The 56,933-nt window shown below is 66.6% G+C and carries 51 protein-coding genes and 1 pseudogene (2 of these 52 running past the window's edge); 28 read left to right on the top strand and 24 right to left on the bottom strand.

Annotated elements, in window-relative coordinates; all coding sequences use genetic code 11:
* The 7 genes from CEF10_RS04285 to CEF10_RS04255 form a co-directional block, all read right to left on the bottom strand.
* On the bottom strand, positions 1 to 459 hold the 5' end (the start) of the coding sequence (locus tag CEF10_RS04285) for an NAD-dependent succinate-semialdehyde dehydrogenase (RefSeq protein WP_101066702.1). It extends 966 nt beyond the left edge of the window; only the first 459 of its 1,425 coding nucleotides appear in the window; the start codon lies at positions 457 to 459; the stop codon falls past the left edge of the window.
* A gap of 15 nt (positions 460 to 474) precedes the next feature.
* Positions 475 to 1,788 carry a biotin/lipoyl-containing protein gene (locus CEF10_RS04280; RefSeq protein WP_232796399.1) on the bottom strand — a complete coding sequence of 438 codons (1,314 nt, stop codon included), beginning with the start codon at positions 1,786 to 1,788 and terminating at the stop codon, positions 475 to 477.
* A gap of 22 nt (positions 1,789 to 1,810) precedes the next feature.
* Positions 1,811 to 2,806 (bottom strand): alpha-ketoacid dehydrogenase subunit beta, encoded by a 996-nt coding sequence (locus CEF10_RS04275; RefSeq protein ID WP_101066656.1) that lies wholly within the window; start codon positions 2,804 to 2,806, stop codon positions 1,811 to 1,813.
* Positions 2,807 to 2,818: 12 nt separating this feature from the next.
* Complete coding sequence (locus tag CEF10_RS04270; RefSeq protein WP_101066653.1) at positions 2,819 to 3,826, bottom strand: thiamine pyrophosphate-dependent dehydrogenase E1 component subunit alpha; 1,008 nt, start codon at positions 3,824 to 3,826, stop codon at positions 2,819 to 2,821.
* Positions 3,827 to 3,903: 77 nt separating this feature from the next.
* Positions 3,904 to 5,214: a M24 family metallopeptidase gene (locus CEF10_RS04265; RefSeq protein ID WP_101066650.1), complete on the bottom strand. Its 1,311-nt coding sequence runs from the start codon at positions 5,212 to 5,214 to the stop codon at positions 3,904 to 3,906.
* 66 nt (positions 5,215 to 5,280) lie between these two features.
* A complete protein-coding gene (locus CEF10_RS04260) occupies positions 5,281 to 6,090 on the bottom strand; it encodes an SDR family NAD(P)-dependent oxidoreductase (protein ID WP_101066645.1) in 810 nt (269 codons plus the stop codon).
* A 34-nt stretch (positions 6,091 to 6,124) separates the two neighbouring features.
* The gene (locus CEF10_RS04255; protein ID WP_101066700.1) at positions 6,125 to 7,936 is read right to left on the bottom strand and encodes an ABC transporter substrate-binding protein; all 1,812 of its coding nucleotides are present in this window, start codon (positions 7,934 to 7,936) and stop codon (positions 6,125 to 6,127) included.
* Positions 7,937 to 8,155: 219 nt separating this feature from the next.
* Between CEF10_RS04255 and CEF10_RS04250 the strand changes: the two genes are divergently transcribed.
* From CEF10_RS04250 to CEF10_RS04200, 11 genes and pseudogenes are all read left to right on the top strand, one after another.
* Positions 8,156 to 9,112 (top strand): sugar ABC transporter substrate-binding protein, encoded by a 957-nt coding sequence (locus CEF10_RS04250; protein ID WP_101066642.1) that lies wholly within the window; start codon positions 8,156 to 8,158, stop codon positions 9,110 to 9,112.
* Between the two features lie 89 nt (positions 9,113 to 9,201).
* A complete protein-coding gene (locus CEF10_RS04245; protein WP_101066639.1) occupies positions 9,202 to 9,990 on the top strand; it encodes an SDR family oxidoreductase in 789 nt (262 codons plus the stop codon).
* 31 nt (positions 9,991 to 10,021) lie between these two features.
* Entirely contained in the window at positions 10,022 to 10,996 is a 975-nt protein-coding gene (locus tag CEF10_RS04240; RefSeq protein WP_101066635.1) for an ABC transporter permease, read from the top strand.
* 13 nt (positions 10,997 to 11,009) lie between these two features.
* Entirely contained in the window at positions 11,010 to 12,011 is a 1,002-nt protein-coding gene (locus CEF10_RS04235; RefSeq protein WP_101066632.1) for an ABC transporter permease, read from the top strand.
* Positions 12,008 to 13,519 (top strand): sugar ABC transporter ATP-binding protein, encoded by a 1,512-nt coding sequence (locus CEF10_RS04230; RefSeq protein ID WP_101066628.1) that lies wholly within the window; start codon positions 12,008 to 12,010, stop codon positions 13,517 to 13,519. The genes CEF10_RS04235 and CEF10_RS04230 overlap by 4 nt, the downstream gene beginning before the upstream one ends.
* Positions 13,519 to 13,743, top strand: coding sequence for an NAD(P)-binding domain-containing protein (locus CEF10_RS04225; protein ID WP_101066625.1), 225 nt, complete (start codon positions 13,519 to 13,521; stop codon positions 13,741 to 13,743). The genes CEF10_RS04230 and CEF10_RS04225 overlap by 1 nt, the downstream gene beginning before the upstream one ends.
* A 129-nt stretch (positions 13,744 to 13,872) precedes the next feature.
* Positions 13,873 to 14,667 (top strand): annotated as a pseudogene (gene istA / locus CEF10_RS04220) (IS21 family transposase); the annotation flags it as partial.
* Between the two features lie 666 nt (positions 14,668 to 15,333).
* Positions 15,334 to 16,434: a TRAP transporter substrate-binding protein DctP gene (gene dctP, locus CEF10_RS04215; protein WP_101066622.1), complete on the top strand. Its 1,101-nt coding sequence runs from the start codon at positions 15,334 to 15,336 to the stop codon at positions 16,432 to 16,434.
* 91 nt (positions 16,435 to 16,525) lie between these two features.
* Complete coding sequence (locus CEF10_RS04210; RefSeq protein WP_101066619.1) at positions 16,526 to 17,776, top strand: TRAP transporter small permease subunit; 1,251 nt, start codon at positions 16,526 to 16,528, stop codon at positions 17,774 to 17,776.
* A gap of 3 nt (positions 17,777 to 17,779) precedes the next feature.
* Entirely contained in the window at positions 17,780 to 19,135 is a 1,356-nt protein-coding gene (locus CEF10_RS04205) for a TRAP transporter large permease (protein ID WP_101066615.1), read from the top strand.
* 144 nt (positions 19,136 to 19,279) lie between these two features.
* A complete protein-coding gene (locus tag CEF10_RS04200; protein WP_101066698.1) occupies positions 19,280 to 20,131 on the top strand; it encodes a bifunctional allantoicase/(S)-ureidoglycine aminohydrolase in 852 nt (283 codons plus the stop codon).
* Here CEF10_RS04200 and CEF10_RS04195 read toward each other — a convergent pair.
* Complete coding sequence (locus tag CEF10_RS04195) at positions 20,112 to 20,609, bottom strand: ureidoglycolate lyase (protein ID WP_101066612.1); 498 nt, start codon at positions 20,607 to 20,609, stop codon at positions 20,112 to 20,114. The two genes, CEF10_RS04200 and CEF10_RS04195, sit on opposite strands and share 20 nt — an antisense overlap.
* Positions 20,606 to 22,021: an allantoinase PuuE gene (puuE, locus tag CEF10_RS04190; protein ID WP_101066609.1), complete on the bottom strand. Its 1,416-nt coding sequence runs from the start codon at positions 22,019 to 22,021 to the stop codon at positions 20,606 to 20,608. The genes CEF10_RS04195 and puuE overlap by 4 nt, the downstream gene beginning before the upstream one ends.
* 158 nt (positions 22,022 to 22,179) lie before the next feature.
* Between puuE and uraH the strand changes: the two genes are divergently transcribed.
* Entirely contained in the window at positions 22,180 to 22,539 is a 360-nt protein-coding gene (gene uraH / locus CEF10_RS04185; protein ID WP_101066606.1) for a hydroxyisourate hydrolase, read from the top strand.
* Between the two features lie 14 nt (positions 22,540 to 22,553).
* Here uraH and CEF10_RS04180 read toward each other — a convergent pair whose 3' ends face one another.
* Complete coding sequence (locus tag CEF10_RS04180; protein WP_101066603.1) at positions 22,554 to 23,486, bottom strand: LysR family transcriptional regulator; 933 nt, start codon at positions 23,484 to 23,486, stop codon at positions 22,554 to 22,556.
* A 107-nt stretch (positions 23,487 to 23,593) separates the two neighbouring features.
* Here CEF10_RS04180 and CEF10_RS04175 point away from each other — a divergent pair, with 107 nt between their 5' ends.
* Positions 23,594 to 24,838: a urate hydroxylase PuuD gene (locus tag CEF10_RS04175; protein ID WP_101066600.1), complete on the top strand. Its 1,245-nt coding sequence runs from the start codon at positions 23,594 to 23,596 to the stop codon at positions 24,836 to 24,838.
* Here the strand turns inward: CEF10_RS04175 and guaD are convergent.
* Genes guaD through xdhA form a run of 4 tightly spaced genes read right to left on the bottom strand, consistent with a single transcriptional unit; the run spans position 24,835 to position 30,772 of the window.
* Complete coding sequence (gene guaD / locus CEF10_RS04170; protein ID WP_101066597.1) at positions 24,835 to 26,139, bottom strand: guanine deaminase; 1,305 nt, start codon at positions 26,137 to 26,139, stop codon at positions 24,835 to 24,837. The two genes, CEF10_RS04175 and guaD, sit on opposite strands and share 4 nt — an antisense overlap.
* Positions 26,132 to 26,968, bottom strand: a complete 837-nt coding sequence (xdhC, locus tag CEF10_RS04165; RefSeq protein ID WP_101066595.1) for a xanthine dehydrogenase accessory protein XdhC — start codon at positions 26,966 to 26,968, stop codon at positions 26,132 to 26,134. The genes guaD and xdhC overlap by 8 nt, the downstream gene beginning before the upstream one ends.
* The gene (gene xdhB, locus CEF10_RS04160) at positions 26,965 to 29,322 is read right to left on the bottom strand and encodes a xanthine dehydrogenase molybdopterin binding subunit (protein ID WP_101066592.1); all 2,358 of its coding nucleotides are present in this window, start codon (positions 29,320 to 29,322) and stop codon (positions 26,965 to 26,967) included. Before xdhB ends, xdhC begins: the two co-directional genes overlap by 4 nt.
* A complete protein-coding gene (xdhA, locus tag CEF10_RS04155) occupies positions 29,315 to 30,772 on the bottom strand; it encodes a xanthine dehydrogenase small subunit (protein ID WP_101066590.1) in 1,458 nt (485 codons plus the stop codon). Before xdhA ends, xdhB begins: the two co-directional genes overlap by 8 nt.
* Before the next feature lie 242 nt (positions 30,773 to 31,014).
* Here xdhA and CEF10_RS04150 point away from each other — a divergent pair, with 242 nt between their 5' ends.
* Positions 31,015 to 32,652 (top strand): tetrathionate reductase family octaheme c-type cytochrome, encoded by a 1,638-nt coding sequence (locus CEF10_RS04150; protein ID WP_198586142.1) that lies wholly within the window; start codon positions 31,015 to 31,017, stop codon positions 32,650 to 32,652.
* Complete coding sequence (locus CEF10_RS04145) at positions 32,645 to 33,304, top strand: cytochrome b/b6 domain-containing protein (RefSeq protein ID WP_101066585.1); 660 nt, start codon at positions 32,645 to 32,647, stop codon at positions 33,302 to 33,304. The genes CEF10_RS04150 and CEF10_RS04145 overlap by 8 nt, the downstream gene beginning before the upstream one ends.
* A gap of 141 nt (positions 33,305 to 33,445) precedes the next feature.
* Here the strand turns inward: CEF10_RS04145 and CEF10_RS04140 are convergent, their stop codons facing one another.
* Positions 33,446 to 34,015 (bottom strand): YcbK family protein, encoded by a 570-nt coding sequence (locus CEF10_RS04140; RefSeq protein ID WP_101066580.1) that lies wholly within the window; start codon positions 34,013 to 34,015, stop codon positions 33,446 to 33,448.
* A 335-nt stretch (positions 34,016 to 34,350) separates the two neighbouring features.
* Here CEF10_RS04140 and CEF10_RS04135 point away from each other — a divergent pair, with 335 nt between their 5' ends.
* The 4 genes from CEF10_RS04135 to CEF10_RS04120 are packed head-to-tail and all read left to right on the top strand — an operon-like array spanning position 34,351 to position 38,569.
* The gene (locus tag CEF10_RS04135) at positions 34,351 to 35,949 is read left to right on the top strand and encodes a L,D-transpeptidase family protein (RefSeq protein ID WP_101066696.1); all 1,599 of its coding nucleotides are present in this window, start codon (positions 34,351 to 34,353) and stop codon (positions 35,947 to 35,949) included.
* 26 nt (positions 35,950 to 35,975) lie between these two features.
* Positions 35,976 to 37,067, top strand: a complete 1,092-nt coding sequence (gene lpxD / locus CEF10_RS04130; RefSeq protein WP_101066577.1) for a UDP-3-O-(3-hydroxymyristoyl)glucosamine N-acyltransferase — start codon at positions 35,976 to 35,978, stop codon at positions 37,065 to 37,067.
* 33 nt (positions 37,068 to 37,100) lie between these two features.
* The gene (locus tag CEF10_RS04125) at positions 37,101 to 37,361 is read left to right on the top strand and encodes an acyl carrier protein (protein WP_101066575.1); all 261 of its coding nucleotides are present in this window, start codon (positions 37,101 to 37,103) and stop codon (positions 37,359 to 37,361) included.
* Entirely contained in the window at positions 37,358 to 38,569 is a 1,212-nt protein-coding gene (locus CEF10_RS04120) for a beta-ketoacyl-[acyl-carrier-protein] synthase family protein (protein WP_101066571.1), read from the top strand. Before CEF10_RS04125 ends, CEF10_RS04120 begins: the two co-directional genes overlap by 4 nt.
* Before the next feature lie 88 nt (positions 38,570 to 38,657).
* On the opposite strand, the gene CEF10_RS04115 is transcribed toward CEF10_RS04120, so the two are convergent.
* Positions 38,658 to 39,233: an invasion associated locus B family protein gene (locus CEF10_RS04115; RefSeq protein ID WP_101066568.1), complete on the bottom strand. Its 576-nt coding sequence runs from the start codon at positions 39,231 to 39,233 to the stop codon at positions 38,658 to 38,660.
* Positions 39,234 to 39,636: 403 nt separating this feature from the next.
* Between CEF10_RS04115 and CEF10_RS04110 the strand changes: the two genes are divergently transcribed.
* The gene (locus tag CEF10_RS04110) at positions 39,637 to 41,178 is read left to right on the top strand and encodes a helicase HerA-like domain-containing protein (protein ID WP_101066565.1); all 1,542 of its coding nucleotides are present in this window, start codon (positions 39,637 to 39,639) and stop codon (positions 41,176 to 41,178) included.
* A gap of 27 nt (positions 41,179 to 41,205) precedes the next feature.
* On the opposite strand, the gene CEF10_RS04105 is transcribed toward CEF10_RS04110, so the two are convergent.
* From CEF10_RS04105 to CEF10_RS04080, 6 genes are all read right to left on the bottom strand, one after another.
* Positions 41,206 to 42,510: a branched-chain amino acid ABC transporter permease gene (locus CEF10_RS04105; RefSeq protein ID WP_101066562.1), complete on the bottom strand. Its 1,305-nt coding sequence runs from the start codon at positions 42,508 to 42,510 to the stop codon at positions 41,206 to 41,208.
* Positions 42,507 to 43,517, bottom strand: coding sequence for a branched-chain amino acid ABC transporter permease (locus CEF10_RS04100; protein ID WP_101066694.1), 1,011 nt, complete (start codon positions 43,515 to 43,517; stop codon positions 42,507 to 42,509). Before CEF10_RS04100 ends, CEF10_RS04105 begins: the two co-directional genes overlap by 4 nt.
* Positions 43,518 to 43,716: 199 nt before the next feature.
* Positions 43,717 to 44,547 carry an ABC transporter ATP-binding protein gene (locus CEF10_RS04095; protein ID WP_101066559.1) on the bottom strand — a complete coding sequence of 277 codons (831 nt, stop codon included), beginning with the start codon at positions 44,545 to 44,547 and terminating at the stop codon, positions 43,717 to 43,719.
* 51 nt (positions 44,548 to 44,598) lie between these two features.
* Entirely contained in the window at positions 44,599 to 45,210 is a 612-nt protein-coding gene (locus tag CEF10_RS04090; protein WP_101066555.1) for a hypothetical protein, read from the bottom strand.
* A complete protein-coding gene (locus CEF10_RS04085) occupies positions 45,207 to 45,992 on the bottom strand; it encodes an ABC transporter ATP-binding protein (RefSeq protein WP_101066552.1) in 786 nt (261 codons plus the stop codon). The genes CEF10_RS04090 and CEF10_RS04085 overlap by 4 nt, the downstream gene beginning before the upstream one ends.
* A gap of 91 nt (positions 45,993 to 46,083) precedes the next feature.
* Positions 46,084 to 47,277: an ABC transporter substrate-binding protein gene (locus tag CEF10_RS04080; RefSeq protein ID WP_101066549.1), complete on the bottom strand. Its 1,194-nt coding sequence runs from the start codon at positions 47,275 to 47,277 to the stop codon at positions 46,084 to 46,086.
* A gap of 202 nt (positions 47,278 to 47,479) precedes the next feature.
* On the opposite strand from CEF10_RS04080, the gene CEF10_RS04075 reads away from it, so the two are divergent.
* A complete protein-coding gene (locus CEF10_RS04075) occupies positions 47,480 to 48,589 on the top strand; it encodes a PQQ-dependent sugar dehydrogenase (protein ID WP_101066546.1) in 1,110 nt (369 codons plus the stop codon).
* Between the two features lie 18 nt (positions 48,590 to 48,607).
* Here the strand turns inward: CEF10_RS04075 and CEF10_RS04070 are convergent, their stop codons facing one another.
* Positions 48,608 to 49,612, bottom strand: a complete 1,005-nt coding sequence (locus CEF10_RS04070; RefSeq protein WP_101066543.1) for a GlxA family transcriptional regulator — start codon at positions 49,610 to 49,612, stop codon at positions 48,608 to 48,610.
* Between the two features lie 173 nt (positions 49,613 to 49,785).
* On the opposite strand from CEF10_RS04070, the gene CEF10_RS04065 reads away from it, so the two are divergent.
* Positions 49,786 to 51,156: a class II 3-deoxy-7-phosphoheptulonate synthase gene (locus CEF10_RS04065; protein WP_101066541.1), complete on the top strand. Its 1,371-nt coding sequence runs from the start codon at positions 49,786 to 49,788 to the stop codon at positions 51,154 to 51,156.
* A 22-nt stretch (positions 51,157 to 51,178) separates the two neighbouring features.
* Here CEF10_RS04065 and CEF10_RS04060 read toward each other — a convergent pair whose 3' ends face one another.
* Positions 51,179 to 51,823 (bottom strand): PAS domain-containing protein, encoded by a 645-nt coding sequence (locus CEF10_RS04060; RefSeq protein ID WP_101066537.1) that lies wholly within the window; start codon positions 51,821 to 51,823, stop codon positions 51,179 to 51,181.
* A gap of 179 nt (positions 51,824 to 52,002) precedes the next feature.
* On the opposite strand from CEF10_RS04060, the gene CEF10_RS04055 reads away from it, so the two are divergent.
* The 6 genes from CEF10_RS04055 to pstC form a co-directional block, all read left to right on the top strand.
* Entirely contained in the window at positions 52,003 to 52,881 is an 879-nt protein-coding gene (locus CEF10_RS04055; protein WP_101066535.1) for a YicC/YloC family endoribonuclease, read from the top strand.
* 44 nt (positions 52,882 to 52,925) lie between these two features.
* Positions 52,926 to 53,567 carry a guanylate kinase gene (gene gmk / locus CEF10_RS04050; protein ID WP_101066532.1) on the top strand — a complete coding sequence of 214 codons (642 nt, stop codon included), beginning with the start codon at positions 52,926 to 52,928 and terminating at the stop codon, positions 53,565 to 53,567.
* Complete coding sequence (locus tag CEF10_RS04045) at positions 53,564 to 54,091, top strand: gamma carbonic anhydrase family protein (RefSeq protein WP_101066529.1); 528 nt, start codon at positions 53,564 to 53,566, stop codon at positions 54,089 to 54,091. The genes gmk and CEF10_RS04045 overlap by 4 nt, the downstream gene beginning before the upstream one ends.
* A gap of 16 nt (positions 54,092 to 54,107) precedes the next feature.
* Positions 54,108 to 55,157, top strand: coding sequence for a sensor histidine kinase (locus tag CEF10_RS04040; protein ID WP_101066526.1), 1,050 nt, complete (start codon positions 54,108 to 54,110; stop codon positions 55,155 to 55,157).
* A gap of 148 nt (positions 55,158 to 55,305) precedes the next feature.
* Positions 55,306 to 56,298 (top strand): substrate-binding domain-containing protein, encoded by a 993-nt coding sequence (locus tag CEF10_RS04035; RefSeq protein ID WP_101066524.1) that lies wholly within the window; start codon positions 55,306 to 55,308, stop codon positions 56,296 to 56,298.
* A gap of 98 nt (positions 56,299 to 56,396) precedes the next feature.
* Positions 56,397 to 56,933: the 5' end (the start) of a phosphate ABC transporter permease subunit PstC gene (pstC, locus tag CEF10_RS04030; RefSeq protein WP_101066522.1), read on the top strand. The gene runs 840 nt beyond the window's last position; only the first 537 of its 1,377 coding nucleotides appear in the window; its start codon is at positions 56,397 to 56,399; the stop codon falls past the right edge of the window.

The raw sequence follows: 56,933 nt of genomic DNA, 5'->3' as shown, positions 1-56,933 counted from the left end.
CATGGCGGCGGGGTAGTTCCATGGTGTGATCAGCACGGCAAGGCCGGCGGGCTTGTGCTGGACCATGATGCGCGCGCCCGAGGCGGGCGCGTGGGTGATCATGCCATCGGCGCGCACGGCTTCCTCGGCGAACCAGCGGAAAAATTCGGCGGCATAGGTGGCCTCGCCCTTGGCATCGACCCCGGCCTTGCCGTTTTCCAGCGTGATCAGGTGGGCGAAGTGATCAAGGCGGGCGGTCATCAGTTCCCATGCGCGGCGCAGCACTTCGGAGCGTTCGCGCGGGGTGCGGGCCGCCCAATCCTTCATCGCGGCATCGGCGGCGTCGAGGGCGGCATCGGCATCGGCGATATCGGCGGAGGCGACGGAGGCCAGAACCTCCTCGGTGGCGGGGTTGTTGACGTCGAAACGATCCGACGTGGAACGCCATTCGCCGTTTATATAGAGATCGGTGAATTCCATTTTGGACCCCATGTCTTAGAGCAGGTGGCGGAGCGGATGCTCCATCCGGCCCGCGAATTCGGAGAGAAGGCTGACGGCCTCGGTTGCGGTCAGGTGGTGGCTGGCGCATTCAAGCGTGATGGACAGACCATCGCCCGCCGGTGTCAGGGTCAGAACTGGCGCATCCTCGGCCCCGAGGCTGACCGAAGTAATCCGGCTGAGCCGCAGATCGCGCAGGATCAGGTCCGGCACAATGTCCTCGTCCGTCGCTGTGATGGCGCCAAGCGGACCCGCGGGCACCGTATACCCGCGGCGTGCGCCGAAGCTCTCGACCGCCACCATAGCACTGTCACGCCCGAGGCTGGCGGCGGCCAGTCCTGCGAGCAATGCATTTTCGTCCTCAAGGCCGGCTGTTTCGGAGGCCCAGGCCTTGAAGGCGGCGACCCCGTCGTGGGGCAAATCCGCCGTAAGACGACGCGAGACAGCGGTCGTGCTTTGGGACGCTTCGGAGGGAAGGGCCTTGAGCACCTCGATATCCTCGGCGTGGTAGGGCTGTGGGTGGCCCGCCTCGACCAGACGGCCAAGATCAAGGCCCTGTTCCAGCGCCAAGCGCCGCGCCTTGGGGGAGGCGAGGATGCGGCCATCGGCACGCGGTTTGGCACCGGGGGCCGGTTCCGGTGGGGCGGCCGCGTTTGCCGGGGCCGGGGCCTTATCGGCGGAGGCGGGTTTGGCATCGCCATCCCGAGCCGGCCGCGGGGCGGCGGCCTTGGGGCTTGCCGCTTCCGCGATGCTGCGCTGCACGGGGGCGCCGGGTTTGTCGGTGGAAATGATGGCGATCACGTCGCCCACCGGGGCCTCTTCGCCCGCTTCGGCCAAAAGGGCCGCGACAAAGCCGTCATGCCCGGCCTCGACCTCCATCGTGGATTTGTCGGTTTCCACCTCGAAAAGCATATCACCCGAGGCGACGGCGTCGCCCGGCGATTTATGCCACGCCACGATCAGGCCGGTATCCTGCGCCATGCCAAGCGCGGGCATGATCACCTCGGCACCTTCGGGCAGTGTGGTGCCTTGGGCCGGGGCCTCTGCCGGTGGTTCTGACGGGGTGTCGGCGGGCGCGGCCTTGGTCAGGGTTCCACTGTCCTCGGCGGTGTCGGAGATCAGCGCGATGACATTGCCGACAGGCACCTCGGCCCCTGCGTCGGCCTGCACATCTGTCAGGTAGCCATCGGCGGGGGCTTCGACCTCCATCGTGGCCTTGTCGGTTTCCACCTCGAAAAGCGCATCGCCGGATTTCACCGCATCGCCGGGGCTTCTGAACCAACTGACGATCAGGCCGGTATCCTGCGCCATGCCGAGGGCCGGCATGATGACCTCATGCGGCATGGATCATCTCCCTCGACATGAGTTTGCGGGCGTTCTCGGCCACCGTTTCGGGGGTGGGCACGGTGATGTCCTCCAGCGCCGGGCTGAACGGCACCGGCACATCCATCGCCCCCATGCGCAGCGCCGGGGCGTCGAGGTGGTAGAAGGCCTTTTCGTTGATCCGGCTGGCGATCTCGCCGGTGATGCCGAAGCTTTGATGGCCTTCGTCCACGACGATCACGCGGGAGGTTTTTTTGGCCGATTTGAGTATCGCGGCCTCGTCCAGCGGCACGATGGTGCGCGGGTCGATCACCTCGGCCTCGATGCCTTCCTTGGCGAGGATTTCGGCGGCGGTCTCGCAGACCTGCACCATCGAGGAGTTGCCGATCAGGGTGATGTCGGAGCCTTCGCGCTTGATGTTGGCCTCGCCGAAGGGGATCAGGAACTCCTCTTCGGGCACCGGGGCATTGTCATTGTACATCAGCTTGTCTTCGAAGATCACCACCGGGTTGTCATCGCGGATCGCGGTCTTCATCAGGCCCTTGGCCTCGTAGGCCGAGGAGGGCATGGCCACTTTCAGGCCGGGGATATGAGCCACCAGCGCGTGCAGGGATTGCGAATGCTGCGCGGCGGAGCGCCGGGTGGCGCCGAGGTTCGTGCGCAGGACCAGTGGCACATTGAGCTTGCCGCCCGACATGTAATAGGCCTTCGCCGCCTGATTGCAGAGCTGATCCATGATCAGATAGATGAAATCGCCGAACATCAGGTCGACGACGGGGCGCGTTCCGGTCAGGGCCGCGCCTACCGCAAGGCCCATGAAGCCCGGCTCGGCGATCGGTGTATCGACGACCCGCTCGGTTCCGAATTCCTCGACCAGACCGCTGAGCACCTTGAAAGGCGTGCCCGCCTCGGCCACATCCTCGCCGATGATGAAGACGGTCTCGTCACGGCGCATTTCCTCGGCCAGGGCTTCGTTGACGGCCTGGGACAGGGTGATATCTCGCATGGGTCGTCCTCCTCAGGCCGTGTCGCGTTCAAGCGCGTGTTCGATGTCGGTATAGACGTGCATGTCGACCTCGGATTGGTCGGGGTAGGGGGCCGCTTCGGCATAGGCGACGGCCTCTTCGGCGTCTTTCTTGACCTCGGCATTCATCGCTTCGATCTCGTCCTCACCGGCAATGCCCTGTTCCACGAGCCAGCTGCGGAACTTGATGATCGGGTCCTTGTTTTCCTTCCAGTCCTTCTCTTCATCCTTCGAGCGATAATATTCGCGGTTGATGTCGCCCACGTGGTGGCCGTGGTAGCGATAGGTCATCAACTCCATGAAGAAGGGGCCTTCGCCCTTGCGGGCGCGGGCAACGAGTTTCTGTGTCAATTCATTGACCGCCAGAACGTCTTGCCCATCGACCTGATGCGCCTCGATTCCGAAGGCCTCGGCCCGCGCGGTGATCGAGCCAGCGGCGATCTCCTCGGTCCTGGTGTATTCGGAATAGCCGTTGTTTTCGCAGGCGTAGATCACAGGCAGCTTCCATAGGGCGGCCATGTTCATGACCTCGTAGAGCAGGCCCTGCGCGGTGGCCCCGTCCCCAAAGAAACATACCGTGACATCGTCTTTGCCCAGCAGTTTGGAGGTGAAGGCCGAGCCGGTGGCGATCCCCATGGAGCCGCCGACGATGGCGTTGGCCCCGAGGTTGCCATTGGACTGGTCGGCGATATGCATCGAACCGCCCTTGCCGCGGCAATACCCCTCTTTTTTGCCCAGAAGTTCGCAGAACATTTCCTTGAACTCCGCACCCTTGGCCACGCAGTGCCCGTGGCCACGGTGGGTCGAGGTGATCTTGTCATCGGTCGTCAGCGCTTCGCAGATGCCGACGGCGACGGCTTCTTCGCCGGAATACATATGCGTCAACCCCGGCATTTTGGCCGAGAGATACAGCTGGTTCGCGTTGTCTTCGAAGGTGCGGATACGCACCATCTGGCGGTACATCCGCATGTAGTCTTCGGTGTTGGTTTTTGTCTTGGCCATGATAGGTCTCCGGTGCGGTGCGTCCGTCATTACGCACCCCGCGGGCGGCGCCGCAGGGTGCGCCGGCGTTCCGCGCCTCAGTAGCGGTTGGCGATCGGCAGGTCTTCGGCCGGGAACAGGCTGATTACTTCACAACCCGTCTCGGTCACGACGACTTCTTCTTCGATCCGTGCGGCGGAGTACCCGTCGGTGGCGGGGCAGTAGGTTTCCAGCGCGAAGACCATGCCGGTCTGGATTTCCATCGGGTGATCGAGGCTGACCGCGCGGGAAATGATCGGGCGTTCGTGCAGCGCCAGCCCAAGGCCGTGACCGAACTGCAGGCCAAAGGCTGCATCCTCATTGGGGAAGCCGAGCGATTCCGCTGTCGGCCAGACTTCGGCGACCTTGTCGGTGGTGACACCGGGCTTGATCATGGCGATGGAGGCGTCGATCCATTCCCGTGCTTTCACATAGGCATCGTTCTGTGCGGGCGTAGCGCGGCCCACGTTGAAAGTCCGGTAGTAGCAGGTGCGATAGCCCTGATAGGACTGGAGAATGTCGAAGAAGGCCTGATCGCCGGGGCGGATCAAACGGTCGGTGAAATTGTGCGGATGCGGGTTGCATCGCTCGCCGGAAATGGCGTTGATCGCTTCCACGTCGTCAGAGCCCATCTCGTAGAGCAGCTTGTTGGACATGGCGACGATGTCGTTTTCACGCACGCCGGGTTTCAGCTCTTCGTAGATCATGTGGTAAACGCCATCGACCATGGAGGCCGCCTGGGTCAGAAGCTGGATCTCGTCCCAGTTCTTGATCTCGCGCGCGGACAGCATGATCTGCTGGCCGTCGACGACCTTGATGCCTTCTTCCTGAAGCGCGTGGAACATCGCGGTTTCCGCATAATCCACACCCACAGGCATATCGGCCATGCCCGCATCCTTGATCAGTTCGGCGATCATCTTGGCGTATTTGCGCATCAGGCCGAATTCGGGGGGGATGGTGCCGCGCATGCCGACAACGCCGGCAAGGCAGTGATCGGGCTCCAGCCAGTCGGAATAGCGCTGATGGTGCACAGCGGCGGAGCCGAAATCCCAGACATAGGGGCTGTCATCACCGGTCAGCAGGCAGAAACGGCACATCTTGTCCCGTTCCCATTCGCCGATCTTGGTGGCGCTGACATAACGGATGTTGTTCACGTCAAACAGCAGCAGAGAACCAGCATGGGAGTTCTGCAAGGATTGACGGGTGCGGGCCAAACGATAGCGGCGCAACCGGTCATGGTCGACGCGGCGTTCGAAGTCCACGGATGTGTGACCATGGGCCGGCAGCTTTTCGCGCCATTGCCAATTGGTCTCAAGGTCCTGTGGGGTGAGCAGGTTGGGCATGAGTGCGTTGCCTGGACGTTCTGACATCGGAAACTCCTGTTGGGTGCGGCCAAGCGCACCCGATTTGTTGCGAAAAATCAGGTGAGTGTGGGCCTACTTCGTAACCCAGCCACCATCGATCGAGATCATCTGACCGGTCATGTAGTCGCTGTCATCGCTCGCCAGGAACGACGCGGTGCCGGTGATGTCTTCGGGATAGGACACACGTTTGATCACCAGGTTGCTCTCGACGATATCCTCGTAGGCTTGGCCCTCGCGCTCCTTGAAGCCGATATCGACAAGGTCCTTGTCGAGCTGCTCCCACAGCGGGGTTACAACCACGCCCGGGGCGTAGCCATTCACGGTGATATTATGCTCGGCCAGTCCCAGCGCGCCGCATTCGGTCAGCGCGAGGCAGCCGTATTTCGATGTGCAGTAGACGGTCACATCCACCAGCGGCTTGCGGCTGGCGATGGAGCCGACATTGATCAGCTTGTAGGGGTGGTCCTTCATCGGGCCCTGGGCGATCATCTGCTTGGCCGCTTCCTGCATGCCCAGCCACATCGCCTTGGTATTGACGTTCATGATCATGTCCCAGTTGTCTTCGTCGATATCCATGAAGAACCGGGGCTTGTTGAGGCCGGCGTTGAAGAGCGCCACGTTGATGTTGCCGAAGGCCTCGACAGTGGCGGCGACGGCGGCGGCGTTGTCCTCGCGCTTGGTGACATCCATCCTGACCGCGATCGCCTTGCCGCCCTCGGCGGCGTTGATCTTGTCGGCCACCTCCTTGGCGGCATCGAGGTCCAGATCGCCGATGCAGACATTCGCGCCTTGCGCCGCGAAGCTTTCGGCATTGGCCGCCCCCATGCCGCGCGCTGCTCCGGTGATCAGCACGTTCTTACCTTTCAGGCGATTGGGGTCCATGGTGTCTCCTCCTCAGTCATAGTGTCCCGTTTGGTCATAAGAGCGCATGGGCCCGCTCCTGGGCCCTGCGCAGCGCGTCGCGCGGGGGCGTTATTCCGCGCAGCATGTCGTGAAGTTCCTCGCCGCAGATCTGGATGATGTCGCTGATCTCGGGGACGGGCGGGCGCGGCCAGAACTGCAGCTCGTCGCGCCAGGACATGGCATCGACGGCCTCGAAGATCGCGCTGGCCCGGCGCACTTCCGGGTCGGAGCCGACAGAATAGCGCGGGTTCGTGCGGCTGCCGTTCTGGACGTAGAGCTTCTGCGCTTCCGGCGAGGTGAAGACCATGAGCGCCTCGATGGCCGGGCCGACGCGTTCGGGCGGCAGGTTGGCCGGGATGCCCATGATATAGCCGCCGACAGGCGCGACGGAGCCTGCACCGGGCCCCGCAGGATGAGGCAGATAACCGGTCTGCCCATAAGCCGGAGACGTCTCGTCGAGCTCGAAATAGGGGGCCAGCAGGGTATAGCCGTAGGCCATCGGAACATTGCCCGTCGCATAGGGGCGGATGCGCTCGTACCAGGACATGGAAAGAATGTCGGGGGGCGAGTAGCGCAGCATTTCGAGCAGGAATTCCGCCGCGTGCAGGCCTGCCTCCGTGTCGATCATCGGCCTGTAGTCCCGCGTGGCGAGATCGTCCGTGCGAAAGCCCCCGGCGTGACTCTGCAAGTCGATCACCGGCTGGCCGAAATCGGCCATGGCCATGAGGAAGGTATGGCCCAGGGCCGTGCCGCGGGCCGCGTTCCAGGCGATGCCGTAGCGGCCGCGTGCCGGATCGTGAAAATGCGCGGCGGCTTCGAGCAGCATGTCTGTCGTGGCGGGCGGCTGAAGGCCCGCACGGGCGAAGAGGTCCTTCCGGTAGAAGAGCAATTCCGGCGTTGTCTGGGCCGGAACGCCGTAGGGGCGGCCGCCCCAATGTGCCGCCTGCCAGCCGGCGGTATGGAAATCGGCCGGGTCGATCCGCGCGATATCCATGGCCTCGTCGAGCGGCATGAGCATCCCGCGCTCGGCATAGAAGCCGACCCAGGGCAAATCGAGCGCGATGATGTCATAGCGGCTGGATTTGCGCTCCGCGTTGCGGATCGCTTCTTCGCGCAGCCGGTCGATGGAGAAGGCGCGCTGATGAATCTGCGTCCCGATCGCCTGTTCGAACTGGCGCTTGAGATTGTCCATGACCATGAAAGTCGGATCGCCATGCACCAGGACGCGGATCCCGCCGGAGACCTTCAACGGTTCGGGGAGAACCTTGAGCGGCGGGATCGATTGGGCGGAGAGATACGAGCCACCATAGTAGTAGTCCTTGGCGTCGGCAGAGCGCTCGCGTCCGCCGAAGTGCGACGTGGCGAGCCGTTCGATCCGGCTGGAAAGCTGCATCCACTGGTCGAGCAGTTTTTCGCTCGGATGCATGGAAAAGCTCTTGCCGCTCTGCGTGCGCGGGCGCTGTTCGATAAGCCCGGCTTCGATCATCTCCTTCAGACGCCGGTTCGCCGTGGCATAGGGCACCTGGCTCGCACCGATGAGCGAGGTGGGCGTGACAGTCTTCGCATCCAGATGGCCGCGGATGAGGTGCAGCGACATGCGGTAATAGGGGTTCGGCGCGTAAAGCTCGATAGAGGCTTCGAGTTCATCGCCGAAATCTTCCAGGAAGGACACGATGCGCAACATGTCGGCCTTTGCCTCGGGGGAGGCAACGTAGCTTTTGCCATGTCCGTTCATCGCATTCATGGGGCTTGACCGTGCCTTTCGCGGGGCGGGGTGCGTTTCGGGTTGCGAATTGTTCAGTTTGGACGAATTCGAATCGGCCATCATGTGTCTCCTCGCCTAAAATGTTCAAAATGACAGCAACACCGTATCGCGAAGCGGTCCGATTTGGATGTATAAATATCCAAAATGGATATATAGCCTGCATTCGCGAAGGGGCGACCTGAGTCACTCTTGGGCAGATCGTCCGATGAGTCGGAGGATGCGCCCTCGTGAGGAGACGGGGGCGAGACCTTACAAGGAACAACTCGGGAGGAGACCCAAATGGACTATCGCAATGCCCTTGCCGCGACGACTGCGGCAGCCGCACTCACGATTGGCAGCACCGCTTTCGCCGACACCATGACCATCGGTATCACGCAGAACAATGTCGGCGTGGACAGCTACCAGACGACCTATGAACAGGCCTTCATCGAGGCGGCAGAGGCCAATGACAACGTCGAGGCCGTCGTGCTTGACGCGGGCGGTGATGTGGCGCGCCAGATCGCCCAGATGGAAGACCTGATCCAGCAGGAAGTCGACGCGATCATCATCTGGCCGACGAACGGCGAGGCCGTGATCCCCGCCGTGCGCAAGGCGCATCAGGCCGGGATTCCCGTTATCGTGACCAACTCGAACATTGCCGAGCAGGGCTTCGACTTCGTCGCCAGCTTCTCGGGGCCCGACAACATCACGCAGGGCAAGCGCTCGGCCGAGATCATGTGCGACAAGTTCAAGGACATGGGCATCGAGGACGAGGCCAAGGTCGTGCACATCACCGGCCAGCCGGGCTATACGACGGCCATCGAACGCGCCAAGGGCTTCGACGACCGCCTGCCCGAGATCTGCCCGAACGTCGAGCAGATCGACAAGCAGCCAGGCGACTGGAACCGCGAGAAATCGCAGAAGGTGATGGAAGCCTTCCTCGTGAAGTATGACGACATTGACGGCGTCTATGCAGGCGACGACAACATGGGCGTTGGCGCACTGAACGCCGCCAAGGCCGCGGGCCGCGAAGGCATTATTTTTGTCGGCGCGACCAACTTTGCCGTGGGCTACGAGGCCATGGAGCGCGGTGAATACTGGGGCTCGATCTACCAGTCGCCGGTGGATGACGCCAAGGCGGCGCTGCAGACGGCGGTCGACGTGCTGGAAGGCGAGGACGTGCCCTTCCTGAACTACTTCGACACGCCGAAGATCACCCAGGAAAACATGGACGAGTTCGACAAGCCGGTCTTCTGAGATCTGTCAGCGGACTGGGCGCGGCATTGCTGCCGCGCCCGGATCGTGCACGAAAAGCCTGACAAGACAATCGACCTTGGAGGGGTTTCATGTCCCGTGTTTCCGGCCGTTCCTGCATCGTGACCGGTGCAGCCCAAGGCATTGGCCGTGCCATCGGCGAGGCGCTTCTGGTCGAGGGCGCCGACGTCTGTTTCGCCGATATCAACGGCGACAAGGTCGCCGAGGTGGCCGAAGCGAACAGGTCCCGAGGCCCGGGAAAAGTCACCCATGCCCGCGTCGACGTGACGAAGCGCGACCAGGTTCGCGCGATGATCACGCACGCGGTCGACCTGTTCGGCAAGCTCGACGTGAAATTCAACAATGCCGGCGTCAACAAGCCGATGAACTTCCTCGACGTGACCGAGGAAAACTGGCGTTTCATCACCGATGTGAACGGGCTTGGCTGCCTGATCGGAATGCAGGAGGCCGCCAGGCAGTTCATCCGCCAAGGCAGTTTCGGCAAGATCATCAACACCGCCTCGATCGCCAGTCGGCAGGGCTTCGACAATGTCGCGCCCTATTGCGCCAGCAAGTGGGGTGTTGTGTCGCTGACGCAATCGGGCGCGCGCGATCTGGCGAAACACGACATCACGGTGACGGGCTTTGCGCCCGGAGTCGTGGCGACCGAGATGTGGGAGCAGGTCGACCGGGACCTGATGGAGATCGGCGCCGCCGAACGGCCCGGACAGGCGATGGAGGCGTTCTCGGCCGAGATCCTTCGGGGCCGGGTCGCCACGCCACAGGATGTCACCGGAACGACCACGTTCCTGGCATCGAAAGAAAGCGACTACATGACCGGTCAGATCGTGATGATCGACGGTGGAATGACGCTAATATGATCGCCCGAGCGGCGATGAAAGGGAGGCTCCAATGTCAGGGCTGACACGAAAGGACATCGGCGGCTTTCTGGCCCGGCAGGGCATTCTGGTCGCCTTCGTGCTGTTCATTATCGGGTTCACGATCGCCAATGCGCGCTTTCTTGATCCCGACAACATCATGGGTGTCGTGCGCTCCTCCGCGATTCTCGGCGTGATGGCACTGGGCGTCACCTTTGTCGTGATCAGTGGCAACCTGGACCTGTCGGTGGGGTCGATGATGTCGTTTTCCACCATCGTCGTGCTGGACCTGCACGACAAGATCGGCCCGGCCCTTGCGATCCCGGCGATGTTCGCGATGACCCTGTGCCTGGGGGCCTTCATCGGGTTTCTCGTGGGCTACCTGAAGCTCAATTCGCTGATCGTGACCCTGGGGATGCTCTCGGCCATCCACGGGCTGACGCTGACCTATTCGGGCGGCAAGAACATGGACATCGCGGACAAGGAAGGCACCTGGTTTTCCGTGTTCGGCCAGGGTGAGGCGCTGGGCCTGCCGGTCCCGATCCTGATATTCGTGTTGCTGGCTGCGGTGCTCGGGATGCTGCTCTCCAAGATGCCCTTCGGCCGCAAGGTCTATGCCGTGGGCGGCAACGGCACCGCGGCGACCTTCTCGGGAATCCGGCGCGCGCGCGTCGTGTTCGGCTGCTACCTGATCAGCGCCTTCTGCGTGGCCACCGCGGGGCTCATCCAGGCCTCGCGCTCGCTCGGCTCGCAGAACACCGTGGGCCAGGGGCTGGAGCTTGAAGTTCTGGCCGCCGTCATCCTTGGCGGCGCCTCGCTCATGGGCGGGTCGGGAACGATCTTCAAGACGGTGGTCGGCGTCCTGATCCTCGGCTTCATCCAGAACGGCCTGCTGCTCATGGGGCTGCAATTCTATGTCCAGTATGTGGTCACCTGGATCATTATCATCCTTGCTGTCTGGCTCGATATCGCGGCCAAGCGCGGCAAGCTCTGGTCCCCGATCGCGTAAGGAAGCAAGCGACATGCAACCTGGAACACTTTCCACCTTCCTCAAGCGCGGGGCCATCTGGGGTTTCATCGTGCTCGAGCTGATCTTCTTCACCGTGGCGGGCGAATTCCTGTCGGTCAGCGACAAGGCGTTCATGGACGTGGACAACATGCTGCTACTGTTCAAGCAGTCCGCGCCCATCGGCATCATCGCCATGGGCATGACCATCGTCATGATCAACGGTAATATCGACCTGAGCGTGGGCGCGACTTATGCGCTCTGCGCCATCGTGCTGCTGGATTCGATGACATGGCCAATGTTCGCCGGTCTCGGCGACTGGGTGATCCCGGTCTCCTGGCTGCTGGCGCTTGCGACGGGTGTGGCGCTCGGCGCGCTCAACGGGCTGATCGTCTGGAAGACCGGTGTCGATGCGTTCATCGTCACGCTGGGCTCCATGCTGGGCTATCGCGGCCTCGTCTTCATGTATAACGGCGAGCAGCCGACCAGCCATCTCAACTGGACGCTGGTGGATTTCGCCGAGGCGCAGTTCCTGGGGCTGCACACGCCGACCTGGTTCCTGCTGGGCGTCACCGTGGCGATCTGGTTCCTGATGAACCGCACGGTGCATGGCCGCAACGCCTATGCCATCGGCAACAACCGCGAGGCGGCGGTCAATGCCGGTATCCGCGTCGGTCCGCACATGATGATCAACTTCATGATCATCGGCTGTTTGGCCGCGCTTTCGGCGGTGGTGTTCTATTCCGAGAGCGGCTCGGTCAACCCCAATGACGGCGAGCTCTACGAGCTTTGGGTGATTACCGCCGTCGTTCTGGGCGGCACCAAGCTCACCGGCGGGGCGGGCTCGATCATCTCGACCTTCGGCGGCGTGGTGGCGATCCAGCTTCTGCGCAAGGGGCTGGCCCATATCGGCGCCGATACATCGACCGTGAACCTGGTGATCGGTCTCATCCTGATCGCCGTGCTGTTCCTTGACCGGCAGCTCAACGTGAAAGGCAAGGAGGAGTTGAAGGTATGACCGAGCAAATCCCCGTCCTGCGACTGGAAGGCATCGTCAAGACCTTTCCAGGCGTGCGCGCCCTCGACGGTGTCTCGTTGAGCATCATGCCCGGCGAGGTCCACGCCCTGATGGGCGAGAACGGCGCCGGGAAATCCACCCTGATGAAGGTGCTGGGCGGCATTCACCAGCCCGACGAAGGCCGGATCATCATCGAGGAACAACCGGTCGTCATGGCCGGTCCACTTGATGCCAAGGCAAAGGGCATCGTCTTCATCCACCAGGAGCTCAGCCTCGCGGACGAGTTGAGCGTGGCCGAGAACATCTATCTGGGCGAACTGCCGCGCAAGCGGTTCGGCCTTGTGGACTGGGCCGAACTGGAGGCCAAGACCAACGGGATCCTGGAGAAACTGAAGGTCGGTTTCGATGCCAAGACCCGCGTGGGCGACCTGTCCATCGCCAACCAGCAGATGGTCGAAATCGCCCGCGCGCTGACCGTCGATGCCAAGGCGGTGATCTTTGACGAGCCTACCGCCTCGCTCACGGATGCGGAAAAGACCGTGCTGTTCGAGGTTATCGCCGACCTCAAGGCGCAGGGTGTCGGCATCGCCTATATCTCGCACCGGATGGAGGAGATCTTCAGGATCACCGACCGGATCAGCGTGCTGCGCGACGGCCAGTACCAGGGCACAGTCAACACGGGCGATACCGACGAGGAGGGCGTGACCCACATGATGATCGGGCGCAAGCTCGATCTGTCGCGCAACGAAAGCCACCACGAGCTGGGCAATGTCGCGCTGGAAGTGCGCGGCCTGAGTTGCGGCGATCTTTACCGCGATGTCAGTTTCGAACTGCGCCGCGGCGAGGTGGTCGGGTTCTACGGCCTCGTCGGCGCCGGCCGCACCGAGATCGCCGAGACGCTGTTCGGGCTGCGCGACCCCTCGGCCGGCACGATCCTGTTGGACGGCGAAGAGGTGAGAATCCACTCGCCCCACGATGCGATCGAGCGGGGCATCTCGCTGGTTCCCGAGGACCGCAAGGCACAGGGGCTGGTCCTCGGCATGAACTGCCGTGACAACATGACCCTGCCACAGGTCGATGACCTAAAGGCCGGGCCCTTCGTGGCCGATGGCGCCGAGATCGCGATCTTCGACCAGTACCGCGACAAGCTCGACATCCGCACGCCGGGCTGGAAACAGCTGGTCGGCAACCTGTCGGGCGGCAACCAGCAGAAGATCGTCATCGGCAAGTGGCTGTCGATGCACCCCAATGTCCTGATCGTGGACGAGCCCACGCGCGGCATCGACGTGGGCTCGAAGGCCGAGATTCACAACCTAATCCGCGACCTGGCCGCGCAGGGCTATGCAGTGATCGTGATCTCGTCGGAAATGCCCGAGGTACTGCATGTGTCCGACCGCATCGTGGCGATGTACTCGGGGCGGATCATGCGAACCTTCACATCCGAAGAGGTAACCGAAGAAAACCTCATCGCAGCAATATCCGGCCTGGAAACCCAAAAGGTGGCCTGATGCGGGTCGGGTTCGCCGGGCTGGGCCGGATGGGCGCGCATATGGCGCGCAATCTGTCCCGTGCAGGGCACGAGGTGACACTATGGAACCGGTCGCCTGACAAGGCCCGGGATCTGGCGGCAGAGCTGCGCTGTGATCTGGCGGACAGCCCCCGTGAGCTGTCGGATGCGGCTGTGCGTTCCGGGCACATCCGGTCAGCCATTCCGATAACATCCGGTCAGTGATTCCGATCGGATCCGGTCATGGATTCCGGGGTATCCGGTCTCCCCGGTTTCTGGCCGCGAGGCACGCTGCTGGGCGATCATGCAACGGGTTAGCCTTGCCGTCATCGAGGACGAGCAGGGAGCCCCAGGATGAGACGATTGCCGATGCGCAAGATTGCAGACGCCCTCCGCATGAAGGCCGGCGGCCTGTCGACGCGACAGATCGCGGCGAGCCTGAACATTGGCCAGTCGACGGTCAGCGAGTATCTCAAACGGGCGCAGCGGGCGGGGCTGTCGTGGCCGCTCCCGGACGGTCTCGACGACGCCGCGCTGGAGCACCATCTTTTCGCGCCGGTGGGAGGTAAAACCCGCCGCGGGTTGGCGGAGCCGGACTGGGCGGCGGTCCATCGTGAGCTCAAGCGCAAGGGTGTCACGCTGTCGCTGATCTGGGAGGAGTACCGTGCTGCGCACCCGAATGACGGGTACGGATATAGCCGGTTCTGTGAGCTGTATCGTCGCTGGGAAGGGCGGCTTTCGCCCACCATGCGCCAGCACCATGTGGCCGGCGAGCGCGTTTTCGTCGATTATGCCGGTGACACCGTTGAAGTGGTCGATGGCGAGACCGGCGAGGTGCGATCCGCACAGATATTCGTCGGCGTGCTTGGTGCCTCGAACTACACCTATGTCGAGGCCAGCTGGACCCAGAGCCTGCCGGACTGGATCGGCGCCCATGTTCGGATGCTCGAGTTCTTCGGCGGCGTGCCCGAGCGGATCGTCTCCGATAATCTCAAGGCCGGCGTCACCAAGGCGTGCTTCTTTGAGCCACGGATCAATCGCACCTATGCCGACATGGCCGCCCATTACGGCACGGCGATCCTGCCCGCGCGTCCATACAAGCCGCGCGACAAGGCCAAGGCAGAAGTCGGGGTCCTGCTGGTGGTTCGATGACAGCCGCGACTGCCCGAGCGCGCCCATGACCCGGCCCAAGGCTTCCTTGTCCCTGACCGGGCTGTTGCCACGCCGCTTACGCGGTGCAGCATCATCGCCGAGAAGCCGCTCACGGATGTAAACACCAAGCGGTTTGTCACCCGCTTGCTCTTCGAGCCGCGCCCGCTCAGCATAGGTCAGGCGCAGCGAGAAGGGCGGAGGGTACTTTGCTTTCTCCGCCTTCTATGTGGCTATCCTGTTGAAGTTAATGTCTAAGATGCTCATCGCCGCACCTCAGACTGTCAAAGTCTACAGATGCGAGATGACGCTCCCACTCTTCGAGAGTCTCAAAAAGCGCGTTCGAACTTTCTTCGTCGAGGCGCGCCATTCCATTCCTTCTTGTTTACGCGTCGTTCCGGGCCCGCGGGGGAAACCGCGCCGGCCTGCCGGGGTCTTGGCGTCAAAGCGCCGGGCAGGGAGCGTGGCACCGGCATCGCGGTCAGTTCGGCGAACCGTGGTTCCGCGAAGTCCGCGGCGAACAAGGGTTTGGACAGGGTCTAAAGATGACTGCAAAGTAAATTTGGAAAAATCACTTTACCAATTTCGGATTCTCTTTAGACTTGGCTTCACTTCGTGAGGATCATGGCCGGCGCGCGGGGACGCGTTCGGCCGAAGGGAGGACCAATGACGAACAATCCGATTTCACGCCGCTCGGCACTGACCGGCATCGCGACGGCCGGCGCCGGCGCACTTGCGGCACCGGCCATCGCCACGGCGCAGGGCCAGACCACCACGTGGAAGATCCAGACATCCTGGCCCGGCGGCATCGGGCTTCAGATCTTCGAGGAGTGGGCGAACTCCATCGTCGAGAAGACGGGCGGCGAACTGGCGTTCGAACCCTTCGGCGCCAAGGATGTCGTGGGCGACTTCCAGCTCTATGACGCGGTCAAGAACGGCGTGCTCCAGGCCGTCAACCCGTTCACCATCTACGCGCAGGGCATCATCCCCGCGGCGATGTTCCTGACCAGCTATCCGCTGGGCCTGCGCAACCCGCACGAGTTCGACACCTTCTACTACGGCCTCGGCGGGCTGGAGATGGCGCGCGAGCTCTATGCCAAGCAGAACATGTATTTCGTCGGCCCCATCCACCACGGCCCCAACATCATCCACTCCAAGGTGCCGATCCGCTCGGTCGACGATTTCGCGGGCCGCAAGATGCGCGCGCCCGGCGGCATGGTGGCCGAGCTGTTCTCGGCGCTCGGCGCCAAGACGACGCTGCTGCCCGGCTCGGAAATCTTCCCGGCGCTGGAAAAGGGCACCATCGACGTGGCCGACTACGTCGGGCCGGCGGTGAACTACGCCCTCGGCTTCAGCCAGGTTACCGACTACATCTCGATGGGCCCGCCGGGCTTCATGTCGGTCTACCAGCCGGTCGACATCATGGACCTGACCGTGGGCATGGAGGCCTGGAACGCGCTTTCCGACGAGATGAAGCAGTTCGTCGAGATGGAGGTGCACAGCTACTCCGACATGCATCACGCCGCGATCCAGAAGGCGGACCAGGAGGCCTGGGACAAGTTCGAGGCCGACGGCGTCGAGGTCACGCGCCTGAGCCAGACCGACATCGAGATCATGACCGAGGTCGCGGTGCCGATCTGGTACAAGTACGCCAACCAGGACAAGGATGCCGCGCGCGTGTTCAAGACGCAGCTCGACTACATGATGTCCGGGTCGCTGGGCTATGTGACGCCCGACATGATCGAGGGGCAAGAGCTCAAGCTCTGATGCCTTCCGAGCATTTCGCCTGAAACCCCGCGCCCCCGGCCCGCCCCGGGGGCGCGGTCGCGATGCGACCTACCGCACGGACCCGAACCGCATGCCCAGCATAAACTTCATCCTACCGCACTGGCTCTATTGGGGCGCGCTCATCGTCTTTCCTCTTGTCGCCATGTTCATGGCGCGTCGCGGAACGACGCATGGGTATTCCCGGCCGATCGGCTACCTGATCCTGGTGACCGGCGGCCTACTGGGGCTGCACCGGCTTTACCTGCGCAACCTGTGGGGGCTGCTCTACCTGCCGCTTTTCTTCGCGATCCTGTTCGCCAACGCGCAGGGCCGCGATGCGCGCGAGCTGCACTCGGAGGCGTCCAACGTCGTCAAGAGTGCCCAGCGCACCATCGAGCGCCTCGAACCGAATGTGGACGGCGCCGACGAGAAGATCGCGGAGTTGCGTGCCCAGCTCGACGAGGCCGAGGAGGGCAGCTTCGGCGAGATCCGCGCCGAGCGCATGCTCGAAAAGGCCGAAACCGGCCTGGAAGAGGACACCGCGCGCCTCGAACAGGCCCGCGCGGACCTGCAGGCAACGAAGCCGGAGCTTGCCGATGCGCAGGCGGCGCGGGAATTGTGGACCAACGTGGCGTTCACCGCTTTTCTCCTGATCTGCGCGTTCATCCTGCTCGATGCCGTCCTGCTGCCGGCGATGGTGCGCACAGCCAACGAAAGGCTCGACGCCGCGCGCCCCGAGGCCGGTGCGCCGGGCAGCCTCGAGGCCATCGAGCACGCCGCCGAGAAGCGGCTGGACGAGGTCGAGGCCGACGAGGTTCAAAGCGACATGGCCCACATCGGCACGGGGTGGACCGGCGCGATCGACCGCCTGTCCTACTACGCCGGCGAATTCGTCAGCTACTGGGCCGTGATCGCGGTCTTCTGCTACTATTTCGAGGTGGTCGCGCGCTATGTCTTCAACTCGCCCACGATCTGGGTGCACGAGGGCATGTTCCTGATGTTCGGCATGCAGTACCTGATCGCGGGCGCCTATGCCGCGCTGACGGACGCGCACGTCAAGGTCGACGTGTTCTATGCCGAATGGTCGGCGCGCCGCAAGGCGGCCGTGGACCTCGTGACCTCGATCTTCTTTTTCATATTCGCAGGCACTCTGCTGGTGACGGGATGGATCTTCGCGATGGACGCCACGCGCGTCGGCGAGGTGTCCTTTTCCGAGTGGAAGATCGCCTACTGGCCCTTCAAGTGGGCCATCGCCGTGGGCGCGGTGCTGCTGATCCTGCAGGGGATCGCCAAGCTCGCCCGCGACGTCGCCGTCCTGCGCAACAGCTTCAAGGGAGCCTGACCCATGGGTCTCGAGATGGAAATCGGCTGGCTCACGGTCCTGATGTTCGGCAGCCTGATGGTGTTGCTGATGGCAGGGCTTCCGCTTGCCTTCGTGACCGGCGGCCTGGCCTGCGTGTTCCTGTTCATCCTGGGCGATGCGCAGACGCTGAACATCGTGCCGAGCCGGATCTTCCCGCTGATGACGAACTACCAGTTGTCGGCGATCCCGTTGTTCATCTTCCTCGCCGCGATGCTCGAGAGGGCGGGGATCATCAACGAGATGTTCGATGTCATCTACAAGCTGCTGGGCGGCGTGAAGGGCGGGCTGGCATCCGCGACGATCATCGCGTCGACGATCCTGGCCGCGATGGTCGGCGTGATCGGTGCCGCCGTGGTGACCATGGGCATCATCGCGCTGCCCGCGATGCTCAAGCGCAACTACAACCCCAAGATCGCCATGGGCTCGATCATGGCGGGCGGCACGCTGGGCATCCTGATCCCGCCGTCGATCCTGGCCATCATCTACGCCGTCGTCGCGGAACAGTCGGTGGGCGAATTGTTCATCGGGGCGGTGCTGCCGGGGCTGCTGCTGTCGGGGATGTACATTGCCTATGTCAGCATCATGTGCCTCGTCGACCCGGCCAAGGGGCCGCCGATCCCGGTGGAGGACCGCGTGAGCACGGTCGAGAAGCTGCGCCTGCTGGGCAACATGGCGGCGCCGCTGTCACTGATCGCGGTGGTGCTGGGCGTGATCTTCGCGGGCGTGGCCACCCCGGTGGAGGCCGCGGGCATCGGCACCTTCGGCGCCTTCATCGTCGCCGCGATCCACCGCAAGCTGAACTGGCCGACCGTGCGCGAGGCCTGCCTGACCACGCTCAAGGCCAGCGCGATGGTGATCTGGATCATGTTCGGCGCGACGATCTTCGTCGGGCTCTACGTGCTCGAGGGCGGACAGGAATTCGTCGAACAGACCATGACGGGGCTGGGCCTCGGCCCGTGGGGCATCCTGATCCTGATGCAGGTGCTGCTTGTCGCGCTTGGCATGTTCCTCGACTGGGTGGGCATCCTGCTGCTCGCGGTGCCGATCTTCGTGCCGATCGTGAAGGCGCTCGGGGCGGCGGCCTTCGGGCTGGGCGACGAGGGTGACCTGGTGCTGTGGTTCGGCGTGCTCTACCTTGTGAACATGCAGATGAGCTTCCTGTCGCCACCCTTCGGCTACGCGCTGTTCTACCTGCGCGGGGTGGCGCCGGCGGACATCCCGATGAGCGACATCTTCAAGTCCGCGCTGCCGTTCCTGTTCCTTCAGATCGTGGGGCTTGCCGTGTGCATGCTGTTTCCGCAGATCATCACCTGGTTACCCGAGATAGTATACGGCTAGATCCCGGCCGGCCGGCCGCACGCCGGCCGGCTTCGGGTTTTTCAAGGCACTCCTTCAGGGATTGCCGGGCATGATCGCCATTGGATCGCCGGGCCTGCGCCGTTTTCATGGGGCGCAGGCCCGGAATTTCGAATGGCGCACGCGATGTCGGACAGCCCATACCATCTGCCAGCCGGCGGCCTTCCGCCGCAGACGCAGCTCCTGACGGGCCGCGCGGCCTTCACCGAAAGCTACGCGGTGATCCCGGCCGGAACGCTTTCCGACATCGTGGCCAGCCGCCTGCCGTTCTGGCAGGACAGTCGTTTCTGGGTTCTGGCCCGGCCCCTGTCGGGGTTCGCCGAGACGTTTTCGCAATACCTGGCCGAGGTTCAGCCCGGCGGCGGCAGCGACTGCCCCGAAACCGCGACCGGCGTCGAGGCGGTACTGTTCGTGATGTCCGGCGAGGTGACGGTGACGATCGGCGCGGCACGGCACGTGTTGCGGCCGGGGGGGTATGCCTATCTGCCGCCCGGCGCGGACTGGCGGCTGCGCAACGACGGCGATACGCGCGCCGTGTTCCACTGGATCCGCAAGGCCTATTGCGCGGTGCCCGGTCTCGCGCCGCCGGAGGCTTTTGTCACCGAGGACGCCGCCGTCACGCCCGATCCGATGCCCGACACCGACGGCCGCTGGGCCACCAGCCGCTTCGTCGACCCCGACGACATGCGCCACGACATGCATGTGACCATCGTCACCCTGCAGCCGGGTGCCGTGATTCCCTTTGCCGAAACACACGTGATGGAACACGGCCTTTACGTGCTTTCGGGAAAGGCGGTCTACCGTCTCAACCAGGACTGGGTGGAGGTCGAGGCGGGCGATTTCATCTGGATGCGCGCCTTCTGCCCGCAGGCCTGTTACGCCGGCGGGCCGGGGCCGTTCCGCTATCTGCTCTACAAGGACGTGAACCGGCACATGCCGCTGGCCCCGCCCGGCACGGTCAGCCCCCCGGCACGGTGACCGTCAGCGGCCGCTCGAACCGGTGCTCCTCAAGGTTGTCGCCCGGGCCGATCCGATCGATCACCGCGTAAAGCCCGCTTGGCCCCAGCGGCGCCAGAACGCCGTGCCAGACGCCGCGCAACAGGTTCACGCCCTGGGTTGACGCCGTGATGAAGGCCGCTGGCGGGCCGGGTGCGCCGCCCGCGTCCTCGGCCACGACGACCAGCATGGGCACGCCGTTCAACGGCAGGAACGCCTGGCTGCCCAGTGGGTGCCGCTCCATCATCGCCAGGGCCAGCGGCGGATCGAAGCCGTCCGACTCGAACAGGCTGAGGCCGGCGCGCCCGTCGCCGAAATCCAGACGCGCAAGATCGTGGTAGCGCCCGCAGCGTCCGCCATTGACAAGGGCGTCCGGCGCGCCTTCGGCCGCGATCACGTCGCCGTAGGGCCTGAAGGCGACGCCGTCGATGGGGCGGGCGTGCAGGGGCGCGGCGGTCATGGAAGCATGTCCCTCAGCCGCCACAGCGCGATCCGTTCCACCTGCCGGCAGGCCTCGGCGCGTTCGGTGGCGGTGTCGTTGTCGAGCCGGGCGCGGAAGGCCCGCAGGATGCCGGGCGTGTCATGATCCCGCACCGCGATGATGAATGGAAAGCCGTGTTTCTGAATATAGGCGCCGTTGAGCCGCTCGAACTCGGCGCGCTCGGCATCGGTCAGCGCGTCCAGCCCCGCGCCCGCCTGTTCGGCGGCGCTTTCCGGGGTCAGCCGGCGGGCCGCCGCCAGCTTGCCGGCAAGGTCGGGGTGGGCGCGCAGCACCCCCAGCCGGGCATCTTCGCCCGCGCGGCGGAAGACGCGGCACAGCGCGTTGTGCACGCCGTCGGCGCAATCATGCGCGGGGCCGAGTTCCAGGTCGAAGGCGCGCTCCGCGATCCAGGGGGCCGATTCGAAAACGCCGCCGAAACGCGAGACGAAAGCGGCGCGACTCATCTCGCTGGGCCGCTCGACCGGGGCAGGCGGGTGGACCTGCGCCCAGTGCCGCGCGATGTCGATGCGCCGCGGGCACCACGCGCCGCCCGCTGCCATGACGTGGTCGACAAACCGTTTCACCCCCGCGACGCGCCCCGGCCGTCCGGCGAGCCGGCAGTGCAGGCCGACGCTCATCATCCGGGGCCGGCCGTCGGCCCCTTCGGCGTGCAGCGTGTCGAAGGTATCGCGCAGGTAGGCAAAGAACTGCTCGCCCGTGGCAAAGCCCGGCGCGGTGGCAAGGCGCATGTCGTTGGCGTCCAGCGTGTAGGGGATGACGAGCTGGTCGCGCCCGGAAAGCTGCCGCCAGTAGGGCAGGTCGTCGTCGTAGGCGTCCGACAGGTAGTCGAAGCCGCCGTGCTCGGCCGCCAGCCGCAGCGTGTTCTCGCTGCATCGGCCGGTGTACCAGCCCCGCGGGGCCGTGCCCACGACCTCGGTGTGCAGCCGCACGGCGTCGGCGATGGCCGCGCGTTCCTCGTCCTCGGCCATGTCGGCGTGTTCGATCCACTTCAGCCCGTGGCAGGCGATTTCCCAGTCCGCCTCGGTCATCGCGGCCACGGCCTCGGGGTTGCGGGCCAGCGCGGTTGCCACGCCGAAGACGGTCACCGGGACACCGGCGCCGGTGAACAGACGGTGCAGGCGCCAGAAACCGGCCCGTGCGCCGTAGTCGTAAAGCGATTCCATGTTGTGATGCCGCCGCCCCGGCCAGGGGTGCGCGCCGGGGATGTCCGACAGGAAGGCCTCCGAGGCGGAATCACCGTGCAACAGGCACATCTCGCCGCCTTCCTCGTAATTGACGACGAACTGAACCGCCACGCGCGCGCCGCCGGGCCATGCCGCGTCGGGCGGGGTGCGGCCATAACCGCGCAAGTCGCGCCCGTATCGTGTCATCGCGCCCTCCTGCCTGCCTTGGCCCCCGTGATACCCCGGAACGGCGCGGGATGCCCTTCGGCAATTCCTGAAGGTGCATTCGCGCGGTCCGGCCTCTCGCCACGGCGGCGCAGGCGGCATATAACGGGCGAAGGCGCGATCACCGCAAAGGGGGCGAGATGGCGGGATACCTGACCACCCACGTTCTGGACACCGCCCGCGGCCGGCCCGCCGCCGGCATGACCGTGGAACTTTACCGTATCGAGGACGAAGGCGGGGGCCGGGTGTTCCTGCGCGCGCTGGCCACCAACGCCGACGGGCGCACCGACGGCCCGATCCTGCCGGAGGCCGAATTCGTTCCGGGCACCTACGAGCTGGTGTTTCATGCCGGTGCCTACCTCGACCCCCACATAACCGACGCGCCGGTGCCGCGGTTCCTCGACGAGATACCGATCCGCTTCGGCATGGCCGAGGCCGTGCATTACCACGTGCCGTTGTTGCTGTCGCCCTACGGGTATTCGACCTACCGCGGCAGCTGAGGCGCGGGCGGGCGTCATGGCGCCGGGGTGGGCGCCGCCGCTTCGCCGGACAGCGCCTCGCGGATGCGCGCAACCATGTAGTCGATGAAAAGCCGCGCCTTCGGGTCCTGCCGCCGGCGGTGGGTATAAAGGCAGGCCAGTTGCACCGGCACCGGCGGCGTCCGGTCCAGCACCGGCACCAGCGCGCCGGAGGCAAGGTGCTCGGACACCTCGAAATGCGGCTTGAGAACGATGCCGTGCCCGCCGAGCGCCCATGCGGTCAGCACGTCGCCGTGGTCGCACTCGAACGGCCCGGACACCGGCACGCGTCGCACGCCCTCGTCCGTTTGCAACGGCCACTGGAACTCTGGCGCACCGGGATAGCGCAGGTTCAGGCAGGCGTGGTCGTCGCCCTTCAGGCTGTCGGGGCTGTCCGGGTGGCCGCGCCGCGAAAGGTAGGCCGGTGCGGCGCACAGCACCCGGCGGCAGTCGGCGATCTTCCGGATGCGCAGCGTGGAATCCTCGGGCAGACCAAGGATGAAGGCGGCGTCCAGCCCCTCGGCCGCGAGATCAAGCTTGCGGTCGGACAGCCGCAGGCGGATGTCGATCAGGGGGTAGGCCTCCTTGAACCCCGGCACGGCGGGCGCGATGATCCGCTGGCCCAGCCCGAGCGGCGCGGCGACATGCAGCGTGCCGCGCGGCGTGTGGGTGACCGAGCTGACCTCGGCCTCGGCCTCGGTCACCGATTCGAGGATCTTGCAGGCGCCGTGGTAGAACAGCCGCCCCTGTTCGGTGGGGTTCAGCCGACGCGTGGTGCGCTGGAACAACCGCACGTCGAGGTGATCCTCGAGCTGGGCGATCCGGGCCGAGGCAACGGCGGCCGAGATCCGCTGGTCGCGGGCGGCCGCCGACATGCTGCCCAGTTCGAACACCCGCACGAAGGTGCGCACGTTGTCGAGATAGGCCATGGGCGACTTTCAGTTCCTGTTTGAAGCAGCTAGGGTTTTTTAACCGATAACGGACAATCGAACGGCGCGCTAGGGTCGCGCCCGGCGCGACGGCACCGGAGGACGCAATGCTTGACCCCGCGATCATCTGGGACTGGCTCGGCCTGTTGCTGCGCTGGTTCCACGTCGTCGCAGGTATCGCCTGGATCGGCTCGTCCTTCTATTTCATCGCGCTGGACCTTGGCCTGCGCGACGCGCCGGACCTGCCCGCGGGCGCCCACGGCGAGGAATGGCAGGTTCACGGCGGCGGCTTCTACCACATCCGCAAGTACCTGGTCGCGCCCGACCGGCTGCCCGCGCATCTGACGTGGTTCAAGTGGGAAAGCTACGCCACCTGGCTGTCGGGCATGGCGATGCTCGCCGTGATCTACTGGGCGGGCGCGGAGCTTTACCTGATCGCCCCCGCGAAGGCCGATCTGGCGGTCTGGCAGGCCGTTGCGCTTTCCGCGGGCGTGCTGGTGGCGGGGTGGGGCGCCTACGACCTGCTGTGCCGGTCGGGGTTGGCCCGGCAACCCGGCTGGTTGATGGCGCTGCTGTTCGCGGGTCTGGTGGTGTTGGCCTGGGGCCTGGTGCAGGTCTTCACCGGGCGCGCGGCGCTTCTGCACCTGGGCGCGGTGACGGCCACGATCATGTCGGCCAACGTCTTTCTCGTCATCATTCCCAACCAGAAACGCGTCACAGCCGACCTGCGCGCGGGACGTCAGCCCGACCCGGCGCTGGGGAAGGCGGCGAAGCTGCGCTCGACCCACAACAACTACCTCACGCTTCCGGTGCTCTTCCTGATGCTGAGCAACCATTACCCGCTGGTCTTTGCAACGCCGTACAACTGGGCCATCGCCGCGCTGACCTTCCCGGTGGGGGCTCTGATCCGGCACTATTTCAACGCGCGGCACGCGGGCGCGGGCAACCCGGTCTGGACATGGGGCGCCGCCGCCGCGCTGGTGCTGGTCGCCATGTGGCTGTCCGCCCGGCCGGTGGCCGAGGCGGACCCCGAGGCTGACACGGCAACGGCCGCACCACGGTTCGCCGCGGCCGAGGGGTTCGATCAGGTGACGGGGATCGTGCAGACGCGCTGCGCCATGTGCCACGCGCGGGACCCGCTCTGGCCGGGGCTGCGCCATGCGCCCAGGGGCGTGGTGCTGGAGACGCCCGCGCAGGTGGCGGCGCAGGCGCGCGCCATCTACCTGCAATCGGGGCGCAGCCGGGCGATGCCGCCGGCCAACCTAACGGCGCTCGCGCCCGAAGAACGCCGGGCGATCCGTGACTGGTACCGGGCCGCCGACGCGGCGCCATGGCGGCTGGCCGGGCGCTAGTCGCCCCAGTTCCACGGCCGGCCGGCAAGATAGACCTGCGCCACCGCCCGGTCGTCGCCCAGCGTCTGCAGCACGAACAACTCCTCGGCCAGCGTCTCGACCCGCTCCATGCGCCGCGCCATCGCGGGGGTGGCGCGCGCATCCAGCACGACGACATCCGCCTCGCTGCCCGGCTCGAGCGTGCCGATGCGATCCTCGAGTCCCAGCGCCACCGCGTTGCCCCGCGTGATCCAGTGGAAGGCGCGCAGCGGGTCCAGCGTCTGCCCCCGAAGCTGCAGGACCTTGTAGCCCTCGGCCAGCGTGGCCAGCATGGAATAGCCCGTGCCGCCGCCCACGTCGGTGGCAATTGCGTTGACCAGCCCCGCGCGCCGCAGGCCGGCGTCATCGAACAGCCCGCTTCCCAGGAACAGGTTGGAGGTGGGGCAGAACACCGGCTTCGCCCCCGCCTCGGCCAGCGCCGAGACCTCGCGCGCCGACAGGTGCAGGCAGTGGCCCAGCAGGCTGCGCGGCCCCAGCAGCCCCCGGCTTTCGTAGATGTGGGTATAGTCACGGGTGTCGGGGAAAAGCTCCGCGGCCAGCGCGACCTCGTCGTGATTTTCCGACAGGTGGGTCTGCAAGTAGCAGTCGGGATGCTCCGCCAGCAGGGCGCCCGCGGCGTCGAGTTGCGCATCCGTCGAGGTGATCGCGAAGCGCGGGGTGACGGCATAGGCCAGCCGCCCGTGCCCGTGCCAGCGCGCGATCAGGTCCCCGGACTCGTCATACCCCCGCTGCGCGGTGTCGCGCAGCCCCTCGGGGGCGTTGCGGTCCATCATGACCTTGCCCGCGATCAGCCGCATGTCGCGCCGCGCGGCCTCCGCGAACAGCGCCTCGGCGGATTGAGGATGGACCGAGCAATAAGCCGCAGCCGTCGTGGTGCCGTGGCTCAGCAAAAGGTCCAGGAACCGCGGCGCCATCGCCCGCGCGTGGGCCGCCTCGGCAAAACGCATTTCCTCTGGAAAGGTATAGGTGTTCAGCCAGTCCAGAAGCTGCGCGCCCCATGAGGCGATCACCTGCACCTGCGGGAAATGGATGTGCGGGTCGATGAACCCCGCGCTCAAAAGATGTGGGCGGTGGTCAGTCCGGGGCACGTCGCCCGCTTGCGCGGCCACCCCGGTGTAATCGCCCATGGCCGCGATCCTGCCGCCGTCGATCAGGATCGCACCGTCGGCGTGATACGCCAGCGCGGCCGTATCCGACGGCCCTTCCGGTTCACGCCGGAACGACAGGACGCGGCCACGCAGCAACCGTGCGGTGTCAGCCATCGGCCGCCATCCCCTTCGCGCCGGCCTCCGACCGGCCGGCCAGCGCTGCCATGACCTCCGCCGCGGTGGCCACCGCGATCGCCTCGGGCCGCTTGTCCGATCCCGCCGCGGTGCCGATCGGGCAGGTCAGGCCGTCGAGGTTCGACCCCGCCGCGCGGTCCCGGTGCCAGCTTTCGAAACGCGCCCGCTTGGTGGCGGAGCCGACAAGCCCGACATAGCGCGCGTCGCGCCGCTCCAACGCGGCAGTCGCAAGAAGGAAATCCAGCGCGTGATCGTGGGTGAGCACCACGAAGGCCGCGCCGGCGGGGGCCCCGGTGATCTCCGCCTCGGGCAGGGCGGTCAGCCGTGTCTGCACCGCCGCGTCCACGCACGCGATCTGCTCGGCGCGGTCGTCCACGACCGTGCAGGCAAGCGGCAGGTGCTGAAGATGCCGGGCCAGGGCCCGGCCAACGTGGCCCGCCCCCATGATCAGGACACGGGGCAGGGCGGCGGCGGCTTGCCGCGCCCGTTCGACGGCGGCCGCGCGTGCGGACGCGTCGAGGCGGACCAGCGACAGGCTCACGCGCCCGCCGCAGCACTGGCCGAGGTCGGGACCGAGGGCGACCGCCATATCGCGCGATCCCGCCCCGTCCGCGAGCAGGTCGCGCGCCGCGGCGATGGCCTCGTACTCGAGCCGTCCGCCGCCGATGGTGCCCAGGCAGGCGTCCGCGGCCACGATCATGTCCGTGCCCGCGCCGCGCGGGGCCGACCCGGCGGTCTGCGTCACGCTGACCTGCACGCAGTCGGGGTGGGCGGCGAAGAACGCCCCGAGGGTGTCGGGCGCGATCATGCGGGCGCCTCCTTCCGGCGCTGCATGCGTTCCACCGCCATCAGCACGCGCTCCGGCGTGGCCGGCACATCGAGACGCGGGCATTCGCTGTAGTCCGCCACGCTGGCGACTGCCATCGAGATCGCCTCGAGCACGGAGACGGCCAGCATGAAGGGCGGCTCGCCCACGGCCTTGGAGCGCCTGATGGTCGGTTCGCGGTTCTCGGACCAGTCGGCCAGCGTCACGTTGAATTCCCGCGGCATGTCCGACGCCAGCGGGATCTTGTAAGTGGACGGCGCGTGCGTGCGCAGGCGGCCCTCGTCGTCCCACCACAACTCCTCGCTCGTCAGCCAGCCCATGCCCTGCACGAACCCGCCCTCGACCTGCCCGCGGTCCACCGCCGGGTTCAGCGACCGGCCCGCGTCGTGCAGGATGTCGGCGCGCGCGACACGGTATTCGCCCGTCAGCGTGTCGACCTCGACCTCGGAACAGGCCACGCCATAGGCGAAGTAGTAGAAGGGCCGCCCCTTGCCCGACGCCCTGTCCCAGTGGATCTCGGGCGTCTTGTAGAACCCGGCAGCCGAGAGGTGCACCCGCGCCTTGTAGGCGCGGCGCACCAGCGTGTCGAATTCGACGATGCGGTCGCCCACGGCCACGCCGGCGCGCGTGAAGCGCACGTCCTCGGGGGCCACCTGCCATGTCTCGGCAGCAAAGGCGCGCAGGCGCGTCTTGATCTGCTCGGCCGCGTCGAGCGCGGCCATGCCGTTGAGGTCGGATCCGCTGGAGGCGGCGGTCGCCGAGGTGTTGGGGACCTTGTCGGTGGCGGTGGCGGTGATCTTCACCCGCGCGATCCCGACGCCGAAGGCGTCCGCCACCACCTGCGCGACCTTCACGTGAAGGCCCTGGCCCATCTCGGTGCCGCCGTGGTTGAGCTGGATCGAACCGTCGCTGTAGACATGGACCAGCGCGCCCGCCTGGTTGTACCACGTCGCGGTGAAGGAGATGCCGAACTTGACCGGCGTCAGCGCGATGCCCCGCCGGATCACGCCACCGCGCGCGTTGTGATCCAGGATCGCCTTCCGGCGCGCGCCATAACCGGCGCCGCGTTCCAGTTCCTCGGTCAGGCGGGGCAGGATGTTGTCCTCGACCGTCTGGTGATAGGGGGTGACGTCGCGCCCGTCGTCCGCGTCGCCGTAATAGTTCGCCTTGCGCACGTCCAGCGGGTCGCGCCCCAGCACATAGGCGATTTCCTCGATCATGCGCTCGGCCACCACCAGCCCCTGTGGTCCGCCGAAGCCGCGGAAGGCGGTGTTCGAGACGGTGTTGGTCTTCTGCGGGCGGCTTTCGAGCCGCACGGCGGGATAGAAATAGGCGTTGTCGGCATGAAACAGCGCGCGGTCGGTGACCGGCCCGGACAGGTCGGCCGAAAAGCCGCAGCGTGCCGCGAAGGTGCCGTCGACGCCCGTGATCCGGCCGTCGTCGTCGAAGCCCACGTCGTAGTCCGCCACGAAATCGTGCCGCTTTCCGGTGGCGATCATGTCCTGGTCGCGGTCGGGGCGGATCTTGACCGGCCGGCCCCAGCGCCGCGCGGCCAGCGCGGCCACCGCGCAGAACAGGGTCATCTGCGTTTCCTTGCCGCCGAAACCGCCGCCCATGCGCCGCACCTGCACCGTCACGGCGCTGGCCGGCAGGCCCAGCACGCCGGCCACCATGTGCTGCACCTCGCTGGGATGCTGGGTGGAGCTGTGGACGAACATGTCGCCGTCTTCGCCGGGCAGGGCGACCGCCACCTGGCCTTCGAGGTACATGTGGTCCTGCCCGCCGATCGTCATCCGCCCGGCGATGCGGTGCGGCGCCTGCGCCAGTGCGGCAGCGGCGTCGCCGCGCGCCAGCGTCAGCGGCTCCGTCACCAGCGGGTAGCCCGCCCGTCGCGCGGCATCCACGTCGCAGGCATGGGGCAGCACCTCGTGGTCGATCCGGGCCAGCCCTGCCGCCCGCCGCGCGGCGTCGCGGGTTGCGGCGACCACCGCGAAAACCGGCTGGCCGTGGTATTCGACCTCGGCTTCGGGGAACACCGGGTCGTCGCCGCGCCCCGTCGGGCTGATGTCGTTGCGGCCGGGAATGTCCGCGGCGGTGAGCACGCCCACCACGCCCGGCGCGGCGCGCACCGCCGACAGGTCCATCGCGCGGATGCGGCCGCGGGCCACCTCCGCCGTGCCGAGGTAGGCATGCAGCGTGCCCTCGGGCAGGGCGACATCGTCGGTGTACCGCGCCCGCCCCGTGACATGCTTGGCCGCGCTGTCGTGGGCCAGCGGTCCGTGTGCGGCATCATCGGCCACCCGGCCGGCACGGTATTCCGGCTTGCCCTCAGGCATGGGCGAGCCTGGCGGTTTCGCCGTTCTGTTCCAGCACGAAACGATGCAACAGGTTCTGCGCGGCCCGCATGCGGTAGTGCGCGGTGGCGCGCCAGTCGGTGATGGGGGCGAAATCCCCGGCCAGCGCCGCCGCGGCGGCATGGGCCGTGGCCGGCGTCAGGGGCCGGCCCGTCAGCGCGGCCTCGGCACGGGGCGCGCGACGCGGGGTCGCCGCCATGCCGCCGAAGGCAAGGCGCGCGGCGCCGATCATATCGTCGCCGCCCATGGTCACGCTGATCCCCGCGGCGAGGGCCGAGATATCCTCGTCCCGGCGCTTGGAGATCTTGCAGGCCGCATCGCGCTGGGCCGGCGCGGGGCAGGGGACGTGGATCGCCTCGACGAACTCGCCCGGCCGCCGGTCCTGCGTCCCGTAGTCGATGAAGAAGCTCTCCAGCGGCATCGTCCGCCGGCTGTCGCCCTGCCGCAGGGTGAGCGTGGCGCCCAGCGCGATCAGGGCGGGCGGCATGTCGCCGATGGGCGAACCGTTGGCGATGTTGCCGCCCACCGTGCCCATGGCACGGATCTGCGCGCCGCCGATCCGGTGAAGGTAGGCATCCAGGTGCGGAAAGACCCCGGCCAGCGGCCCGAGTGCATCGGCGTAGCTGACGCCGGCGCCCAGCGTGATGCCGTCCGCGTCGGTCTCGATCCGCCGCAGGTCATCCAGACCGCCGACAAAGACCGCCGGCGCGATCTCGCGCAGCTCCTTGGTGACCCACAGCCCCACGTCGGTGCCCCCCGCCACGAGCGTGGCCCTGGGGTGGTCTTCAAGAACCCGGGCCAGATCGTCGGCGTCGGCGGGGACGATCGCGGGGGCCTCCGGCGGGCCGGCTGTGACGCGCGCGCCGTCGCGCAACGCGGCGAGCCGGGTTGCCATCGCGGCCCGGCCGCGCACCAGCGGATCGTCTTGCGGCGTGCCGTGGTCACCGGCCGCCCGTGCCGCGCGCAGGATCGGCGCGTAGCCGGTGCAGCGGCACAGGTTGCCCTGAAGCGCGGTTTCCACCTGCCGGTCGGTGGGCGCGGGCGTTTCCATCCAGAGCGCGGCAAGCGCCATGACGATCCCGGGCGTGCAGAAACCGCACTGGCTGCCGTGGTGATCGACCATCGCCTGTTGTACCGGATGCAGCGGGCCGTCGGGCGCCGAAAGGTGTTCGACCGTGACGACATGGCAGCCGTCGAGCGACGCAAGCAACCGGATGCAGGCGGTGACGGGCGCGTAGCGCAACGAGCCATCGCGCAACTCGCCCACCAGCACGGTACAGGCGCCGCAGTCGCCCTCGGCGCAGCCTTCCTTGGTGCCGGTCAGGCCGCGCCGCAGCCGCAGGAAATCAAGCAGCGTGTCGGTCGCGCGCAACTCGCCCGCGGCCACGTCGGTTTCGTTGAGCACGAACCGTATTTCCTCGCGCGCATGCATCGGCGCAGGCCTCCCAGGTCGCCGGCGGATCGTCCGCCTGTCGCCGGCACCCAGTCTAGGGGTGGCGGTCGGACGGGTATACGCCACCTGCGACAAAGATAATTCAGGAAATGTTTGAAAATAAGGGGACCGTCCGGGCAGCGGGCCGATGTTGCCGCGTTTGAGTTAGATCAAGGCGGTTGCGGAAATTACATTCGATGTTCAGAATATCACGGAATGACACACGGAGGGAGGACACCACCGTGACGAACGCCAAGAGACCCACGCTCTGGCCCTGGCTGATGGCCGCCATCGTTGCCGCAGCGCCGCTCGCCGCGCAGCAGGCGGACGACGCCGGGTCGGCCAGCACGGCGGATCACTCGAAGTTCGAGGCCTTGCAGAAGGATTTTGCCTCCGGCCCCGAGGTGACCGAGGCCTGCCTGAGCTGCCACACCGAGGCCGATGACCAGGTGATGCACTCCATCCACTTCAAATGGGAGTACGAGCATCCCGAGACCGGCCAGCTTCTGGGCAAGCGCAACGTCATCAACGCCTTCTGCGGCAGCGTCGCCGGCAATGAGCCACGGTGCACCTCGTGTCACGCCGGCTACGGCTGGGACGACATGCGCCAGAGTTCGGCCCAGGCGCAGGCGACGCCCGACTGCCTCGTCTGCCACGACCGGTCCGGCCAATACACAAAGACCGCAACGGGCGCGGGGCATGTCCCGCTCGACCCGGTGCCCGAGGGCGCCAAGACGATCACGGGCAAGAAGGCCTGGGCCGTGGACCTGTCGGAGGCCGCGCAGAGCGTGGGCCAGCCCACGCGCGCCAACTGCGGCAGTTGCCACTTCTACGGCGGTGGCGGGGACAACGTGAAGCACGGCGACCTGAGCTCGGCACTTTACGAACCCCCGCGGTCGGTCGACGTGCACATGTCGCCCGACGGCGAGAACTTCACCTGCTCCGAGTGCCACGTGTCGGACCGGCACGAATGGGCCGGATCACGCTACAACGTGCAGGCCACCGACCCGCACGGCACCGGCAAGCCGGGCGAGAAGCGGCGCGTGGCCACCTGCGAAAGCTGCCACGGCAACGAACCGCACCCGGTCACGCTGAAGGGGGTGAAGCTCAACGACCATACCGACACGCTGGCCTGCCAGACCTGCCACATCCCCGAGATGGCGCGCGGCGGCGTGGCCACCAAGACGTGGTGGGACTGGTCGACCGCCACGAAGATGGACGAGGCGGGCAAACCCTACAGCGAATCCGACTTCGTCGAATCGGACGGCGACCACCGGCACACCTACATCTCGAAGAAGGGTGATTTCCGGTGGGAGGAAAACGCCAAGCCGATCTATGCCTGGTTCAACGGCCAGGTCGAATACACGACCGCCGACCGCAAGATCGATCCCGACGAGGTCGTCGAGATCAATCCGCTGCACGGCACGCCCGATGGCGCCGACAGCCGGATCTGGCCGTTCAAGCGCATGGCCGGGCGCCAGCCCTATGACAGCGCACGCAACGAACTGGTCTACAGCCACGTCTGGGGCCCCGAGACCGACACCGCGCTTTGGACGAACTACGACTGGTCCAAGGCGATCGCCGCGGGCATGGAGGCCGCGGGCGAGGAATACTCGGGCGAGTACGGCTTCGTGGACACCTACATGTACTGGCCGACCACGCACATGGTGGCGCCCGCCGAGGACGCGCTTGATTGCGAATCCTGCCATGCGGAGGACGGGCGCATGGCCGGGCTGACCGGCGTGCACATGCCCGGGCGCACGCCGTTCACCGCCGCGGGTATCTTCGGGCTTGTGATGGTGCTGGCCGCCCTGGGCGGCGTGATCCTGCACGCGATTGTCCGGCTGACCACCGGCGGGAAAGGGGGCGATCATGGCTGAACGCTACGTCAAGGTCTATCCGCGGTTCGAACGGTTCTGGCACTGGTCGCAGATGGTGCTGATCCTGGTGCTGCTGTTCACCGGGCTGGGGCTGAACGGGCTGCACGACATCGTGCCGTTCGGCCCGGCGGTGATGGCGCACATCGTGGCGGCCGGACTGCTGATCCTGCTGTGGATCTTCGCGATCTTCTGGCACTTCACCACCGGCACATGGGTGCATTACGTGCCGACGGGGCAGGGGCTCTTGCGGGTCGCGCGGTTCTATGTCTACGGCATCTTCAAGGGTGAAAAGCACCCCTTCCGCAAGGCGTACTGGCGCAAGCACAACCCGCTGCAGGCGCTGACATACCTGGCGCTCAAGCTGATCCTGTTCCCGGCGGTCTGGATCACCGGGGTGCTGGCGCTGACCTACAACTTCTGGGAAACCGCGCCCGAGGCGACCTTCTGGGCCGGGCTGGTGTCGAACATCCACCTGCTGGCGGCCTATGCCATCGCCGCCTTCGTGATCGCGCATGTCTACCTGCTGACCGTCGGTCACAGCTTCCGCGAACACGTCAGGCCGATGATCACGGGCTTCGACAAGATCGACCTGACGCCGGAGGAAGAGGCCTATCTCCAGGCCGACGAGCCGGCCCGGATCCGGCCGCGGTGAGGCCGCGCGCCGCCGCGGGGCGGTGTCCGTCGCCTTGTCGGACGGGGCGGACGCCCTTGCAAGTGAAAACCCCGCACGGTCCGGACCGTGCGGGGTTTCGTGATGCCACCTGAGAGAAAGAGAGATGCGGGTGGCGAAGCGTCAGCGGCCCCAGCTGCGGACCGGGCCGCAATCCATGTGAACGAAGTTGCTGCCGGAATACCGTCCGACACCGCCGCCATGGCACGCCATCGCCGCCCGGTACATCTGGTTGACCGAGCGGGAGTTGAGCCGCACGTCGGCCGCCTGGCCGTAAAGGTGCCGCGAGTTCTTCGCCACCCCGCTGGAGCGACGCCGCAGCATCTTGTTGGTCGCCGGGCTGCGGTAGCCCGACAGCAGCATGTAGGGTTCGTCGACCTCCAGCAGGTTGTGCGCCGCGGCGAGGATGTCGATCGTGCGCGTGTCGATCTCCTTGACCTCGTCGGTGCGCCAGTCCCGCATGAAGACCGTGATCTCGCGGATCGCATCGCGAATGTAGTCGCCCTCGATCCAGTAGATCATGTTGAGTTGCTCGCCGGTGCGCGGCGAGGTCATCTTGAGCCGCCGGACATCGCCCGCGCCGCGCAGGAGGCCGAAGGCGTTGGAGTATGTCGGGGCTGCCGTGACAGCGGTTGCCGCGAATGCACCCAGTAGGGCGCGACGCGTCACGCTGCGGGATTTGTGTTCGGTCATGTTTCGCGCCTGTCCCGTCGCTTGCCGTTGTTTCGCCGCGTTACCGCGGTCTTCCATCCACCCCCAGGATGCACCGGTTTTATGACATATCGGGAATCATCGACCAAGCCCGGTGCGTCGAAAAACGACGGTTTCAAGGAATTTCGGCGGTATTTCGCGCAAAAGCCGCCTGTGTGGCCACTTTGCCCGCTTCGATGCAGGAACGCCCCGCTTCGGCACGAACCGACACCCTTGCAATGTCGTTGAACAAAATTTGAGTGGACAAGCAGTGCGCGCGCGCGGAAAAATCGTGCTCGACCTAGTCGTCTGGCACCTGGATTTGCATGGGGTATTCGATGTTCGCCGTCTTTCGCACCTACCTGACCCGCTTGACCGCCCTCACAGCGCTGTATGTCATCGCCCTGCCGGCCGAGGCCCAGGTAACCGCCTTCAAGCAGGCGGTCGCCGAGGGAGCGGCGCAGAACCCGTCCGTCGCGTCGTTCTACCAGGCGCGCGACTACGAGGGAATCTGGACCGACGAATCCGAAGTGCACCGCGCGCGCCGCGCCGCGCTTCTGGAAGCGATCGGCATGACGGCGGCGCACGGGCTGCCCGCGCGCCGCTACGACGCGGACGGTCTGCTGGCAGCCATGCGTTCGGCCGACACGCCGCGCGAGCTGGGCTTTCTGGAGGCGCGCCTCAGCCTGACCTTCGCCCGGCTGGCACAGAACATGCGCACCGGCGCGCTCAAGCCCAAGCAGGTGGTCAACGGCATCAAGCGCGAGATTCCCTACCGCAGCGCGAAGCTCAACCTCGAGGTGTTCACGCGGGCCAGCCCCCGCGCGTTCTTCCGCGCGCTTCCCCCCCAGACAAACGAGTATGCACGGCTCATGAAGGCCAAGATGCGGCTTGAACAGGCCCTGGCCGAGGGCGGGTGGGGCCCGACCGTGCCGGCACGTGCCATGAAGCCGGGCCAGCAGGGGCGGGCCGTCGTCGCGCTGCGGGATCGGCTGATCGCCATGGGCTACCTCGACCGCGGTGTCAGCCGCCGCTACGACTCGCGCCTCGAAGGTGCCGTGCTGCGCTTCCAGCAGGACCACGGGCTGAAGGCCGATGGCGTGGCCGGCGGTGACACGATCCGCGAGATCAACACGCCGCTGCGCGAGCGCCTGCAATCGGTGATGGTCGCGATGGAGCGCGAACGCTGGCTCAACCGCGACCGCGGCAAACGCCACGTGCTGGTGAACCTCACCGATTTCAGCGCACGCATCGTCGACGATGACCGCGTGACCTTCCGCACCAAGGCGGTGGTGGGGATGGATGTGCCCGACCGCGAAAGCCCCGAATTCTCGGACGTCATGGAACACATGGTCATCAACCCGACATGGAACGTGCCGCGCTCCATCGCCGTGAACGAATACCTGCCGCAAATGCAGGCCAACCCCGGCGCGGCCAGCCACCTGCGTCTCTACACCGCCAGCGGACGGCAGGTCAGCCGGGCATCGGTGAACTTCAACGCCTACACGCGCAACACCTTCCCGTTCAACCTCAAGCAGCCGCCGTCGCCGCGCAATGCGCTGGGGCTGGTGAAGTTCATGTTCCCCAACCGGCACAACATCTACCTGCACGACACGCCGGCCAAGCACCTTTTCCAGCGTGACCGCCGTGCCTACAGCCACGGCTGCATCCGGCTGGAGCAGCCGTTCGAGTTCGCCTACACGCTGCTTGCGCGGCAGATGGAAAACCCCAAGCCGTTCTTCCACAGGATCCTCGACACGGGCCGCGAAACGCAGGTGGACCTGGAAAAGCAGGTCCCGGTGCACATCATCTACCGCACGGCCTTCACCACCCCGCGCGGGCAACTGCAATACCGCGATGACATCTACGGGCGTGACGGCAGAATCTGGCAGGCGTTGTCCCGCGCAGGGGTTTCGCTGCGGGGCGTTCAGGGCTAAACCCTCCCCGACCCGAGGGGAGACAGATGTCCTACACGATCGCGCAAATCGCCGAAGCCCTGGGCACGCGGGCCTGCGGCGCCACGGACCTTGCAGTGACCCACGCGGCGGAACCGGCCGACGCGGACGCGGGCGCGCTGGCGCTGGCCATGAAGCCCGAGTATGCCGAGGATCTCGCAAAGGGCGCCGCGCGGGCTGCCCTGCTGTGGGAAGGGGCCGACTGGCAGGCTCTGGGACTGGACGCCGCCGTTCTTGCGCCGCGGCCACGCTACGCGATGTCCGGGCTGACCCGGATGATGGACACCGGGCAAGACCGCACCACGGGCATCCACCCCTCGGCCGTGATCGACGAGACGGCCCGGCTGGGCGAGGGCGTCAGCGTCGGACCGCTGGCGGTGATCGGATCCGGCGCGGTCATCGGCGCGGGCACCGTGATCGGGCCGCAGTGCTTCGTCGGCGCGCAGGCACGGATCGGCGCGGGCGGGCTGCTGCGCGAAGGCGTGCGGATCGCCGCGCGGGCCGTGATCGGGGCGCGGGTGATTGCCCAGCCCGGTGCCGTGGTGGGGGGCGACGGCTTTTCCTTCGTCACGCCGGAGGAATCGGCCGTCGAGCGGGTGCGCGACACGCTGGGCGACCGTGGCGAGACCCGCGGCCAACCCTATGCGCGCATCCATTCGCTGGGCTCGGTGCGGATCGGGGATGACGTGGAACTGGGGGCGAACTGCTGCATCGACCGCGGAACGATCCGCGACACGGTGATCGGCGACGGCACCAAGCTCGACAACCTCGTGCAGATCGGCCACAACGTGAACGTCGGCCGTGACAGCCTGCTGTGCGCGCTCACGGGCATCGCCGGCTCCACGCGCATCGGGGACAACGTCGTTCTTGCCGGCCAGACCGGGGTCGGTGACAACCTGTTCATCGGCGACAACGTGATCACCGGCGGCGGAACCAAGGTGCTTGCCAACGTGCCCGCCGGCCGCGTCGTGCTGGGCTACCCGGCTATGAAAATGGACAGCCACATCGCGACCTACAAGGGATTGCGTCGCCTGCCGCGGCTTTTCGCGGATGTCGCGGCGCTCAAGAAAGCTGTTTTCAAGCAGGACGCGAGCGACTAAATCCACGGCAGCGAGCGCAAGAGGACGGGATAGATGGAAGTCAAGGACCGCGTCATCGAGATCATCGCCGAACAGGCGGTGCTCGATCCTGCCGACGTCACCATGGACAGCACGCTGGACAGCCTCGGGATCGACAGCCTCGGGCTTGTCGAAAGCATCTTCGCCATCGAGGAGGCATTCGATATCTCCGTGCCGTTCAACGCCAACGAGCCCACCGAAAGCGATTTCGACATCTCCTCGGTCGCCGCCATCGTGAAAGGCATCGAGAAGCTCGTGGAAGACCAGAAATCGTGAAACGCGTCGTCATTACCGGGGCGGGGTCGATCAATTCGCTCGGCCACACCGTGCCCGAAACGCTCGCTGCCATGCGCGAGGGCCGCTGCGGCATCACCGAGCTGGATTTTCGCGATGTCGAGCGGCTCGCGATCCGCATCGGCGGGCAGGTCAAGGGGTTCGAGGCCGACAAGCGGTTCAACCGCCAGCAACTGGCGCTCTACGACCGTTTCACGCAGTTCACGCTCGTCGCCGCGCGCGAGGCGATCATGCAGTCCGGGCTGGAATTCAGCGGCGAACTGGCCGCGCGTGCGGGTGTGGTGCTGGGCAACTCGGGCGGCGGGATGACCACGCTCGACGAGAACTACCGCTCGGTTTACGAGGACGGCAAGAACCGGGTGCATCCCTTCGTGGTCCCCAAGCTGATGAACAACGCGGCGGCCAGCCACGTGTCGATGGAGTTCAACCTCAAGGGGCCGAGCTTCACGGTGTCGACGGCCTGCGCGTCATCCAACCATGCCATGGCGCAGGCCTTCCAGATGGTGCGGACGGGCATGACGCCCGCGATGATCACCGGCGGGTCGGAATCCATGCTGTGTTTCGGCGGCGTGAAGGCCTGGGAAGGATTGCGCGTGATGTCGCGCGACGGGTGCCGTCCGTTCAGCGCCAACCGCAACGGGATGGTGCAGGGCGAGGGCGCGGGCGTCTTCGTCTTCGAGGAATACGAGCACGCCCGCGCCCGCGGCGCCGAGATCCTGGCCGAGGTGGCCGGCTACGCGATGTCCTCGGACGCGGCAGACATCGTGATGCCGTCCAAGCAGGGCGCCTCGCGGGCGATGGCCGGTGCGCTGCGCGACGCCGGCATCCCGCGCGAGGAGGTGGGTTACATCAATGCGCACGGGACGGGGACGGCGGCCAACGACAAGACCGAAAGCGCCTCGGTCGCGGATGTTTTCGGCCCCCACGCCGACAGCCTCATGATCTCGTCCACCAAGTCGATGCACGGCCACCTGATCGGCGCCACCGGCGCGGTGGAACTGCTGGCCTGCATCATGGCGGTGCGCGACGGGATCGTGGCGCCGACCATCGGCTATGACGAACCCGACCCGGAGTGTGCGCTGGACGTGGTTCCCAACGAAGCGCGCGAGGCGCCCGTCGAGGTGGCCTTGTCCAATGCCTTCGCTTTCGGGGGCCTCAACGCTGTCCTGGCACTGCGGCGCGCGCCGTGAGCACCGGCTTTGCAATCGGACAACCGTAAAGGGCGCCGCCCCTTGACCGGACGGCGCCCCTGCAAACACGAGCTGTTTGATCGGTGCCTCAGTTCCGAACGACCGACGCGTTCTCGTAACCGTCGGTGAAGCCGGTGAGTGAAACCGGAATGTTGATGTTCTGGTTCGGCGCCTGCGCGGGAACGATGCGCAGCGTTGCCTCCGCCCCGCGCTTGAACGCCTCGACGTCTTCGGACGTCAGGCCGATCCGCGCCATGCAGCCGACCTGGTTGCAGAACACGAACTGGTAGCTCTTGGCCTTGCCGTCATCCACCGCGATCTGCATGCCCTGCGTCAGCAGCGTGCCCAGGGGCACGATGACGGTGGCACCGGCCTCGGCCTGGCCACCTTCCGGCAGACGGAACACGCTGATCTCGGCAACAGGACGCTGCACATCCTCGTTCTGACGCAGCAACTGGTAAAGCTGGCAGGGGTCTTCCTCGGCCTCGCTGCGGAAACAGCGAAGCTTCCAGTCGCCGTATTCCTCCTTGATGTAGGTCGCCTCTTCGCGCTGCTGGACTTCCTCTCCCATCGAGAGTGTTTCGTCCGCTGCGTCCTGGGCGGAGACGGCTGCGCCCGTGACGAGGGCCGCAACAAACGTCAGTGTCGAAATGGTCTTTCGCATCGGTTCACCATTTGCTGAAGGAAATTGGATCACCAGCCACGTAACACGGCAAGTCGGGTCTGTCAGGCCAAAATCTGCCGCGCACCGTCGATCGTCAGGTGAGCGCCCGGCGCGCCGGAAGACGACAAAAAGGGGCGCGATGGCCCCTTTTTGCAATCCACTCCCTGCCAGACTGGCCGGCTTAGTATTTGGCCGGACGCTATGACAGTTACCGCTATCCGTCAACAGGCAACGCGGAACAATTTCCGCAAAAAAAGGGCCGCACCAAGACGGTGCGGCCAGTCTGACAGGGAGGAAGTCACCCCGGGGGAAGAGGACAAACCCCCGGATGAAAAACACACTAGCGGGCAATCGTTAACTTAGTATGGTCATGGCAAGGAAAAATCTTGCCGGAGGGCGGTGCATGCATTCCCGGGTTTTCATCGGCGGCGGCGGCAAGGATTACGCCGCGCCCCAGGCGCTGGCCCTGGGCATGGCCAACCGCCACGGGTTGATCGCCGGGGCAACGGGCACGGGCAAGACGGTGACCCTGCAAATCCTGGCAGAGGGGTTCTCGGCCGCCGGCGTTCCGGTGTTCCTGTCCGACGTCAAGGGCGACCTCGCCGGCCTGGCCATGCCCGGCGCCTCCGATTCCGGGCTTCATGGCGCGTTTACGGATCGTGCCCGCAGGATCGGCTTCGACGGCTATCGATACGAAAGTTTCCCGGTGACGTTCTGGGACCTTTTCGGCGTCCAGGGGCATCCGGTGCGCACGACCGTGTCCGAGATGGGGCCGCTGCTGCTGTCGCGGCTGATGGATCTCACGCCCGCACAGGAAGGGGTCATCAATATCGCCTTCCGCGTCGCCGACGAAGAGGGCATGCCGCTGCTCGATCTCGCGGATCTGCAGGCCCTGCTGACCTGGGTGGGCGAGCACGGCCGCCGACTGTCGCTGCGATACGGCAACGTCTCGCAGCGTTCCGTCGGGGCGATCCAGCGCCAGTTGCTGGTGCTGGAGAACCAGGGCGGTGCGCGGCTGTTCGGCGAACCCGCCCTCGACCTCGGCGACCTGATGCGCGTGGACGGCGAGGGGCGCGGGCGCATCAGCATCCTTGCCGCCGACCGGCTGATGCGGGCGCCGCGCCTTTATGCGACCTTCCTGTTGTGGCTGTTGTCAGACCTGTTCGAAACGCTTCCCGAGGTGGGCGATCCCGACAGACCGCGCCTGGTCTTCTTCTTCGACGAGGCACACCTGCTGTTTGACGATGCCCCCGATGCGCTGATCGACAAGGTGGAGCAGGTCGCCCGCCTGATCCGGTCGAAGGGCGTTGGCGTCTATTTCGTCACGCAGAACCCGGACGATGTGCCCGGCGACATTCTCGGCCAGTTGGGCAACCGCGTGCAACACGCGCTGCGCGCCTATACCGCGCGTGACCGCAGGGCCCTGATGCGCGCGGCGGAAACATATCGCCCGAATCCGCGTTTCGACACCGCCGACACGATTCGCGACGTCGGCGTGGGCGAGGCGGTGACCTCGATGCTCACCGGGGACGGCGCGCCGGGCGTCGCCGAACGCACGCTGATCCGCCCCCCGTCGTCGCGGCTCGGGACAATCACCGAACAGGAACGCGCCGGGATCATCGCGGGCTCGCCGGTGGCCGGGACATACGACCACCGGCTGGACCGTCATTCCGCCCATGAAATGCTGGCCGCACGCGCGACGGAGGCGGCACAGGCCGCCGAGGCGGCGGAAACGGCCGTGAGGGACAGGCCGGCGATGGCGCGCGAGTTCAATGCGGCACGGCGCTACACGGGCAGGAGAGTGGGCCGCTCGAGCGCGCAAGGCGGCACCTTCGGGGCGGAGATCGGAAATGCACTGCGCCAGGCGGTGGTCAGCGAACTGAAGGGCACCACGGGCCGGCGCATCGTGCGCGGAATCCTGGGCGGTCTGTTCAAGGGCCGCTGACCGGGCGGGGCGGGAGGCCGCCCGCGCCTATTTTTCCGGAATCAGCCCGCGCGGGCTGAACCGGAGCACCACCAGCAGAACCACGCCCATGGTCAGCAGGCGCATGTGCGCGGCGCTTTCCAGCAGGTGCACGCGCAGCGCGTTGTCCTCGGCCATCGGCGCGGTGATGGTGGCCATGAACCATTGGCCCATCGGCTCCACCTGCACCCAAAGGAACCACACCAGGAACCCGCCAAGAACGGCACCCAGATTGTTGCCCGAGCCGCCCACGATCACCATCACCCAGATCAGGAAGGTGTAGCGCAGCGGCTGGTAGGTGGTGGGGATGAGGGCACTGTCCAGCGTGGTCATCATCGCGCCGGCCATGCCGCAGACGGCCGAGCCGAGGATGAAGACCTGAAGGTGGCGGCGGGTGACGTCCTTGCCCATGGCCTCGGCGGCGACCTCGTTGTCGCGGATCGCGCGCAGCATCCGGCCCCAGGGACTTTTCAGCGCGAGTTGCGCCAGCACCAGAAGGGCCGCCACGACGGCCGCGAAGAACCCGGCGTAAATGACCTTGACGAAGAGCGACGACGCGGTGACCGGGTCGAACCCCATCGCCTCGGCTTTCGCCACGAAGCCGGGATCGGACTGCAGGTCGATCTCATACGGCACGGGGCGGGGGATGCCGGTGACGTTCTTGACCCCGCGGCTCAGCCAGTCCTCGTTCTTGAGCACGGCGATGATGATCTCGGCGATGCCCAGGGTGGCGATGGCCAGGTAGTCCGAGCGCAGCCCGAGCGCGGCCTTGCCGATGATCCACGCCGCGCCCGCGGCCAACAGCCCGCCGACGGGCCATGCCAGGACGACCGGCAGGCCGAGCCCGCCGAGGTAGCCGGTTTTCGCCGGGTCCACGGCCTCGACCGCCTGAACGCCCGCATCGAAGATCCAGCGGTAGACGAAGAACCCGACCACCAGGATCGTGACCATCGCCGCCGCGCGCCGGCGCGAGGGGCGCATCCGGTACCGCACCACCGCCGCCGCCGCGATCACAGCGGCGCCGAAAAGCAGTCCCAGCATGATGCGCCAGCCGCCCGCGGCCCAGGCTTCGGTCACGGGCGGCATGGCCACCAGCACGGTCGCCAGCCCGCCCAGCGCCGTGAAGCCCATGACGCCGACGTTGAACAGCCCCGCGAACCCCCATTGCAGGTTCAGCCCCAGCGACATCACGGCGCTGACGAGCCCCATGTTCACGATGACCATTGCGGTGTTCCAGCTCTGCATCACGCCGGAAAGCACGATGAGCCCCGCGACGAAGGCGAACAGAAAGACGTTCCTGAGTGTTTCGTTCATACCGCTTTCCCCCGGAACAGCCCCGTCGGCCGGAACAGCAACACGATCAGCAGGATCACGAAGCTGACGGCGAACTTGTAATCGGTGCTCAGCAGCTGCACGAGGCCCGACGGCTCGAGCGACTCGGGCAGCAGGTGGCCCAGAACCTTCTTCCACGCGTAGGTCACCATCACCTCGGAAAAGGCGATGACGAAGCCGCCGGCGATCGCACCCAGCGGGTTGCCCAGCCCGCCGACGATGGCGCTGGCAAAGACCGGCAGGAGAAGCTGCAGGTAGGTGAAGGGCTTGAAGGACTTGTCGAGGCCGTAAAGGACGCCGGCCACCGTCGCCAGCGCGCCCACGATCAGCCAGGTGATCATCACCACGCGGTCGGGATTGATCCCCGACAGCAGCGCGAGATCCTCGTTGTCGGAATACGCGCGCATCGACTTGCCGGCGCGGGTGTGGTTGAGAAACCAGAACAGCAGCGCCACCACGATGACGGCGGTCACCAGCGTGATGCCCTGCGTGGTCTTGAGCGCCAGACCCTCCTGCAGGCCGGTCATCTTGCGAAAGTCGAAGGCCGTGATGATGAAGCGCTCACCGTCGGCGAAGCGCTGGTCGCCCGGTCCGATGATGAAGCGCACCAGCCCGTTGAGGATGAACATCACCCCGATCGACACTATCACGAGGATCACGGGCTTGGCCCGTTGTTCACGGTAGAAGCGATACACGACCCTGTCGGTGATCAGCACCAGCGCCATGCAGCCGACGATCCCGACGGGCAGGGCGAGCAGGGCGGTGGGCAGCGGCCCGAGGCTGACACCCATGGATTGAAGCCACCACGTCATCAGGATCGTGACCATCGTGCCGAAGGCCATGGTGTCGCCGTGGGCGAAATTGGAAAACCGAAGGATCCCGTAGATCAACGTCACCCCCAGCGCACCGAGGGCCAGCTGGCTGCCATAGGCGATCGCGGGCACCAGAACGAAGTTCGACAGGGCCACGATGGCGTTGAGGAAATCCATCAGCTGCACCTCCCGGCCGGCTGGAACGCCACCGACACGCCCGAGGCCACGCATTTGCCGTGGAAATCGGCAACGGAAAAGCTTTCCACAGATTTATCCCCAGAATCTGTGGATAAATGTCGGGAAAACACAAGCGCGGACCGGGCAAACGGGGCGGCGCAAGCCCCGTGACGATGCGCCGTCAATGTTCTTTGCATCCTCATCCCCCCAGAAAACTCTGCCGTACTTCCGCGTCGGCCAGAAGTTCCTTGCCGGATCCGGTGTAGGCATTGCGCCCCTGCACCATGACGTAGCCCATGTCGGCGATCTCCAGCGCCTGGCGCGCGTTCTGCTCGACCATCAGGACCGGAAGGCCGGTGCGCGACACCTCGATGATCCGGTCGAACAGTTCGTCCATGACGATCGGGCTCACGCCGGCGGTGGGCTCGTCGAGCATCAGGACCTTCGGCTTGGTCATGAGCGCGCGCCCCACGGCGACCTGCTGGCGCTGCCCGCCCGAGAGTTCGCCGGCAGGCTGCCGGCGTTTCTCGCGCAGGATGGGAAACAGGTCGAAGACCTGCTCCATCGTCTCGCTGATGTCGTCGGTGCGGATGAACGCCCCCATCTCGAGGTTCTCCTCCACCGTCATCGACGTGAAGATGTTGTGGTTCTGCGGTACGAAGCCCATCCCCTTGCGCACCCGGGCCTGCGGGGTGAGGCGGGTGATATCCTCGCCCGCCAGCCGCACCGCGCCGCCGCGCAGGTCGAGCATGCCGAACACGGCCTTCATCGCGGTGGACTTGCCGGCACCGTTCGGCCCCACGATCACCGCGATCTGGCCGCTGTCAACCGACACGGTGCAGTCATGCAGGATGTCGGGGCCGCGCCCGTAGCCGCCGGTCATGTTCTCGCCGATCAGGAATGGGCCGTCGGCGCCGGGGGCCGGGCGGGCCTCTTCCTCGGTGCCGGCCGGGCGCAGCTCGCCCATGCCATCGGGGTTGGCGATGGTGCGGTCCTTGTTGCCGCGGTCGTCGTACGGGCCGCCGCTCATCCTTGCCCCCACGCTCCGCGTGCCGCGGACTTTCCGAAACGCTTTTTCATATCAGTTACTTACCTTCGTGTGCGCCACGAATTCCGCGTGCAGGGCGCGATGGGCATCGGTGTAGCCGGAGGCGATGCCATAGGTCACGACCTGCACCGTGCGCTGGGGCAGAAGCAGCACCGTGTTGGCATAGACGACCTCCATGTCGTCAAACGCCAGTCCATAGACGATGGTTTCCGCCGCGCGCCCGTCGATCTCTGCCGGTTTCGTTTCGATCGTCTCGACGGCCTCGGCAGTGCCGTCGATGGACGCGGCCGAGTTCTCGATGACCGCCTCGCGCACCAGTTCGGGTGTCAGCCCGTCCTCGGTGCCCACCGGTTCGACCACCAGCTGCCCGTAGTGGCGCGCGCCGATCCGGTAGCTGGCGGCGATGTCGGCGTTGGGCGGCTGGGTGCGGGACCATTCCTCGGGTGCATCGCAGAACGACACGCCCTCGCCCAGGTCGCGGCATCCGTCCTCCACGGCGTAACGCCAGGTGCGGTCGGACAGGAGTTCGACCGCGCGGCCCTCGATCGTCGCAGTGCCCACGACCTCTTGCGCAGATGCCGGCGCTGCGCCCGACACCAGGACGGCCAGACCGAGCAAGACGGGCAGGATACGGGCACACCTCATCCGGCGGTCTCCTTTTCCTTGTTCTTCAGCCCGGTGCCCAGATAGGCCTCGATCACGCGCTCGTCGGACTTGATCTCGTCAAGGGTGCCCTCGGCCAGCACCTTGCCCTCGGCCATGCAGATCACCGGGTCGCAAAGCCGGTCGATGAAATCCATGTCGTGTTCGATCACCACGAAGGTGTAGCCACGGTCCCGGTTCAGCGACAGGATCGCGTCGCCGATCGTCCTGAGCAGCGTGCGGTTCACGCCGGCGCCGACCTCGTCGAGGAAAACGATGCGCGCGTCCACCATCATGGTGCGGCCAAGCTCCAGAAGCTTCTTCTGTCCGCCCGAGAGGTTGCGCGCCTTCTCGTCGGCAAGGTGGTCGATGGTCAGGAATTCCAGAACCTCGTCCGCCTTCCGGGCCAGCGCGCGCTCCTCCTGCGCGATGCGGCCGCGGTGCAGCCATGTCTTCCACAGCGACTCGCCCGACTGGTCGCCGGGAACCATCATCAGGTTCTCGCGGACCGTCATCGAGGCGAACTCGTGCGCGATCTGGAAGGTCCGCAGCAGCCCCTTGTGGAACAGCGTGTGGGGCGGCAGGCCCGTGATGTCCTCGCCGGCCATCGTCACGCGCCCGGAGGTGGGTTTAAGAACGCCCGCGATCACGTTGAAAAGGGTGGTTTTTCCGGCGCCATTCGGCCCGATCAAGCCGGTGATGGTGCCCGGTTCGATTGCCAGGTTCGCGCCATCGACGGCATGAAAGCCGCCGAAATGCTTGTGAACGTCCTCGACGACGATCATGCATGTCCCCCCATCGGGCCGGTTGGCGGCCCGGAATTGTTGGATCAGCCCGGGCGCGGGCCCGGGCTGACCTTTGCCTTGCGGCGCGCGATCAGCGGTACTGAACCGTCGTGATCTCGCCGTCCTTGATCTCGATCTCGCGATAGCTGCCGGCCGACTCGCCCGGTTCGATCAGCTCGACCGCGGTCGCGCCGACATAGTCGACGTCGCCGCCATCGGCAAGAATGTCGAGCGCCTTGCCCAGTTCGCCGGGAAGGATTTCCTCGCCGGGCGCATTGGCCACGTCCATCACGTGCCCCTTGTATTCGGCGGGGTCCGAGCTTCCCGCGGCCTGCATGGCCATCAGGATAAGGGCCGCGGCGTCATAGGATTCACCGGTGAAGGGCGATGTCGCGTCGAAGGCATCGCCGACCATCTCCTCGAACTTGTCCTTGCCGGGGCTGTCGGTGCCCGGCAGCTGGCCGGTGGAGCCGTCGATCATCGTGCCGAAGTTCTCTTCGAGCTTCGTGCCGATCATCCCGTCGGGGAAGTGGAAGGTGCTGAAGGCGCCGGTGTCGAGCGCCGAGCGCACCACGCCGCTGCCGCCCTGGTCGACGTAGCCCGCGACGACAAGGCGCTCGCCGCCCGCCGACGCCAGCGCGCCCACCTCGGCGGAATAGTCCGCCTTGCCGTCCTCGTGCGCGGCGCTGATGGTCACCGTGCCGCCGGCCTCCTCGAAGGCCTGCTCGAAGCTGTCGGCGAGACCCTTGCCGTAGTCGTTGTTGGTGTAGGTGACGGCGACCTCTTCGATGCCGCGGTCCATCAGGATGTCGGACATGATCTTGCCCTGGCGGGCATCCGACGGCGCGGTGCGGAAGAAGAACCCGTTGTCCTCGATGGTGGTGAGCGCCGGCGAGGTCGACGACGGCGAGATCTGGACCACGCCGTTGGGCTTGGTCACGTTCGACAGGACCGAGGTGGTGGCACCCGAGCAGGCCGCGCCGACGATCCCCTTCGCGCCTTCCGCGGTGACCAGCCGCTCGGCGGCGGCCGTGGCCGCGGAGGCGTCGATGCAGGTCGTGTCACCCCGCTCGGCGGTGACCGTCATGCCGTCGAGCAGCTTGCCGCTGTCACTGACTTCCTTCATTGCCATCTCGGCGGCATCCGCCATGTGCGGGGTCAGCGACTCGATCGGGCCGGTGAAGCCCATCAGGACGCCAAGCGTGATCTCCTCGCTGTGGCTGCCGGCCGCGACCGGGCCGGCGGCAAGCGCCATCGCGGCGCTGGTCATGAGCAGGTTCTTCATTGAAACTCTCCCTGGTTGGTTCCGTTGGTTCCGGCGCGAGCTTATTCATCCCCGCCCCCCTTGAAAAGCCTTGATCCGGCGCCGTCCCGCCGGGACTGCACGGTGCGGCGGTTTTTCGGTGGCCGTTTTCGTCCTAACTTGGGTGCAGTGATCCCGGCGCGCGCCGATCGTGCGGCGCCATTTCGCAGCCACGGAGGCCCGAATGACACGTATCGCGCGAAACCTTGCCCTGGCTCTCGTTGCCGCGGTTGCCCTGGGCGCTGCGCCCGCGGGCGCGGCGTCCCTGCAGACGGCCGCGGGGCCGGTTCAGGTCACGCGCGTCGCGGACGGGCTGACCGAACCCTGGGCCATCGGCTTTCTGCCCGACGCGAGCATCCTGGTCACCGAGCGGGGCGGCCGGCTGCTGCGTCTCACGCAGGACGGCCGGCACGCGATCGACGGTGTTCCGCCGGTGGCGGCGGTGGGGCAGGGTGGCCTGCTGGATGTGCTGGTGCCACGGGATTTCGAGCAGACGCGCGAGCTGGTGTTCACCTATGCCCGGCGGCAGAACGGCGGGGCCGGCACCGCGGTGGCCCGCGCGCGGCTGGCCGAAGACACCCGCCGCCTTACCGACTGGCGCGTGATCTGGGAAATGACACCGGGCACACGCGGCGGCCGCCACTTCGGGTCACGGGTGGTCGAGGCCCCCGACGGAAACCTTTTCGTCACCGTGGGTGAACGCGGCGACCGGCCGTCGGCGCAGGACCTGGGCCGCGCGAACGGCTCCGTGCTGCGTATCGCGCGCGACGGCAGCATCCCGCCCGGCAATCCCTTCGCGGACCGCACCAACGCGCTGGACGCGATCTGGTCCTACGGCCATCGCAATCCCCAGGGCGCGGCACTGGACCTGTCGGGCAAGCTCTGGGTGGTCGAGCACGGCGCGCGCGGCGGGGACGAGATCAACCGCGTCCGCCGCGGCGCCAACTACGGCTGGCCGGTGATCGCTTACGGCACGCATTACTCCGGGGCCAAGATCGGCGTGGGCACGCACAAGGAAGGTATGGAGCAGCCCGATTTCTACTGGGATCCGTCAATCGCGCCGTCGGGCATGATAATCTATTCGGGCAAGCTCTGGCCGGAGTGGAAAGGTCATTTCCTCGTCGGCAGCCTGAAGTTCGACCATATCTCTCACCTGGCCGGACGCCCGCTGGAGGAAATCGAGCGAATCAGTGGCCCGCAAACGGGCCGCGTTCGCGACATCGCCGAAGGCCCCGAAGGCGGCATCTGGTTCCTGTCGGTTGACACGGGCGCGCTCTACCGCATGACGCCGTGACGCCCCACGGGCGGTGCCTCAGACCGACAGCCGCGCCGCCTGTGTGCCGCGCTCGCGATAGGGCGTGGTGTTGTAATGCGCGCGGTAGCATTTCGAGAAATGCGACGGCGAGGCGAAGCCGCAGGCCAGGGCCACGTTGATCACGGTCATGTCGGTCTGCATCAGGAGGTTGCGCGCCTTCTGCAGCCGCAGTTCCATGTAGTACCGCTTGGGGCTGCGGCTGAGGTAGCGGCGGAACAGGCGTTCCAGCTGCCGGGTGGACATGCCCACCTGCTTGGCCAGGAGCGCCGGGCTGATCGGCTCCTCGATGTTGGCCTCCATCATCTGGATGACCTGGCTCAGCTTGGGATGGCGCACGCCGATGCGCGTGGGGACCGACAGCCGCTGGGTGTCCTGGTCGGTGCGGATCGAGGAATAGATCAACTGATCCGCCACCGCGTTGGCCAGCTTCTCGCCGTGGTCGTCGGCGATCACCTTGAGCATCAGGTCGATCGACGAGGTGCCCCCGGCGGTCGTCATCCGGTTGCCGTCGAGCGTGAACACCGATTTCGTCAGTTCCACCTCGTCGAACTCCTCGGCGAAGCTGTCCTGGTTTTCCCAGTGGATCGTGGCCTTCTTGCCGTCCAGCAGCCCGGCGCGCGCCAGGACATAGGACGCCGTGCAAAGCCCGCCCATCCTCAGCCCGCGCCGCGCCTCGCGGCGCACCCAGTTGAGCAGCCGCTTGGTCGTGGCGCGCTGGATATCGCCGCCGCCGCACAGCAGGACGGTATCGTCGCGGGTCAGTTCCTCCAGCCCCATGTCGAGCTGGAACCGCGACCCGGCCGAACAGGTGATGATCCCGTCGTCGGAATCGCCGGCCACCTTCCATTGGTAAAGCTCCGCGCCCGCCATGCGGTTGGCGATCCGCAGGCACTCGACCGCCGCCGCGAAGCTCAGCAAGGTGAAATCGCTCAGTAGCACGAAAACGAAACGCCGCGGGGCACCGCGCGTGTCCACCTCGACCTTGGGCGTGTCCGTCTGCATCGGCAGTTGGTCCTTGACGGCTGTCCGGATTGGTCCGCTCCTCTTTCACGAAATCGCCGCGTTTGACAAGGGCCGGACAAACGATTCGCGCCGATTCGTGCAAACCGCGTGTGGCGTCCGGCCGGCACCTCTAGTATAGAACGATCCCGGACGTGCGAAAGCGGAGATCGACGATGATACAGTGGCAGAAATCCGATTGGCGGGACAAACCCCGGGTGCAGATGCCCGACTACACCGACGCTGCGGCGCTGCGCGAGGTCGAGGATCGCCTGTCACGCTTTCCGCCGCTGGTTTTCGCCGGCGAGGCGCGCAAGCTCAAGGCCGAGCTCGGCGCGGCCGCCCGCGGCGAAGGCTTCCTGCTTCAGGGCGGTGACTGCGCCGAGAGCTTCGAGCAGTTCTCGGCCGACGCGATCCGCGACACCTTCAAGGTGATGCTGCAGATGGCGATGGTGCTGACCTACGGCGCCAAGGTGCCCGTGGTGAAGGTGGGCCGCATGGCCGGCCAGTTCGCCAAGCCGCGCAGCGCGCCCACCGAGGTCAAGGACGGCGTCGAACTGCCGAGCTACCGCGGCGATATCGTCAACGAGCTGGCGTTCACCGAGGCCGCGCGCATCCCCGACCCGCAGAAGATGCTGCAGGCCTACACCCAGGCGGCGGCCACGCTGAACCTGCTGCGCGCCTTTTCGACCGGCGGCTATGCCGATGTTCACCAGGTGCATTCCTGGACGCTGGGCTTTACCGAAAGCGAGAAGGCCGCGAAATACCGCGACATGGCCAACCGGATCCGCGACGCGCTGGACTTCATGAAGGCCGCCGGCGTGGACAGCGACCGCGCGCACACCCTGCAGACGGTGGATTTCTACACCAGCCACGAGGCGCTGTTGCTGGAATACGAGGAGGCGCTGTGCCGGCAGGACTCGACCTCGGGCAACTGGCTGGCGGGCTCGGGCCACATGATCTGGATCGGCGATCGCACCCGCCAGCCCGATGGCGCGCATGTCGAGTTCGCCCGCGGGGTGATGAACCCCGTCGGGCTCAAGTGCGGCCCCAGCATGACCTCCGACGACCTCAAGCGCCTGCTGGCCACGCTGAACCCCGACAACGAGCCGGGGCGGCTGACCCTGATCGCGCGGTTCGGCGCGGGCCAGGTGGGCGATCACCTGCCGCAGCTGATCCGTACCGTGCAGGAGGAAGGCGCCGAGGTGCTCTGGGTCTGCGACCCGATGCACGGCAACACCATCAAGTCGGGCTCGGGCTACAAGACGCGCCCATTCGACGCGGTGTTGCGCGAGGTGCAGGAGTTCTTCGCCGTCCACCGAGCCGAGGGCACGATCCCCGGCGGCGTGCATTTCGAGATGACGGGCCAGGACGTGACCGAATGCACCGGCGGTGTGCGCGCCGTCAGCGAGGAGAACCTGTCGGACCGTTACCACACCGCCTGCGATCCGCGGCTCAATGCCAGCCAGTCGCTCGAACTGGCCTTCCTCGTGGCAGAGGAACTGTCGGGGCGGCACGGCGGGCACGCGGCACAAGCGGCCGTGTAGCGCCGGATCGCGCGGCCGCCTTTCAGTCGTCGCAGGTCACCAGCCGAAGATGCGGCGCCCTGGTCGGTCGCAAATTGGCGGCCTTGCTGCCCACCCCTGCGGTGCCCGCGGCCCGCGCGGCCGCCGCCGACAACGGCGTGCTGGATATCTCCACGATCCCGAACCTCCGCGGGGTGCGGCCCGGGCGGGCCGCGCCCTCGGTCGCGAGGCTGCCAAGCGCGCGTGACACATCCCCCAGATCGCTGCGCAGAGGCAGCAGCGTCAACCCGCCCGTCAGCGCGGGTCGACCCGGGCCGCCCGGCGCGCGCAGCGTGACCCGAACGGCGGCCGGCCCATCGAAAAGCTCTGTCAGCGCGTCGGCCAGCGCGTCGCGATCGCCGGGCACGACGAAGGCGCTCAGCGGCATGCCCCGCACCTCCATGCCCATCAGGTCGGCCAGGTGCGTGCCGGCGATGCGCAGGCGTGCCAGCCCGGGGGCGATGCGTTCGGCGATGAAGGCGTATTCCAGCCCCGCGCCGATCCGGCGCGGATCGATGTCACTGCGCCGCGGAATCGCGGCGCCCGCGTTGCGCAGCGCCTGCCAGTGGTCGACCACCGCGGCACGCGCCCTTGCGCCGGGACCGGTGTGCCTGGCGGTTACGAAAGAATGGTTTCCCGTGTCATCCATGATGTCACCCGATGTCGCGTCATACGCGCCATCATGCCACGGGCGCCGCGGATTTCGCTAAAATTCCTTGCATCTGGTTAACCGCCCGCGGCACCGGCCGCGGGCGCGCTTGCCAGCGCGCCGGCGAATGGCTAGGACGGTGCGGCACCGGAACAAGGAGTACCGGCGTGCTGAATTCCATGACCGCGATCGCCACGGCGCAGGGCGCCCGCGACGGCCACGCCTGGAGCTGGGAGCTGCGCGGGGTCAACGGCAAGGGGCTGGACCTGCGGCTGCGGCTGCCCGACTGGATCGAGGGCCTCGAGGCGCCGCTGCGCGCACGCCTGACGGCGGCCCTGTCGCGCGGCAACGTCACGCTCACGCTTCGCGTGCGCGCCGACGGCGCGCAGGGGGATGCCGCGCTGGACCCCGCCGCGCTGGACCGGGCGCTTGAGATGATACGGCAAGTCGAGGCCCGCGCCCTGGAAAAGGGCCTGTCGCTGGCCCCGGCGCGCGCGGCCGACATCCTGGGTCTGCGCGGGGTGCTGGACGCGCCGGGAACGAACGAGGCCGCCACGACCCTGGCGGCCACGCTGCTGGAGGATTTCGAAGCCGTCCTCGGGGCCTTCGGTGAAATGCGCGCGGCCGAGGGACGCGCCCTGCGCGACGTCCTTGACGGCCAGGTTGACGAGATCGCGCGGCTGACCGACGCCGCGGCCGAGGCTGCCGAGGCCCGCGCGCCCGAGATGGCCGAAGGGTTCCGAAACGCGCTGGCGCGGGTTCTCGACAACGCGAACGGCGCCGACGAACAGCGCGTGGCGCAGGAGCTTGCGGTGATGGCCGTAAAGGCGGACGTGACCGAGGAAATCGACCGCCTGCGTGCCCATGTCGGCGCGGCGCGCGAGCTGCTGGCACAGGGGTCGCCGGTGGGGCGCAAGCTCGATTTCCTGGCCCAGGAATTCAACCGTGAGGCCAACACGCTGTGCTCCAAGGCGCAGAACAAGCGGCTCACGGCGGTGGGGCTGGAGCTGAAATCGGCGATCGAGCAGATGCGTGAACAGGTCCAGAATGTCGAGTAGAACCGGCCGGCGCCGCGCGCCGCGAAACAAGGGAGCCCGCCGCCGTGCCTGATCGCCGTGGCCTGCTGATCATCCTGTCATCGCCCTCGGGCGCGGGGAAATCCACACTGTCGCGCCGGCTGCGCGACTGGGACCCGACGATTTCGTTTTCGGTTTCGGCCACCACGCGCGCCCCGCGCGCGGGCGAGGTGGACGGGCGGGACTACCATTTCCTGACGGAGGCGGGGTTCAAGCGCGAGGTCGCCGACGGCGGAATGCTCGAACACGCGCATGTCTTCGGCAATTTCTACGGCTCGCCCAAGGGGCCGGTGGAAACGGCGATCGACGGCGGCGCCGACGTGCTGTTCGACGTGGACTGGCAGGGCGCCCAACAGATCCAGAACTCCAGCCTCGGGCAGCACACGCTGTCCATCTTCATACTACCGCCGTCGATCGACGAGCTGCATCGCCGCCTCAAGACGCGCGGCCAGGACAGCGCCGAGGTGATCGCAAAGCGCATGCAGAAGAGCTGGGACGAGATCAGCCACTGGGCGGAATACGACTACGTCCTGATCAACGACGACCTGGACGAGACCGAGGCGCGGCTCAAGAGCATCGTCACCGCGGCCCGGCTCAAGCGCATCCAGCAACCGTGGCTGAACGAGCACGTCAAGCAACTCCATGCCGAATTCGAGGAGATGACATGACCCTTTACGCACTCGATGGCCACGCCCCGCAACTGCCCGACGACGACGATGTCTGGATCGCGCCCGACGCCAACGTGATCGGGCGGGTGATCCTTGGTTCCGGCGCCTCGGTCTGGTTCGGCTGCACGCTGCGCGGCGACAACGAGCCGATCACCATCGGGGCGGGCACCAACGTGCAGGAAAACACGGTGATGCATACCGACATGGGCTATCCGCTGACCGTCGGCGCCGGATGCACGATCGGCCACAAGGCGATGCTGCACGGCTGCACGCTGGGGGAAAACACCCTGATCGGCATGGGGGCCACGGTGCTCAATGGCGCCCGGGTGGGGCGCGATTGCCTGATCGGGGCGGGCGCGCTGGTGACCGAGGGCAAGGAGATCCCCGACGGCAGCCTGGTCATGGGCGCGCCGGGCAAGGTCGTCCGCCAGCTCGACGCCGATGCGATCGAGGCCCTGAAGGCCAGCGCACTGCACTACCAGCAGAACATGCGCCGGTTCCGGGACGGCCTGCGCGAGGCATGACGGCAGGGGCGCACAGGTGAGCACCGAGGAGATATCGGCGCTTCTGGAGGCGATCCCGCTGCCCGCCGTCCTGATCGGGCAGGGCGAGCGCATCCTCGGCGCCAACCGCCATACCCGCGGGCTTCTGGGCGAGGGCATCGTGGGGCGCCACTTCATCACGGCGCTGCGCCAGCCCACGGTGCTGGATGCCATCGAGGCCTGCCTGAGCGACCATGAACCGCGCAAGACCCGGTTCCTGAGCAGCGACGGGGCGCAGGACACCACCTTCGTCGTCTCCTGCGCCTTCGTCGAGACGCGGCTGGGCAGCGGGGTGCTTGTCTGCTTCGAGGACATCACGCATTTCGAACAGGCGGGCCAGATGCGCCGCGATTTCGTCGCCAACGTGAGCCACGAGCTTCGCACGCCGCTCACCGCGCTTCTGGGCTTCATCGAGACGTTGCGGGGCCCTGCGCGCAACGACCCGGAAGCAGCGGAGCGGTTCCTGGCCACCATGCAGACCGAGGCGATGCGCATGGAACGCCTGGTCAAGGACCTTCTGTCGCTCAGCCGCGTGGAAAGCGAGGAGCGCGTGCGCCCGACCGACCGGGTGGACCTGGCGCAGGTGCTGACCTCGGTGCAGCAGTCCCTGCAGCCCTTGGCCGACGAGGCCGGCGTGACGCTCACCTTTGCCGGCACCGATCAGCCGGCGCCGATGCCCGGCGATTCCGACCAGTTGCATCAGGTGTTCACCAACCTCTTGGAAAACGCGATCAAATACGGCGGCGCGGGCACGCAGGTGACAGTCGACCTGGAAACCGTGAGCCACGAGCCCGCGTTGCGCGGCCCGGCGGTGATCGCCCGTGTCCGCGACACCGGACCGGGCATCGCCGAGGTGCATATTCCGCGGCTGACCGAGCGGTTCTATCGCGTGGACAGCCACCGCTCGCGCGAGATGGGCGGCACCGGGCTGGGGCTGGCGATCGTGAAGCACATCATCAACCGTCACCGGGGGCGGCTGCGAATCGACAGCACCCCGGGCGAGGGCACGCAGTTCACCGTCATCGTGCCGTGCGACATCCGTGGATGACGTGCGCGGGGCCGAGACTCCGGCGGCAAAACGCACCGTCATAAAACTGTTACATATCTGTAACAAAAGCGTCGCCGACGACCAATAGCACCGCGGATGAGGCCATCACCTGGGTGGTCTGCTGCAAACGAAATCAGGAGCTCTAAGCATGTCCTTTGTTAAACTGACCGCCTCCGCCGTGGCGATCGCGGCCGTGTCGGCGACCGCTGCCTCGGCGCGCGACCAGATCCGCATCGTCGGTTCGTCGACGGTCTTCCCGTTCTCGACCGCCGTCGCCGAGCAATTCGGCAAGACCACCGACTTCCAGACGCCGGTCGTCGAATCGACGGGTTCGGGCGGCGGCCTGAAGCTGTTCTGCGCCGGCGTCGGCACCGAGCACCCGGACATCACGAACGCCTCGCGCCGCATGAAGGCCAGCGAATTCGAGATGTGCCAGGAAAACGGCGTGACCGAGGTCACCGAAGCGGTCGTTGGCTATGACGGCATCGTGGTCGCGAACGAGAAGTCGGGCGCCGACTTCGAACTGACCCGCGCCGAGCTGTGGGAAGCCCTGGCCAAGACCGGCCCCAAGCCCACCTCCTGGGACGAGATCAACCCGGCCCTGCCGGCCACCGAGATCGAGGTTCTCGGCCCGCCGCCGAGCTCGGGCACCCGCGACGCCTTCGAAGAGCTGGTCATGGAAGCCGGCTGTGAAGAGGCCGGCGGCGAGGACTGCGGCGAAACCGGCATGGAAATCCGCGAGGACGGCCCCTACGTCGAGGCCGGCGAGAACGACAACCTGATCGTCTCCAAGCTGGAAGCCAACCCCGACGCGCTGGGCGTCTTCGGCTTCTCGTTCCTCGACCAGAACCGCGACGTCATCAAGGGCGCCACGGTCGACGGCACCGAGCCGACGTTCGACCTGATCGCCTCGGGCGACTACCCTGTGTCGCGTTCGCTGTACTTCTACATCAAGAACGCGCACGTCGGCGTGGTCCCGGGCATCCAGGAATACGCCAACGAGTTCATGTCCGAGCAGGCCGCCGGCCCCGACGGCTACCTGGTCGAAAAGGGCCTGATCCCGCTGCCCGACGACATGTTCGACAAGATCAGCAGCAACGTGGCCAACCTCGAGCCGATGACCGGCAACGAGTGGGACTGATCCACGCCTGAAGGACGGCAGGGGGCCCGCGCGGCCCCCTGCGACCCCGGCGCGCCGCCGCCGCAATCGCACCACAACAAATTCCCCCGGGGGCATTGATGATCGCCGTTCTGACCGCTTTCGTGCTGGTGCTGGCGCTGGCGTCCTATTTCCTGGCGCGGCATCGCGCGCAGGTGATGTCGGGCGGGCAACCGGCAAGCCTGCATTCACGCCCGTCCTACCACGGCGCCTACAGCCTTCTCTGGGTGCTTCTTGCCGGGATCGGGTTCCTGATCCTGCTGACGGTCGTGCCCAACTACATCATGACGCAGACACTGCTGTCGCAGATCGGCGAGGCCGCGCCGGATACGGCGTTCATCGAACGTCAGCTCATCCTGTCGGACGCCAAGGCGCTGGCCGAGGGGCGGGTCGCCTCGCAGACCGGCGAGCTTCGCCAGCGCATCGCGGCCGAGTATTCCTCGATATCCACCACATGGACGTGGGTCCGCATCGTGCTGGTCGTGGGCGCGGCCATGCTCGCGGCGGTGACGACCCAGCGATCGGTTTCGCCGCAGTACCGCGCGCGCAACCGGACCGAGAAGGTCGTGCGCGCGATCCTCGCCGCGATGGCGACCATCGCGATCCTGACCACCATC

This window comes from Roseovarius salinarum, from assembly GCF_002834145.1.
Taxonomy (GTDB): domain Bacteria; phylum Pseudomonadota; class Alphaproteobacteria; order Rhodobacterales; family Rhodobacteraceae; genus Roseovarius; species Roseovarius salinarum.
The sequence above is the reverse complement of the archived record's forward strand: the minus strand, read 5'-3'. Positions and strand labels throughout refer to the sequence as shown.

Coding starts and splice junctions, on each gene's coding strand:
- CEF10_RS04280 (WP_232796399.1), bottom strand. CDS start 1,788: ATGGCGCAGGATACCGGCCTGATCGTCAGTTGGTTCAGAAGCCCCGGC.
- CEF10_RS04275 (WP_101066656.1), bottom strand. CDS start 2,806: ATGCGAGATATCACCCTGTCCCAGGCCGTCAACGAAGCCCTGGCCGAG.
- CEF10_RS04270 (WP_101066653.1), bottom strand. CDS start 3,826: ATGGCCAAGACAAAAACCAACACCGAAGACTACATGCGGATGTACCGC.
- CEF10_RS04265 (WP_101066650.1), bottom strand. CDS start 5,214: ATGTCAGAACGTCCAGGCAACGCACTCATGCCCAACCTGCTCACCCCA.
- CEF10_RS04260 (WP_101066645.1), bottom strand. CDS start 6,090: ATGGACCCCAATCGCCTGAAAGGTAAGAACGTGCTGATCACCGGAGCA.
- CEF10_RS04255 (WP_101066700.1), bottom strand. CDS start 7,936: ATGGCCGATTCGAATTCGTCCAAACTGAACAATTCGCAACCCGAAACG.
- CEF10_RS04250 (WP_101066642.1), top strand. CDS start 8,156: ATGGACTATCGCAATGCCCTTGCCGCGACGACTGCGGCAGCCGCACTC.
- CEF10_RS04245 (WP_101066639.1), top strand. CDS start 9,202: ATGTCCCGTGTTTCCGGCCGTTCCTGCATCGTGACCGGTGCAGCCCAA.
- CEF10_RS04240 (WP_101066635.1), top strand. CDS start 10,022: ATGTCAGGGCTGACACGAAAGGACATCGGCGGCTTTCTGGCCCGGCAG.
- CEF10_RS04235 (WP_101066632.1), top strand. CDS start 11,010: ATGCAACCTGGAACACTTTCCACCTTCCTCAAGCGCGGGGCCATCTGG.
- CEF10_RS04230 (WP_101066628.1), top strand. CDS start 12,008: ATGACCGAGCAAATCCCCGTCCTGCGACTGGAAGGCATCGTCAAGACC.
- CEF10_RS04225 (WP_101066625.1), top strand. CDS start 13,519: ATGCGGGTCGGGTTCGCCGGGCTGGGCCGGATGGGCGCGCATATGGCG.
- dctP (WP_101066622.1), top strand. CDS start 15,334: ATGACGAACAATCCGATTTCACGCCGCTCGGCACTGACCGGCATCGCG.
- CEF10_RS04210 (WP_101066619.1), top strand. CDS start 16,526: ATGCCCAGCATAAACTTCATCCTACCGCACTGGCTCTATTGGGGCGCG.
- CEF10_RS04205 (WP_101066615.1), top strand. CDS start 17,780: ATGGGTCTCGAGATGGAAATCGGCTGGCTCACGGTCCTGATGTTCGGC.
- CEF10_RS04200 (WP_101066698.1), top strand. CDS start 19,280: ATGTCGGACAGCCCATACCATCTGCCAGCCGGCGGCCTTCCGCCGCAG.
- CEF10_RS04195 (WP_101066612.1), bottom strand. CDS start 20,609: ATGACCGCCGCGCCCCTGCACGCCCGCCCCATCGACGGCGTCGCCTTC.
- puuE (WP_101066609.1), bottom strand. CDS start 22,021: ATGACACGATACGGGCGCGACTTGCGCGGTTATGGCCGCACCCCGCCC.
- uraH (WP_101066606.1), top strand. CDS start 22,180: ATGGCGGGATACCTGACCACCCACGTTCTGGACACCGCCCGCGGCCGG.
- CEF10_RS04180 (WP_101066603.1), bottom strand. CDS start 23,486: ATGGCCTATCTCGACAACGTGCGCACCTTCGTGCGGGTGTTCGAACTG.
- CEF10_RS04175 (WP_101066600.1), top strand. CDS start 23,594: ATGCTTGACCCCGCGATCATCTGGGACTGGCTCGGCCTGTTGCTGCGC.
- guaD (WP_101066597.1), bottom strand. CDS start 26,139: ATGGCTGACACCGCACGGTTGCTGCGTGGCCGCGTCCTGTCGTTCCGG.
- xdhC (WP_101066595.1), bottom strand. CDS start 26,968: ATGATCGCGCCCGACACCCTCGGGGCGTTCTTCGCCGCCCACCCCGAC.
- xdhB (WP_101066592.1), bottom strand. CDS start 29,322: ATGCCTGAGGGCAAGCCGGAATACCGTGCCGGCCGGGTGGCCGATGAT.
- xdhA (WP_101066590.1), bottom strand. CDS start 30,772: ATGCATGCGCGCGAGGAAATACGGTTCGTGCTCAACGAAACCGACGTG.
- CEF10_RS04145 (WP_101066585.1), top strand. CDS start 32,645: ATGGCTGAACGCTACGTCAAGGTCTATCCGCGGTTCGAACGGTTCTGG.
- CEF10_RS04140 (WP_101066580.1), bottom strand. CDS start 34,015: ATGACCGAACACAAATCCCGCAGCGTGACGCGTCGCGCCCTACTGGGT.
- CEF10_RS04135 (WP_101066696.1), top strand. CDS start 34,351: ATGTTCGCCGTCTTTCGCACCTACCTGACCCGCTTGACCGCCCTCACA.
- lpxD (WP_101066577.1), top strand. CDS start 35,976: ATGTCCTACACGATCGCGCAAATCGCCGAAGCCCTGGGCACGCGGGCC.
- CEF10_RS04125 (WP_101066575.1), top strand. CDS start 37,101: ATGGAAGTCAAGGACCGCGTCATCGAGATCATCGCCGAACAGGCGGTG.
- CEF10_RS04115 (WP_101066568.1), bottom strand. CDS start 39,233: ATGCGAAAGACCATTTCGACACTGACGTTTGTTGCGGCCCTCGTCACG.
- CEF10_RS04110 (WP_101066565.1), top strand. CDS start 39,637: ATGCATTCCCGGGTTTTCATCGGCGGCGGCGGCAAGGATTACGCCGCG.
- CEF10_RS04105 (WP_101066562.1), bottom strand. CDS start 42,510: ATGAACGAAACACTCAGGAACGTCTTTCTGTTCGCCTTCGTCGCGGGG.
- CEF10_RS04100 (WP_101066694.1), bottom strand. CDS start 43,517: ATGGATTTCCTCAACGCCATCGTGGCCCTGTCGAACTTCGTTCTGGTG.
- CEF10_RS04095 (WP_101066559.1), bottom strand. CDS start 44,547: ATGAGCGGCGGCCCGTACGACGACCGCGGCAACAAGGACCGCACCATC.
- CEF10_RS04090 (WP_101066555.1), bottom strand. CDS start 45,210: ATGAGGTGTGCCCGTATCCTGCCCGTCTTGCTCGGTCTGGCCGTCCTG.
- CEF10_RS04085 (WP_101066552.1), bottom strand. CDS start 45,992: ATGATCGTCGTCGAGGACGTTCACAAGCATTTCGGCGGCTTTCATGCC.
- CEF10_RS04080 (WP_101066549.1), bottom strand. CDS start 47,277: ATGAAGAACCTGCTCATGACCAGCGCCGCGATGGCGCTTGCCGCCGGC.
- CEF10_RS04075 (WP_101066546.1), top strand. CDS start 47,480: ATGACACGTATCGCGCGAAACCTTGCCCTGGCTCTCGTTGCCGCGGTT.
- CEF10_RS04070 (WP_101066543.1), bottom strand. CDS start 49,612: ATGCAGACGGACACGCCCAAGGTCGAGGTGGACACGCGCGGTGCCCCG.
- CEF10_RS04065 (WP_101066541.1), top strand. CDS start 49,786: ATGATACAGTGGCAGAAATCCGATTGGCGGGACAAACCCCGGGTGCAG.
- CEF10_RS04060 (WP_101066537.1), bottom strand. CDS start 51,823: ATGGATGACACGGGAAACCATTCTTTCGTAACCGCCAGGCACACCGGT.
- CEF10_RS04055 (WP_101066535.1), top strand. CDS start 52,003: ATGACCGCGATCGCCACGGCGCAGGGCGCCCGCGACGGCCACGCCTGG.
- CEF10_RS04045 (WP_101066529.1), top strand. CDS start 53,564: ATGACCCTTTACGCACTCGATGGCCACGCCCCGCAACTGCCCGACGAC.
- CEF10_RS04035 (WP_101066524.1), top strand. CDS start 55,306: ATGTCCTTTGTTAAACTGACCGCCTCCGCCGTGGCGATCGCGGCCGTG.